Source organism: Chitinophaga rupis, assembly GCF_900109685.1.
Lineage (GTDB): Bacteria > Bacteroidota > Bacteroidia > Chitinophagales > Chitinophagaceae > Chitinophaga > Chitinophaga rupis.
In genome coordinates this window covers 1,326,440-1,384,110 of sequence record NZ_FOBB01000001.1, presented here as the reverse complement: position 1 = coordinate 1,384,110, position 57,671 = coordinate 1,326,440, and the positions used below count along the sequence as shown (strand labels likewise).

At 47.8% G+C, this 57,671-nt stretch carries 53 protein-coding genes (2 of these 53 running past the window's edge); 25 read left to right on the top strand and 28 right to left on the bottom strand.

The genetic code is table 11. The features are described from left to right. From BMZ54_RS05570 to BMZ54_RS05550, 5 genes are all read right to left on the bottom strand, one after another. Positions 1–260: the 5' portion of an insulinase family protein gene (locus BMZ54_RS05570; RefSeq protein WP_089907266.1), read on the bottom strand. Its footprint begins 2,686 nt before the window's first position; only the first 260 of its 2,946 coding nucleotides appear in the window; its start codon is at positions 258–260; its stop codon lies off the left edge, out of view. Positions 261–464: 204 nt separating this feature from the next. Beyond that, entirely contained in the window at positions 465–680 is a 216-nt protein-coding gene (locus BMZ54_RS05565; protein WP_089907264.1) for a hypothetical protein, read from the bottom strand. 152 nt (positions 681–832) lie between these two features. After that, positions 833–1,777, bottom strand: a complete 945-nt coding sequence (locus tag BMZ54_RS05560; protein ID WP_162277478.1) for an outer membrane beta-barrel protein — start codon at positions 1,775–1,777, stop codon at positions 833–835. 31 nt (positions 1,778–1,808) lie between these two features. Further along, on the bottom strand, positions 1,809–3,119 hold the full coding sequence (locus tag BMZ54_RS05555; protein ID WP_089907259.1) for an anti-sigma factor: 1,311 nt from the start codon (positions 3,117–3,119) through the stop codon (positions 1,809–1,811). 2 nt (positions 3,120–3,121) lie between these two features. Beyond that, on the bottom strand, positions 3,122–3,607 hold the full coding sequence (locus tag BMZ54_RS05550; protein WP_089907257.1) for an RNA polymerase sigma factor: 486 nt from the start codon (positions 3,605–3,607) through the stop codon (positions 3,122–3,124). Between the two features lie 353 nt (positions 3,608–3,960). Here BMZ54_RS05550 and kbl point away from each other — a divergent pair, with 353 nt between their 5' ends. The 4 genes from kbl to BMZ54_RS05530 all read left to right on the top strand — a co-directional run bounded on the left by kbl (position 3,961) and on the right by BMZ54_RS05530 (position 8,436). Continuing rightward, the gene (gene kbl / locus BMZ54_RS05545) at positions 3,961–5,166 is read left to right on the top strand and encodes a glycine C-acetyltransferase (protein WP_089907255.1); all 1,206 of its coding nucleotides are present in this window, start codon (positions 3,961–3,963) and stop codon (positions 5,164–5,166) included. 454 nt (positions 5,167–5,620) lie between these two features. After that, on the top strand, positions 5,621–6,421 hold the full coding sequence (gene blaOXA, locus BMZ54_RS05540) for a class D beta-lactamase (RefSeq protein WP_089907253.1): 801 nt from the start codon (positions 5,621–5,623) through the stop codon (positions 6,419–6,421). Positions 6,422–6,667: 246 nt separating this feature from the next. After that, positions 6,668–7,696, top strand: coding sequence for a VWA domain-containing protein (locus BMZ54_RS05535; RefSeq protein ID WP_089907251.1), 1,029 nt, complete (start codon positions 6,668–6,670; stop codon positions 7,694–7,696). Positions 7,697–7,698: 2 nt separating this feature from the next. Continuing rightward, entirely contained in the window at positions 7,699–8,436 is a 738-nt protein-coding gene (locus tag BMZ54_RS05530; RefSeq protein ID WP_202909141.1) for a tetratricopeptide repeat protein, read from the top strand. A gap of 63 nt (positions 8,437–8,499) precedes the next feature. On the opposite strand, the gene BMZ54_RS05525 is transcribed toward BMZ54_RS05530, so the two are convergent. Together BMZ54_RS05525 and BMZ54_RS05520 are read right to left on the bottom strand one after the other, a co-directional pair. Continuing rightward, positions 8,500–8,820, bottom strand: a complete 321-nt coding sequence (locus BMZ54_RS05525; RefSeq protein ID WP_143080916.1) for a hypothetical protein — start codon at positions 8,818–8,820, stop codon at positions 8,500–8,502. A 32-nt stretch (positions 8,821–8,852) separates the two neighbouring features. Continuing rightward, positions 8,853–9,659 carry a helix-turn-helix domain-containing protein gene (locus BMZ54_RS05520; protein WP_089907246.1) on the bottom strand — a complete coding sequence of 269 codons (807 nt, stop codon included), beginning with the start codon at positions 9,657–9,659 and terminating at the stop codon, positions 8,853–8,855. 64 nt (positions 9,660–9,723) lie between these two features. On the opposite strand from BMZ54_RS05520, the gene def reads away from it, so the two are divergent. Next, complete coding sequence (gene def, locus BMZ54_RS05515; protein WP_089907244.1) at positions 9,724–10,263, top strand: peptide deformylase; 540 nt, start codon at positions 9,724–9,726, stop codon at positions 10,261–10,263. Positions 10,264–10,388: 125 nt separating this feature from the next. Here def and BMZ54_RS05510 read toward each other — a convergent pair whose 3' ends face one another. The 3 genes from BMZ54_RS05510 to BMZ54_RS05500 form a co-directional block, all read right to left on the bottom strand. Beyond that, positions 10,389–11,492 carry an efflux RND transporter periplasmic adaptor subunit gene (locus tag BMZ54_RS05510; RefSeq protein ID WP_089907242.1) on the bottom strand — a complete coding sequence of 368 codons (1,104 nt, stop codon included), beginning with the start codon at positions 11,490–11,492 and terminating at the stop codon, positions 10,389–10,391. A gap of 25 nt (positions 11,493–11,517) precedes the next feature. Beyond that, positions 11,518–14,742, bottom strand: coding sequence for an efflux RND transporter permease subunit (locus BMZ54_RS05505; RefSeq protein ID WP_089907240.1), 3,225 nt, complete (start codon positions 14,740–14,742; stop codon positions 11,518–11,520). Between the two features lie 144 nt (positions 14,743–14,886). Beyond that, positions 14,887–15,747, bottom strand: a complete 861-nt coding sequence (locus BMZ54_RS05500; RefSeq protein ID WP_089907239.1) for a helix-turn-helix domain-containing protein — start codon at positions 15,745–15,747, stop codon at positions 14,887–14,889. Between the two features lie 88 nt (positions 15,748–15,835). On the opposite strand from BMZ54_RS05500, the gene ispG reads away from it, so the two are divergent. From ispG to BMZ54_RS05485, 3 genes are all read left to right on the top strand, one after another. After that, a complete protein-coding gene (gene ispG, locus BMZ54_RS05495) occupies positions 15,836–17,788 on the top strand; it encodes a (E)-4-hydroxy-3-methylbut-2-enyl-diphosphate synthase (protein WP_089907237.1) in 1,953 nt (650 codons plus the stop codon). A 247-nt stretch (positions 17,789–18,035) separates the two neighbouring features. Beyond that, entirely contained in the window at positions 18,036–18,296 is a 261-nt protein-coding gene (locus BMZ54_RS05490; protein ID WP_089907236.1) for a hypothetical protein, read from the top strand. Positions 18,297–18,576: 280 nt separating this feature from the next. Next, positions 18,577–19,488 carry a LysR substrate-binding domain-containing protein gene (locus tag BMZ54_RS05485; RefSeq protein ID WP_089907234.1) on the top strand — a complete coding sequence of 304 codons (912 nt, stop codon included), beginning with the start codon at positions 18,577–18,579 and terminating at the stop codon, positions 19,486–19,488. Positions 19,489–19,630: 142 nt separating this feature from the next. Here BMZ54_RS05485 and BMZ54_RS05480 read toward each other — a convergent pair whose 3' ends face one another. From BMZ54_RS05480 to BMZ54_RS05455, 6 genes are all read right to left on the bottom strand, one after another. After that, positions 19,631–20,134, bottom strand: coding sequence for a lipocalin family protein (locus BMZ54_RS05480; protein WP_162277477.1), 504 nt, complete (start codon positions 20,132–20,134; stop codon positions 19,631–19,633). Positions 20,135–20,223: 89 nt separating this feature from the next. Continuing rightward, positions 20,224–20,697 (bottom strand): hypothetical protein, encoded by a 474-nt coding sequence (locus tag BMZ54_RS05475; RefSeq protein ID WP_089907230.1) that lies wholly within the window; start codon positions 20,695–20,697, stop codon positions 20,224–20,226. 147 nt (positions 20,698–20,844) lie between these two features. Next, positions 20,845–21,843, bottom strand: a complete 999-nt coding sequence (locus BMZ54_RS05470) for an MvdC/MvdD family ATP grasp protein (RefSeq protein WP_089907228.1) — start codon at positions 21,841–21,843, stop codon at positions 20,845–20,847. Then, on the bottom strand, positions 21,836–22,849 hold the full coding sequence (locus BMZ54_RS05465; RefSeq protein ID WP_143080915.1) for an MvdC/MvdD family ATP grasp protein: 1,014 nt from the start codon (positions 22,847–22,849) through the stop codon (positions 21,836–21,838). Before BMZ54_RS05465 ends, BMZ54_RS05470 begins: the two co-directional genes overlap by 8 nt. 18 nt (positions 22,850–22,867) lie before the next feature. Further along, positions 22,868–23,038: a microviridin/marinostatin family tricyclic proteinase inhibitor gene (locus BMZ54_RS05460; protein WP_089907224.1), complete on the bottom strand. Its 171-nt coding sequence runs from the start codon at positions 23,036–23,038 to the stop codon at positions 22,868–22,870. Between the two features lie 59 nt (positions 23,039–23,097). Next, positions 23,098–23,259, bottom strand: a complete 162-nt coding sequence (locus BMZ54_RS05455; RefSeq protein WP_089907222.1) for a microviridin/marinostatin family tricyclic proteinase inhibitor — start codon at positions 23,257–23,259, stop codon at positions 23,098–23,100. Between the two features lie 417 nt (positions 23,260–23,676). Between BMZ54_RS05455 and BMZ54_RS05450 the strand changes: the two genes are divergently transcribed. The 4 genes from BMZ54_RS05450 to recR all read left to right on the top strand — a co-directional run bounded on the left by BMZ54_RS05450 (position 23,677) and on the right by recR (position 30,356). Further along, the gene (locus BMZ54_RS05450) at positions 23,677–24,675 is read left to right on the top strand and encodes a lipid A deacylase LpxR family protein (RefSeq protein WP_089907221.1); all 999 of its coding nucleotides are present in this window, start codon (positions 23,677–23,679) and stop codon (positions 24,673–24,675) included. Between the two features lie 135 nt (positions 24,676–24,810). Continuing rightward, positions 24,811–27,981, top strand: coding sequence for an ATP-dependent DNA helicase (locus BMZ54_RS05445; protein WP_089907218.1), 3,171 nt, complete (start codon positions 24,811–24,813; stop codon positions 27,979–27,981). Between the two features lie 212 nt (positions 27,982–28,193). Beyond that, the gene (locus BMZ54_RS05440) at positions 28,194–29,672 is read left to right on the top strand and encodes an Ig-like domain-containing protein (protein WP_089907216.1); all 1,479 of its coding nucleotides are present in this window, start codon (positions 28,194–28,196) and stop codon (positions 29,670–29,672) included. A gap of 66 nt (positions 29,673–29,738) precedes the next feature. Beyond that, entirely contained in the window at positions 29,739–30,356 is a 618-nt protein-coding gene (gene recR, locus BMZ54_RS05435) for a recombination mediator RecR (protein ID WP_089907214.1), read from the top strand. A gap of 167 nt (positions 30,357–30,523) precedes the next feature. Here recR and BMZ54_RS05430 read toward each other — a convergent pair whose 3' ends face one another. Then, complete coding sequence (locus BMZ54_RS05430; protein WP_089907212.1) at positions 30,524–30,724, bottom strand: hypothetical protein; 201 nt, start codon at positions 30,722–30,724, stop codon at positions 30,524–30,526. Between the two features lie 480 nt (positions 30,725–31,204). Between BMZ54_RS05430 and BMZ54_RS33110 the strand changes: the two genes are divergently transcribed. From BMZ54_RS33110 to BMZ54_RS05405, 6 genes are all read left to right on the top strand, one after another. After that, on the top strand, positions 31,205–32,221 hold the full coding sequence (locus BMZ54_RS33110; protein ID WP_202909140.1) for a homocysteine S-methyltransferase family protein: 1,017 nt from the start codon (positions 31,205–31,207) through the stop codon (positions 32,219–32,221). 14 nt (positions 32,222–32,235) lie between these two features. Further along, complete coding sequence (gene metH / locus BMZ54_RS05425; RefSeq protein WP_202909139.1) at positions 32,236–34,974, top strand: methionine synthase; 2,739 nt, start codon at positions 32,236–32,238, stop codon at positions 34,972–34,974. A 93-nt stretch (positions 34,975–35,067) separates the two neighbouring features. Beyond that, the gene (locus tag BMZ54_RS05420) at positions 35,068–35,841 is read left to right on the top strand and encodes an exodeoxyribonuclease III (RefSeq protein ID WP_089907210.1); all 774 of its coding nucleotides are present in this window, start codon (positions 35,068–35,070) and stop codon (positions 35,839–35,841) included. Further along, positions 35,838–36,140 (top strand): DUF4286 family protein, encoded by a 303-nt coding sequence (locus tag BMZ54_RS05415; protein WP_089907207.1) that lies wholly within the window; start codon positions 35,838–35,840, stop codon positions 36,138–36,140. The genes BMZ54_RS05420 and BMZ54_RS05415 overlap by 4 nt, the downstream gene beginning before the upstream one ends. 305 nt (positions 36,141–36,445) lie before the next feature. Next, positions 36,446–36,715, top strand: coding sequence for an HU family DNA-binding protein (locus tag BMZ54_RS05410; RefSeq protein ID WP_029465307.1), 270 nt, complete (start codon positions 36,446–36,448; stop codon positions 36,713–36,715). Between the two features lie 154 nt (positions 36,716–36,869). Continuing rightward, positions 36,870–36,983, top strand: coding sequence for a 30S ribosomal protein THX (locus BMZ54_RS05405; protein ID WP_089907205.1), 114 nt, complete (start codon positions 36,870–36,872; stop codon positions 36,981–36,983). Between the two features lie 312 nt (positions 36,984–37,295). On the opposite strand, the gene pdxH is transcribed toward BMZ54_RS05405, so the two are convergent. Continuing rightward, complete coding sequence (gene pdxH / locus BMZ54_RS05400; protein WP_089907203.1) at positions 37,296–37,943, bottom strand: pyridoxamine 5'-phosphate oxidase; 648 nt, start codon at positions 37,941–37,943, stop codon at positions 37,296–37,298. A gap of 576 nt (positions 37,944–38,519) precedes the next feature. Here pdxH and BMZ54_RS05395 point away from each other — a divergent pair. Continuing rightward, on the top strand, positions 38,520–39,653 hold the full coding sequence (locus BMZ54_RS05395; protein ID WP_089907201.1) for a DUF3298 and DUF4163 domain-containing protein: 1,134 nt from the start codon (positions 38,520–38,522) through the stop codon (positions 39,651–39,653). A gap of 150 nt (positions 39,654–39,803) precedes the next feature. On the opposite strand, the gene pyrH is transcribed toward BMZ54_RS05395, so the two are convergent. The 9 genes from pyrH to BMZ54_RS05350 all read right to left on the bottom strand — a co-directional run bounded on the left by pyrH (position 39,804) and on the right by BMZ54_RS05350 (position 49,875). Further along, the gene (gene pyrH, locus BMZ54_RS05390) at positions 39,804–40,517 is read right to left on the bottom strand and encodes a UMP kinase (protein ID WP_089907198.1); all 714 of its coding nucleotides are present in this window, start codon (positions 40,515–40,517) and stop codon (positions 39,804–39,806) included. Between the two features lie 119 nt (positions 40,518–40,636). Then, positions 40,637–41,461, bottom strand: a complete 825-nt coding sequence (tsf, locus tag BMZ54_RS05385) for a translation elongation factor Ts (protein WP_089907196.1) — start codon at positions 41,459–41,461, stop codon at positions 40,637–40,639. A gap of 128 nt (positions 41,462–41,589) precedes the next feature. Then, positions 41,590–42,585: a 30S ribosomal protein S2 gene (gene rpsB / locus BMZ54_RS05380; protein WP_089907195.1), complete on the bottom strand. Its 996-nt coding sequence runs from the start codon at positions 42,583–42,585 to the stop codon at positions 41,590–41,592. A gap of 105 nt (positions 42,586–42,690) precedes the next feature. Next, positions 42,691–43,080 carry a 30S ribosomal protein S9 gene (rpsI, locus tag BMZ54_RS05375; RefSeq protein ID WP_089907193.1) on the bottom strand — a complete coding sequence of 130 codons (390 nt, stop codon included), beginning with the start codon at positions 43,078–43,080 and terminating at the stop codon, positions 42,691–42,693. A 14-nt stretch (positions 43,081–43,094) separates the two neighbouring features. Further along, on the bottom strand, positions 43,095–43,538 hold the full coding sequence (gene rplM / locus BMZ54_RS05370) for a 50S ribosomal protein L13 (protein WP_089907192.1): 444 nt from the start codon (positions 43,536–43,538) through the stop codon (positions 43,095–43,097). 278 nt (positions 43,539–43,816) lie between these two features. Further along, positions 43,817–44,296, bottom strand: coding sequence for a hypothetical protein (locus BMZ54_RS05365; RefSeq protein WP_089907190.1), 480 nt, complete (start codon positions 44,294–44,296; stop codon positions 43,817–43,819). Positions 44,297–44,413: 117 nt separating this feature from the next. Beyond that, complete coding sequence (locus BMZ54_RS05360; RefSeq protein ID WP_162277476.1) at positions 44,414–45,793, bottom strand: RagB/SusD family nutrient uptake outer membrane protein; 1,380 nt, start codon at positions 45,791–45,793, stop codon at positions 44,414–44,416. Positions 45,794–45,838: 45 nt separating this feature from the next. After that, on the bottom strand, positions 45,839–48,901 hold the full coding sequence (locus tag BMZ54_RS05355; RefSeq protein WP_089907187.1) for a SusC/RagA family TonB-linked outer membrane protein: 3,063 nt from the start codon (positions 48,899–48,901) through the stop codon (positions 45,839–45,841). Positions 48,902–49,149: 248 nt separating this feature from the next. Beyond that, on the bottom strand, positions 49,150–49,875 hold the full coding sequence (locus BMZ54_RS05350; protein WP_238386499.1) for a zinc metallopeptidase: 726 nt from the start codon (positions 49,873–49,875) through the stop codon (positions 49,150–49,152). Between the two features lie 585 nt (positions 49,876–50,460). Between BMZ54_RS05350 and radA the strand changes: the two genes are divergently transcribed. The 6 genes from radA to BMZ54_RS05320 all read left to right on the top strand — a co-directional run bounded on the left by radA (position 50,461) and on the right by BMZ54_RS05320 (position 56,982). Further along, positions 50,461–51,834, top strand: coding sequence for a DNA repair protein RadA (gene radA / locus BMZ54_RS05345; protein ID WP_089907185.1), 1,374 nt, complete (start codon positions 50,461–50,463; stop codon positions 51,832–51,834). Positions 51,835–52,042: 208 nt separating this feature from the next. Beyond that, entirely contained in the window at positions 52,043–52,741 is a 699-nt protein-coding gene (locus BMZ54_RS05340; RefSeq protein WP_089907183.1) for a ComF family protein, read from the top strand. 103 nt (positions 52,742–52,844) lie between these two features. Continuing rightward, positions 52,845–53,381 carry a glutathione peroxidase gene (locus BMZ54_RS05335; RefSeq protein ID WP_089907181.1) on the top strand — a complete coding sequence of 179 codons (537 nt, stop codon included), beginning with the start codon at positions 52,845–52,847 and terminating at the stop codon, positions 53,379–53,381. Positions 53,382–53,533: 152 nt separating this feature from the next. Further along, entirely contained in the window at positions 53,534–54,070 is a 537-nt protein-coding gene (locus BMZ54_RS05330) for a hypothetical protein (RefSeq protein WP_089907179.1), read from the top strand. A 123-nt stretch (positions 54,071–54,193) separates the two neighbouring features. Beyond that, positions 54,194–55,333 (top strand): DNA polymerase III subunit, encoded by a 1,140-nt coding sequence (locus BMZ54_RS05325; RefSeq protein ID WP_089907177.1) that lies wholly within the window; start codon positions 54,194–54,196, stop codon positions 55,331–55,333. Between the two features lie 203 nt (positions 55,334–55,536). Continuing rightward, positions 55,537–56,982 (top strand): PSP1 domain-containing protein, encoded by a 1,446-nt coding sequence (locus BMZ54_RS05320; protein ID WP_089907175.1) that lies wholly within the window; start codon positions 55,537–55,539, stop codon positions 56,980–56,982. 70 nt (positions 56,983–57,052) lie between these two features. Here the strand turns inward: BMZ54_RS05320 and BMZ54_RS05315 are convergent, their stop codons facing one another. Continuing rightward, on the bottom strand, positions 57,053–57,671 hold the 3' portion of the coding sequence (locus BMZ54_RS05315; RefSeq protein ID WP_089907172.1) for a nucleoid-associated protein. 434 nt of this gene lie beyond the right edge of the window; only the last 619 of its 1,053 coding nucleotides appear in the window; its start codon lies beyond the right edge, outside the window; its stop codon occupies positions 57,053–57,055.

The window sequence follows — 57,671 nt, the reverse complement described above, 5'->3', positions numbered from 1 at the left end:
TGGTCTTTGGGATCATTGTCGCTACCGGCGCGCACGCCAATCAGGGTTTGAATACGGGGCTCTTTTTTGTTGACGCTCAGGATAACGGTTAACCCGTTCTTTAGTGTATAAAAGCGTGCCTGCATGGGGTCATCGGTCACATACCGGTAGGTATATCCCCCTGCAGTGGCTTCTTTCCATTCATATTTGTCCTGTGCATGTACGCTGTACAAGGTACAGGACAGTAACAGCATGAAAATGGCTCTTTTCAAAATAGTCATACGTTGGTTTTTGGAAATGAAATATAGATCGTCCAAATATATAGAAAAGGGGAAAGCTACAAACAGGGGAAAAAGGAAGAAAGGTGAAAAAACGTGAAAAGTGATGAATGAAATGTGAGGAAGGGGCATAACAATAGCGTTCCGCAGCCCTGGGCCGGAAATTCTAATAGATAATATCTTCACTTGATAAGTACGCTTAATTGCCTATTGCCGCTGGCTGGCAAACTGGTACCGGGGGCGCAGGCGTGTCATCAGGGTATCGGCCTTAGGCGACAGGTAATGATGGCTGGCCAGGTAACGGAAGCTTACCAGGTATAGCTGTGGGTTGCTGCCTACCATGGTTAATGCGGCGGCGGAGAAAAGCTGCTTAAGATATTGCTGGCGGGAATTGCTGGGCGGGGCTTCTGACCGTTTAGCCATAGACGTTTCCTTTTTTGCAGGGGTAGGGTTTACACCCAGAATTCGTGTATCACATGAATGTGCCCATACAATAAATCCGGAACAAGCTAAAAAGGTCAAAAAAGTACGCATAAGCCTAGTCTTAAGTGCTGGGTTAAGGTTATGAAAAAACGTCAAAAGCCATTAAAACGGATGCCTACGGAAAATGGATATTGCTCCAGCCCGTAGGAATGCAGCGGTGTGAGCGCAAAGTTACCATAAAGTTTCACTGGTCCATAGCCCAGCTCACTGGTAATGCCCATCCGCCATTTGTTCAGATTAAAATCGTCTGTACGCTTTACTTTGCCTCTCTCTTCACTGATCTGTTTGGTGCGTGATTTTACCAGGTAGCCCGCCATTACACCCATACTAACATCCACAGAACGGCCGGGCCTGGCTGGGTTAGACGTAAAATTCAGCATCAAAGGTACGCTCAGGTATTCTGCAAACAACTTATTCTTTGAAAAATGTATTGAATCTTCCCGGATTATCTGTGTAGGATACCCTGGTACATACGTAATGCTACGGGCATAACGATAGTTGTTCATTTCGACACCTAAAGCGTATATGAGGTTTAATTTATGCTTATAGATATTTAAGCGCTGCATGAGCACCCAGATATTAACATTAATGGATTTATCGGGGATCAGCTTAAACTCGTCCGGTGTGAGGGGGGCGCTGGCACTGCGGGGCGCAAAGGTATTGAGGCCCTGTGCAGAATAATCATAGCTTTTACCGGCTGCGTTCATTGCATAACCGGGGGTGGCATAGGCCATCAGGGCTGCGGCCCCTGCGCCGGCATAGTCGCTGCGGTCAATGTAATTATTAAAGCCCAGGTCTATTACCAGCCAGCGGGTGTGCAGGTTCTTTTTAAGCTTATTGCGCGTGTATACGGTATCGTTATAGAACTTGTAGTGGTTCTTTCCCCGCGCGTCTTTGCCTTTGATGATGATAAGGCCTTTGATCTGGATAGTATCTGCTGTAGGCACAGTAGCGGCAGGGGCAAGCTTTTGGGCCTGTACCTTCCCTATTATAAGCATGAGCAATAAAAAGATCCAGCGTAAAATTTTATACTTCATATGTTCTGTTCTGTGTTGATATGGTTCCGCATTATTTCTGATGTTTTTTCCGGGAAAAGAATTTAGCCACATTGGTAACCCCGTTCAGCAACCGGCTTTCGCTGCTGCTGGTTACGGACATAATCAGCTCTCCCTGTATTTCCGGTGCAGGTGCGGCAGCTGCCGGCTGCGCTTCGGGCGCTGGTGTATGGGGCAGCTTCACAGAGCTGGCCATGGTTTGGTCCCGGTTGGCAGCTACATCCTGTACAGGAGGCACTTCTGCCGTGGTTTGGATCTTCTTTTCCAGGTGCTGCTGTACCACCTCTTCAGAGGTAGCACGCGGCTGCGGCAGCTGTGCCAGCGCAGGTTGTGCATTGTTACCAATAACGGTATTGGTATTGGCAGATGCCGCAGCAGATGGGCTTACAGCCGCTTTTTGTGTGACAGTACGTTTTATGGGGGTATTGTTCTTGGCTATCAGCGCATGTTTTTCCGGTACTGCAGCCGGGGTATTGTTAGCCAGCGCAGGTGCAGGCTGCTGTGTAACCGGGAGTGATACGGATGGAGCAGCCTTTTGCAGGTTTTGCCCTGGTGCTGCAGGTGTAGCTGTTTGCCCTTGCTGGCTGGCTGCAACAATAGCCGTATTCTGTGCGCCTTGTTGTAAAGGCAGTATCCACAGCAGGAACGCACCGGCTACTACTGCGGCGGCAGCGCCCCACCAAATGGGGCTTATACGTACTTTAGTTGTGGTTTTGCGGTACAGGCCGGCTTTGCCGGGCATGTGCAGGGCAGGATCGGCCTGCAGCTTAGTACGTTGTAACAGTTGCAGGCTGGCCTGCAGCTCGGGGTGCTGTTGCAGGAACTGCTGCAGCGTTTGTTCTTCAGCGGCAGTCAGCTCGCCATCTATATAGCTTAAGAAGTATGTTTCGTAATTATCTGTTGTTAAGGTGGCGGTGTGCCGGTAGAGCATTTCCTTATGCTCAAAGGCCGGCGTATCCACAGCGGACAGGCGCATAGCCTGCCAAGTTTCCAGCTCCTGCGCCACATGCGGGTACTTATCCAGGAAAGTTTGCAGGGCGGTGGTTTCGGCGGCGTTTAGCTCACCATCAATATAACTGAGCAGGAAGGGTTCATAATTTTCCAGGGTAATAACGGTGCTGCGGTACAGCAAAGCTTTATCGTTAAACACTTCACCGGTATCCGGTTTCAGGATAGCAGCCTTATACACTTCCAGCTCCTTTGCCTGTGCAGGGTGCTGTTGCAGAAAGGCTTCCAGGGCGGTCCTTTCCTCCGTGTTCAGCTCTCCATCTATATAACTGAGCAGGAACTCCTCATAATTCGATATGTTGATGTCTACAGGCACAATTATATAACGTTTTCCATTTTTACCAGATAGTTCTTTAAATGTATCCTGGCCCGGTGCAGGTAAACTTTTACCTGTGATGGGTTCAGGTGCATGATGCTGCTGATCTCCTCATAACTGTATCCTTCATAATCTTTCAGCAGTATCAGGGAGCGCTGTACTTCCGTAAGCCGGTTCAGTGCCTTTTCCAGCACATTTTTGGCGTTGTGCACACGCTGCTCCGATATTTTTGTCTCCTCGCGGAACTGATCCACCAGGGTAATACGTTTCACTTTCCTAACATGATCTATCATATTATGGTACGCTACCGTAAAAAGGTACGACTTCGCCTTTTCAAAAGGTACGTCATTACAGTGCTTCCATAATATCTCAAATGCGTTTTGTACTACGTCTCTCGCGTCTTCCGTATGCTCCAGGTTCTTAACAATGAACCGGAAGAGATTGTCCGCGTACAGGTCCACGCATTTATTGTACTCCTTTTCCGTCATCCGGTGTTGCGGGATTTTAGTGCTAAGTTCCGACAAATACCTGAAAACCGCTCCATCCCGTTTTAGTGGGCAGTTGGCAGCCCGCAGCAGGCAGTAAATTAGTTCAGTAAGGTAAGCTGCCTACGTGGAACTGCCGGCTAACAGATTCCCGCTATCTGGCCCCACTTTTTCACAACCGTGCAGGAATTGCTTTCATTCAATTTATCGCGTAAATGATAGTACTATGACGTAGGGCGGGCGGGAAATGTTACAACCCGGTCAAACTTTTTAGGTAAAACCGGGAAAGGACGGGCAAGCTCATGGAATGGTGCTACATTTATTCTCATAAATTTGTCACATAAATACCCAAGTTTATGAACCAGCGCTTTATAACCCGTTTGCAACAGGAACTGGATGAGATCCGGACTGCCGGCCTGTATAAAAATGAGCGGATCATTACTTCCGAACAGGGAGCTGAAATACAGGTGAACGGTAAAACCGTGGTGAACTTTTGCGCCAACAATTACCTGGGCCTCAGCTCTCACCCGGATGTAATAGCAGCGGCCAAGCAGGCTATTGACACCCATGGCTATGGCATGAGCAGCGTGCGTTTTATTTGCGGCACACAGGACATTCACCGGGAGCTGGAGCAGAAAATAGCTGCTTTCCTGGGCCTGGAAGACTCCATCCTGTACGCGGCTGCCTTTGATGCCAACGGCGGGGTATTTGAGCCCTTATTTGGCGAGCAGGATGCCATTATTTCCGATGCGCTGAACCATGCTTCTATAATTGACGGGGTGCGCCTGTGTAAGGCACAGCGCCTGCGTTATGAACATAATAACATGGCTGACCTGGAAGCTAAGCTGCAGGAAGCCGCCGGCGCCCGTAGCCGCATTATCGTAACGGACGGCTCCTTTAGCATGGACGGTACCATCGCCCAGCTGGACAAGATCTGCGACCTGGCGGATAAGTACGACGCCATTGTAATGAGCGACGAAAGCCACTCCTCCGGCTTCTTAGGCAAAACCGGCCGCGGTACCCACGAATACCGGGGGGTTATGGGCAGGGTGGATATTATTACCGGCACCCTGGGCAAGGCCCTGGGCGGCGCTTCCGGTGGCTTTACCAGTGGTAAAAAGGAGGTAATAGATATGCTGCGCCAGCGTAGCCGGCCCTACCTGTTCTCCAACTCTGTGGCCCCCAGCATTGTAGGAGCCTCTATAGCTGTGCTGGATATGCTAAGCCACACCACTGCCCTGCGGGATAAGCTGGAATACAATACCAAATACTTCCGCAGCAAAATGACGGAAGCAGGCTTTGATATAAAACCCGGCGACCACCCTATAGTGCCGGTAATGCTGTACGATGCGGTACTGAGCCAGCAGTTTGCCGATAAGCTGCTGCAGGAAGGGGTGTATGTGATCGGGTTCTTTTTCCCGGTGGTGGCCAAAGGGCAAGCGCGTATTCGCGTGCAGCTGAGCGCTGCGCATGAGCAGGCGCACCTGGATAAGGCTATTGCAGCTTTTACGAAGGTAGGCAGAGAGCTAGGAGTGATTAAGGAGGGAGTGGTTGCTAAGTAGGAAGAACCGAAGTAAAAGATAGGACGAGATCGGCCTGACATGAACTTCACCAGGGATGGACTAGGGAAAAACATGGTATCTGGTAGGGAAAGACATGAGAAACACATGGGAAAGACATGGAAATCTACAGGAGAACCCTGTATAAGCTAACGAACAAGCATGTAGGGTTTTATGTAGGGGGGAGGAGTTGCACAGGGATGTCAGTAGGGAAAAAGGGGTGTTTTAGGAGGGAAGGACCCTGGTTGCGCAGCAATGGCGCAGGGGTTGCATACGGGTCGCGGCGCCATTACAGGTTTTGAGAATCGGGAAGCTATTATACTTCATTGGCCCTGGCAGATCCATAGAATTTGCCGGGGCTTTTTGTTTTCAGGAATGCCCCCGTCATGTAAATTACCAACGGCCTACATCCTTACCACTGATTTATCTACTTTTGCAGCAATTAATTCAACAACCGATGAAATATTTAGGCTGGATAGGCCTGCTGGCAACCTTACTGATCAATGCCTGCGCTCCTAACAATGTAAGTGAAGAAAAAAGCTGGGAAAAATACTTTACAGAAAATAAGGTAGAAGGCTGCTTTATGCTGTACGACAACAGCCAGGGCACCTTTAAGGTATATAACCTTGACCGGGCCAAGGAACGTTTTCTGCCGGCATCCACCTTTAAAATATTCAACGCACTGGTTGGTCTGGAAACCGGGGCAATCAGGGATACCGCTATGGTGATCAAATGGGATGGTATTCCCCGGGAAAAGGAGTGGAACCAGGACCTGAGCATGCAGCAGGCTTTCCGCCTGTCATCCGTACCCTACTTCCAGGAAGTGGCCCGCCGTATTGGCAAACCTACCATGCAGCACTGGCTGGATACTATTAAATACGGTAACATGAAGATCAGCCGGATAGATACCTTTTGGTTAGATAATTCTCTGCAGATATCTCCGGATGAAGAGCTGGGCTTTGTAAAAAAACTCTACTTCGACAATTTGCCTTTTACCAAAACCTCTATGCAATGGGTGCGCAGCGTAATGCTGATGGAAAAAACCGGTAAATATGAGCTGAGCTATAAAACTGGCTGGGGTATTGATGGCCGCAAAAAAATAGGCTGGATCACCGGATGGGTAGAGGAGAACGGGCATCCTGCGTTTTATGTGCTGAATATAGAATCTGAAGATCCGAATATTGAAATGCCTGATGTGCGGATGAAGATCCTAAAGGATATTTTGAAGCAGGAAGGGTATTTTGAAGGGCATAAGTAGTTGAACCGGGTTCTCCGGTTCAACGTCCATGGTCTATAGTAGATGGTCCATGGCATTGGGCGGGATGTGGTACTGCGTGAAATTTGAGTACGGGTCCGCGGACGATGGTTCGTCGTCTGTGGACCATGGACATCCCTTCTGTAAACTCCTCTGAACCACACATTAATACCCCCATACCGTTAAAAATCTCATAAACCCCATCTTTTCGTTCTGTAAAACGTGGCAAAAAAATTATATTTGAGCCATATGTTACGTTTTCAGCATAGTGAATATTTATGGGCACTGGCGTTATTGCTGGTGCTGCAGCTGGCTTTCATCAGCGTTACCTGGTGGAAACGCCGTTCCATACGCAGGCTGGGCGACCCTACCCTGGTGGAAAAACTGTTCCTGGGGTATAGCCGCCGCCTGTTCACCCTCAAATTCCTGCTGCTGTTTGTGGCCTTCTTTTTTGGGGTAGTGGGCTTGGCTAACCTGCAAAAGGGCAGCCGTATGGAAAAGATCACCCGTAAAGGCGTGGATGTAATAATTGCCCTGGACGTAAGTAAGAGCATGCTGGCCGGCGATATTAAACCGGACCGCCTTACCCGCTCCAAGCAGCTTATTACCAAGTTAATGGACAAGCTGGATAATGACCGTATAGGCCTGGTAGTATTTGCCGGTAATGCCTACTTGCAAATGCCGCTTACCATTGACTACTCCGCCGCTAAAATGTACCTGAGCACTGTAAGCCCGGACATGATCCCTACCCAGGGTACTGCCATTCCCCAGGCGATACAGGCCAGCAACGATGCTTTCAACAAAAAAGAGCGCAAACATAAAGCCCTCATCATTATCTCCGACGGGGAAGATCATGACGAAGGTTCCCTGCAAAAAGCCCGCGCGGCTTTTGATGAAGGAGTGGTGATCAATACCATTGGTGTTGGCTCCCCTACCGGCTCTCCCCTGCCCGACCCGGAAACCGGCGGCCCTAAAAAGGACAAGGATGGCAATATCATTATTTCCAAACTGGATGAAAACGAGCTGAAAGCTATTGCGGCTGCCGGCAAAGGCATTTACCAGCACCTGGATAATAATACGGAAGAAGTAGTGAATACGCTGGTGAGTAAAATTGACGGCATGGAGCAAAAGGAGTTTGGCGAAAATATATTTACAGACTATAACAGCTATTTCCAGTATTTCCTGGCAGCCTGCCTGCTGCTGATAGTAGCGGAGTTTTTTATACCCGAAGTGAAACGGCGGAAAGAAGAAGAAGTTGTTACCATTGTTAAAGAATGATCATGCAGAAATTGAGTTCTATCTACCATATGTTTTTTGTGGCCGGCCTGTTATGCTGTAGCAGCGCGGCTTTTGCGCAAACCGGCAACAAGTATATCCGTAAGGGTAATGAGCTGTACCAGCAAAAACAGTATACGGATGCGGAAGCCAACTACAAAAAGGCGCTGGAACAAAACCAGCAGTCGGATGTAGGCCGGTATAACCTGGGTAACTCCCTGTACGAGCAAAAACGGTATGACGATGCCCGTACCCAGTACACCAACAGTGTAAAGCTTTCCAAAGATAAAACCGTAAAAAGTGATGCTAACTATAACATTGGCAACACTTATATGGAAGGTAAAAAATGGGAAGAAAGCATTAAGGCCTACAAACAAAGCCTGAAAATGAACCCGGCCGATGAAGAAGCCCGTTATAACCTGGCCTATGCCCAGTCTATGCTGAAAAAGCAACAGCAAGGCGGTGGTGGCGACAATAAGGATAATAAAGAGAACAAGGATAAAGACAAGAAAAAGCAGGACCAGCAGAACAAAAACCAGAATAAAGATCAGCAGGATAAACAAAAGGACCAGCAGGATAAAGACAAAGAACAACAGGATCAGAAACCGCAGCCACAACCCAGCAAGCTGGATAAACAGGAAGCGGAACGCCTGCTGCAGGCCCTGAACCAGGAGGAAAAGAAGCTCCAGGATAAAATGAAAAAAGCAAAAGGCCAACCGGTGCAGGTGGAAAAAGATTGGTAATTATAGAGTATATAATGTAAGCTATACCCATTCAAAGCCACCCTCACCTGGTGGCTTTGAATTTTATTCCAGGCCTTCTTCTTCCAGTGGATCAGGCAGCTCCACTTCAATGGATATTTTGTGATAAGTGTATTTTAAGAGATCGTTGTATTGTGCCCGTAATAACGAAAACAGCTCATTGGGAGCATTGTCGTGTTTGTAATAATTTTGAAATTGTTCTTCGGTAAGGTTAATACTATAGGCAATCCCCTTAATATCGAGGGCAATATTATTTCTTCCCGCATTTTCTATCAGCGCATCGATGGTAGCAGGGAAACACTCTTTATCCAGCGTTTTTGCGTCGATCACCGTTTCCGTTGTAACTTTCTTTTTGATCTTCTTCATAATTAGAATATAATTTTCCTCCAGGTGCGCCATCACTGATCAACAGCAGAAGGCACTTTTCCCGTATGCTGTTTAAACGCTTTAATAAAATGCGCCTGATCGTAATACCCGTGCTGTAAAGCTATGCCAGTAAGGCTTTGCGCCGGCTGTCCCATACTGAAATAAGCCTGCAAAAACCGGATAGTATTAATATAAGCTTTAGGGGTGATGCCTAACTGGTTCCTGAAATTACGTTCCAGCCACTTATAATTTACGCGCAGGTGCGCACATACCTCCTGCACATTTAACTGCCCCTGCTGCGCACGGATATATTGTACCGCAGCCTGTATTAAATAACCCGCTTGCTTATGCACCGGCAGCTTTGCCTGTAAAAAAGTATCCAGTAAAGCTGCTTGTGCCGCGTGACTATTAGCCTCACGGATGTTAACAGCCAGCTGCTCACCGGCAGCGCCCCATACCGCTGTAACCGGTACCAGTGGCGCAGCAGCTACGGATGGCAACGGCTGTTGCAGCAGCTGGTATAAGCCGCTACAGCTAAATTGTACTACCAGCATACGCATGCCTTTGGGCCAGGCCTGTATATAAGTGTTCTGCAAACCGTAGCAGCAGAAAAAAGCATTCTGCAAACACAGTGTATGCGTACCGGTGAATTGAATATTATACGGCGCATCCAGCAGGAAGATCAGCGCAGGATGCCCGTCCAGCGTGGCCCATATGGGTTGGCCGCTTTGCCCGCTGGTGTAAGGATAATAACCTGTCACTACCTCCCGTAGCGCTGCGGCTGGGCGGATGGCGCTCAATTGTTCGCGGAAAATATGTTTAAGCAGCTCTACCGGCATGGTACTGCAAAATTATGTCTAAAATCTACTATTCCGGCGGGTAGCGTTGTACTTGTTTTGCAGTATGATATTACCAATTGTAGCTTATAGCGCCGCCATATTACGTATACCCTGTGCGCCTGTGACGCCGGAAACACCGGGTTTGCAAAAACTGATCAGCAATATGTGGCAAACGCTGGAAAATGCCGGTGGTGTAGGCTTAGCGGCCCCACAGGTGAATAGATCCCTGCGGCTGTTCTTAGTGGATAGCACGCAGGCGGATGAACATAACGGTATTCACCAGGTGTTCATTAACGGGCATATACTTAATTACAGCACAGATACCTGCATCGATACCGAAGGTTGCCTGAGCATACCAGGCATCTGGGAGGAGGTGGTACGTGCCTGCAGCATTACTATTCAATACCAGGATGAAAACTTCAACACCCAGACACAAACCTTTAGCGGCCCTACCGCACGTATGATACAACATGAATATGATCATACGCTGGGTAAGCTTTACCTGGATCACTTATCACCACTACGGCGCAGGCTGTTGCAACGCAAGCTGCAGGCTATCATCAAAGGAAAAGTATCAGGCAAGTACCCTATGCGTTTTAAATAAAAAAGGGCCATCATATAATGACCCTTTGCTGATTTATTGTGCCAGTCTAAAAAATGCTGAATGCTCAACGCACAACGCTGAACGCTTGTACCCACATAACGCAGGCAGCGTTAAGCATTAAGCGTTTAGCGTTCAGCACTTAACGTAGTCCCTTCCTTAATTTCATCGCTGGCATTCTTTATCAGCACTTCATTTTCCTCCAGGCTGCCAAATACTTCCACCATGCCGTTGTATTCGTTGCCACGCTGCACAGGCACCCATTTTGCTTTATTCTGATCAACCCTTATTACAAATACTTTTTCTGAGTTGCTTACCAGCGCGCTTTTAGGTACAATGTATACATCCTTTTTACCGGGCAGCGGCACCTGGGCCTCTGCATACATGCCGGGCAGCAGCTTTTTATCTTTATTGTTAATGTCCATTTCAAGCGTTTCCGTACGCAGCTTAATATCTAGGCTGCCGGCCACACGGGCTACTTTGGCGGTGAAAGTATCGCCGGGTAATGATTTTACGGTAAAGCGCACATCACCGGCCTGCTGCAATGCATCGGTATAAGATTCCGGTACGGCTACGGATAAACGTAAACGGCTCTGCTCCTCCAGCCGGAACATAGGCAGGTCAGCACCCTTAGAGCCAGGGCCTACATACGCACCCGGGTGTATGTTACGCTGGCTGATAACGCCATTGAACGGCGCGCGGATCACCAGGTAGTCCAGCATGCGCTGCACCTCCTGGTAGGCGGATCGGGCGGCCAGCCATTCGGCGCTGTCGGCGCTCATTTTAGCCCCGCTCATATCCAGGTCGTTGGGCGATATGGTGCCCGGCACCTGGCTGGTTTTAACCATACGCTCGTAGGTAGCCCTGCTGGCACGGAACACCGCTTCTTTGGTGTACAGGCGGGATTGTGCGCCCATTAGCTGGCTGCTCATTTCAGGCGCTTCCAGCGTGGCCAGCACTTGCCCTTCCGTTACCTGGCTGCCCAGGTCTACCTTTACCTGTTTTACATAGCTGTTTAACTTGGCATACAGGTCTGCAAACTGAAAGGGCTTTATTTCCCCCGGCAGCTTCAGCACATTTTCCAGCTGGCTTTTATGCAGGGTAATGGTTTTTACCTGCACGGCCGCATCAGCCTCATTGCCTTCCTCCTCTTCCGCATGCGATCCATGGCAGGCGGCCAGCAGCAACAGCACCGGCACACTTAACCATCCTATAGGTAGCTTAATATTCATCCGTTTCAATAATTTTTAAGTTTCGTTACTCGCTGCAATAATGCTGGCTGTTCACATCATCCGGGTCAAGGGATACGGAATGCGTACCAGCCTTTTGCAGCAGCCAGGAAAAAATGAGCGGCAGTATGAACAGCGATGCTATGGTGGATGCCAGCAGCCCGCCTATTACTGCACGGCCCAAAGGCGCAGTCTGATCGCCCGCTTCACCCAGGCCGCTGGCCATGGGTATCATACCTACCACCATGGCAATAGTGGTCATTAAAATAGGGCGCAGACGTATGGAAACGCTTTCCATAGCCGATTTCATGGCATTGCCGTTTTCCCTGCGCAAATGTTCAGCGTTGGTTACCAGCAGCACGGCATTAGCTACTGATACGCCTACAGACATGATCATACCCATGTAGGATTGCAGGTTAAGCGTAGAGCCGGTAAGCAGCAGCATGATCAGCGAGCCTGCCAGTACAGCGGGTATAGCGCTTACCACTACCAGTGCTGCCCTGAACGACTGGAAATTGGCCGTGAGCAATAACAGGATCACCACGGCGGCTACCAGCAGGCCGGATTGCAGGCTGTCCAGCGTTTCATCCAACAGCAGTGTTAAGCCGCGCTTTTCAACACTAATACCACGGGGCGGCTCACCGGCGCGTTTAATGGCAGCATCCACCGCTGCACTGGCTTTGCCCAGGTCCACTTTATGCACGTTGGCGCCAATGGATATAATACGTACTGCGCCTACACGGTCGTACTCTCCTGCCACGGTATCCGGCTGCAAAGTGGCTACATCGCCCAACAGCGGGCGGGTGCGGTCTTTTGAAATGGGAATGGCTGCCATATCATTCATGCTGCTCATTTCATTTTCCGGTATGCTGATCTGCACAAAATAAGACTGTGCATTCTTTTCATCCAGCCAGATATTTTTTTCCGTAAACCGGCTGGATGAGGTGGCGGCTGTAAGTGATTTGGAAATGTCGGTAATACTTACGCCCAGCTGTCCGGCCCTTTCCCGGTCTATATTCACGCGGATGGCCGGGTAGTTCAGCGGCTGTACGATCTGCACATCCCGCAGGTAAGGGATCTTTTTAATTTCTGCCAGCAGCTTTAGTGCGTAGGGTTTGCTCAGATCCAGGTTCTTGCCTCTGACCGCTATTTCTATAGGTGTAGCGGCGCCCTGGCTCATTACCTTATCTGTAAGATCAATGGGCTCAAACGTCATTTTTACTTCCGGCATTTGCCGGTGAATGCGTTTGCGCAGCCGCTCCTTGAAATCGTCCATATTCACCTTATAATCCTCTTTCAGATTCACCTGCATCACAGCTTCATTAGGCCCGGCCATAAACAGATAAATGGGGCTGGTGGAGTAGGATGACGGGTGCGTACCTATGAAGGAAGAGGTGATGTCAATATTTTTTTCGCCTACGGTTTGTTTCAGAATATCCACCGCCTGCAGCAGCATATTTTCCGTACGTTCCAGGCGGGTGCCTTCCGGCGCTTTTAACCGTAGCTGGAACTGGCCGTTATTCAGCTTAGGCAAAATATCGCGCCCAATAAAACTAAAACAAAGGGCTGCAATAATAAGGATGCCCACAAAATAGCTGATAGTGGCTACTTTGCGCCATTTCATCAACCCTTCCAGCCAGCCCATAAAGCGCAGCTTAAAACGGTCAAAACGGGATATTTCCTGCCTGTGCTCTCTTTCGTATTGCAGCTCCTGTTCTATGTAGTCATTATTTTTTTCGTGCACCGCACCTTTGGCTTTTACATGATGCTTAAACAGCTCTGCTTTCAGGATCCAGTTGGAGAGTACGGGTACCAGTGTTTGCGACAGCAGGTAAGAAGCGATCATGGAAAACCCAATGGCCAGCGATAGTGGCAGGAACATAGAACGGGGCACTCCCTTCATGGTAAAGGAAGGTGCAAATACGGCCAGGATACAGAACAGGATCAGCAATTTTGGGAACGCAATTTCCTTACAGGCATCCCAAATGGCCCGGGCTTTGGGCTTACCCATTTCCAGGTGCTGGTGAATGTTCTCAATAGTTACGGTACTTTCATCTACCAGCACGCCAACAGCCAGCGCAAGGCCGCTCAGCGTCATAATATTAATGGTTTGCCCTGCCAGGCGCAGGCCCATTACCCCAATGATAATAGATACCGGTATGGTAACGATCACGATCAATGCGCTGCGCTTATCGCCCAGGAAAAGCAGCACCATTAAGCCGGTAAGCACTGCGCCTATTACGCCTTCGCTGATCAGGCTTTTTACGGCATTTACTACATACACGCTCTGGTCAAATTCAAAGATCACCTTCACATCTTCCGGCAGCAGCTTCTGAATATCCGGAAGAGCGGCTTTCAGGTTCTTTACTACCGTCCAGGTAGAGGCGTCGCCGGTTTTAATAACCGGCAGGTATACCGAACGTTTGCCGTTAATAACGGCGTAGCTGGTGGTGAGATCCGCCGCATCTTCTACCCGCGCCACATCACGCAGGTATACGGAAGGGCCGCTGCCCATTACCAGGGGAATATTTTCAAACTCTTTAATAGTGCGTATTACGGTGTTGCTGGGCGTGAGGTAGGTAATATCCCCGATACGCACATTACCGGCGGGCGAGATCTGGTTATTATCCTTTACCGCAGCTACAATCTGGTCGGGCGTAAGGTGGTGGCTGCGCATCAGCGCCGGATCTACCCGGATCACAATGGTGCGGTTGTTACCGCCAAATGCGGCCGGTGAGGTTAAGCCGGCAATGCGGGAGAACGAGGGACGGACCACCGTCATGGCCAGATCCTGCAGCTCATTATTGCTGCGGCTAGGGCTGCTAAGCGCCAGCTGGCCAATAGGCAGCGTAGAAGCATCGAACCGTATCAGGAACGGTGGTTGCGTTCCGTTAGGCATTTGCGAAAATGCGCGGTTAGCCATTGCCGTTACCTCCGACGCTGCCTGGGCCATGTTGGTACCTTCATAGAAGGTAAGCTTAAGCATGGATAATCCTTGTATATTCTTTGTTTCAATGTCTTTAATACCGGTTACATACAGGAACAGGTTCTGGTAGTTAGTGGAAATAAAACCTTCCATTTGCTGCGGCGACATACCACCATAAGGCTGCGATACGTAAATGGAGGGCAGGTTCAGATCCGGGAAAATATCGATCTTAATATCACGCAACGATGAAATGCCGAAAAAAAGCAGGCCTATCACAATTACAATGACGGCAATGGGCTTTTGTAAGGCTAGCTTGATCAGGTTCATGAGTGTAGTTGAAAGGGAAAAGGCCGGCGTCCCTTTGCTGCTAAATGGATTGGCCGGCGTATAAAAACAGCTGTGTTAAACTTTCCCCGCAAAATTAGCAAGCGGGCCGCGTTCCTGTTAGGACAAAACGGTTATTGCCTTGTACTATTTGAACATTACATCCCGGAAATCCTGCGGGGCAATACCGGCGTGGTTCTTAAAAAAGCGGCTAAAATAGGCCGGGTCTTCAAAGCCCAGTTCATAGCTGATCTCTTTTACGCTTTGGTGGCTGAAAGATAGTTTGCGCTTGGCTTCCAGCACCAGGCGATCGTGCAGCAGTTCTGTAACGGTTTTACCTGTTTTTTCGCGGGTTATCTCGTTCAGGCGCTTGGGCGTAAGGGAAAATTCGCTGGCATAAAAGGTAACGTGGTGCTGTGCCCGGAAATTTTTTTCCAGCAGGCGGCGCAGCAGCACTACCCGCTCATCGCCCTTCAGGGGCGCAATGGCCTGGGCAGCATTGCGTTTCTTTTCCCTTTCTGCCTGCAATAAAAAGGCGTTCAGGTAATGTTTTATGATGCTGCGGCTGCTGCCGGAAGCGCTTTTTTCCCGGTACATCAGCTCTGCCAGCAGCTGGAAAGTGGCGGCAGTACGGTTACTGATGCGGATGGGCGCATACCCGCGGGTAGCGTCAAACAGGTTGGTAAAATCGTACATGGTAGCCTGCTCATGACGGTTGCTGAAGTAAAAATGCTCCGTAAAGGTGATCACGTGGCCTTCCTTGGCATCATCCAGCAGCTGGTGCACCTGCCCGGGTTCCAGCAGGAACAGCATATTATCCTCCAGCTCATAGGATACAAAATCCACTATATGCTGCCCGCTGCCTTTGGAAAACCATACCACCTGGTAATGATCATGCCGGTGCGGCTGCCGGGTAAGCTCGGTTTTAAAGCCCAGCAGGGGGAAGATGTTGAACTGTCCTACAAAGGGCAGCTGCTGGTAAGGTATATCCGTGTTTTTTTGCAGCATACACTTCAAATTTAAAAAATTGAGGCCGTGGGTGTATGCCGCTCATAATAATTAACAACTTGCCACTATTCTTTACCTTTGCAGCACTATGCAGCTATATTGCCCTTCACTCACAGCATATAAGCGTTTACCCACCCTGGAAGTAAAGGTGGGCGACCTGCTTATCGGGAACAATCACCCTATCCGCATTCAAACCATGACCACAACGGATACCATGGACACTGCCGGCACCGTGGCACAAGCTATCCGTTGTATAGAAGCCGGGGCAGAGCTGGTACGTATTACCGCCCCCAGCAAAAGCGAGGCGGAGAACCTGCTGCCCATTAGGAACGAATTACGCAAAAGGGGCTACCACACGCCCCTGGTAGCCGATATACATTTTACGCCCAATGCGGCTGAAATTGCCGCCCGTATTGTAGAAAAAGTGCGGGTGAACCCAGGTAACTATGTGGACAAAAAGAAGTTTGAGACCCTGGTATATACTGATGCGGAGTACGCGGAGGAGATAGAGCGCATCCGCGACCGGTTTACCCCGTTGGTGAATATTTGTAAGGAATATGGCACTGCCATGCGTATTGGCACCAACCATGGCTCCCTCAGCGACCGTATTATGAGCCGCTACGGTGATACGCCTATGGGTATGGTGGAAAGCGCCATGGAATTCCTTCGCATTGCCGGAGACCTGAACTACCATAACATTGTGCTGAGCATGAAATCCAGCAACCCGCAGGTAATGGTGCAGGCCTACCGCCTGCTGGTGCATACCATGCAGCAGGAGCTGGGACATTGCTATCCCCTGCACCTGGGTGTAACGGAAGCCGGCGACGGGGAAGACGGCCGTATCAAATCGGCCATAGGCATTGGCGCCCTGCTGGAAGATGGCGTGGGCGATACCATTCGCGTATCACTCACGGAAGACCCTGAATTTGAGCTGCCGGTGTGCCGCGACCTGGTGAAACGTTATACTAACCGGGAAGGGCATGCACCTATCCTTTCCATAGATAAGCCGCCTTACTCCCCCTTTGAATACAAACGCCGGGAAACCATTGCCGTAGATAATATTGGCGGTAAACAGGTACCGGTAGTAGTAGCTGATTTCGGGGGCATTAAAAATATTCAACCCAATGACCTGGAAGCCATCGGGTACCATTACGATGCGGATACCGACAAATGGAATATTGCCGACCAGGCAGCTGATTATATTTTTACAGAGCAGGTATTACCTTTTGCCTTACCCGGCACTTTAAAGGTGATAACCCCGTATGAAACCTGGTTACAGGCCACGGATAAGGAGAAGTACTTTCCTTACCTGACACAGGAAGCATACCTGGGCACGGGCAAAAGATCGGCTGTACTGAACGTAATAGATACCGACAGCGGAAAGCCCTTAACAAGTACCCTGCTGCAAAAGCTGAAAACAGATACCACCGCGGTACTATGCATAGTGGCTACAGAGAATAAGCATGCCATGCCGGAAATGCGCCGTATGCTCATGACGCTGATGGAGCAGCAGGTAGCTAACCCGGTGATCTTATTAAGCTCCAGCACACATACCGAAGCAGATGACCGCCTGCTGCAATACGCCATAGAAACCGGCGCCCTGCTGCTGGATGGTTTTGGCGATGGTATAGGCCTGGGCATTAATTACACACAGCAGCGCAGCCTGCAGGACCTGGCCCGTATTAACCCGGTGGCCTTTGGCATTTTACAGGCTACGCGTACGCGTATCTCCAAAACAGAGTATATCTCCTGCCCTTCCTGCGGCCGTACTTTGTTTGACCTACAGGAAACTACCGCTAAGATCCGCGCAGTAACCAACCACCTGAAAGGGGTAAAAATTGCTATTATGGGTTGTATTGTGAACGGCCCCGGTGAAATGGCCGATGCGGACTTTGGCTATGTAGGCAGCGGGGTAGGTAAAATAACCCTGTACCGCGGTAAGGAAGTGGTAAAGCGTGGATTGAACAGTGAAGTAGCCGTAACAGAGCTCATAAACCTGATAAAAGAGAATGGCATGTGGGTGGAAACCCAGGCCAACTAAAAATAAAAATGCCCGCCTGGGGTGGGGCGGACATTTTGCTATAGCTATTTTTTGAGGTTAACAGGATGTTGTGAAAAGCGTTTCAACACATTGCATCAATAGGTGGTGAAATCTTAGGGGTTAACTGCATCTATTGGACAGTACAAAGGTACATTCTGATGGTCATGCCGGACAAGCGTATTTATACGGGTTTTTTTACGGGGAAATACTTTTTATACGTATATTACTAGTCTAAAACACCTTTTGTATGAAGCAATTTCTGACGGCGATATTGATCCTGCTCTTAGGCGCTTCTGTATCCATGGCCCAAACGCCGGCCACCGCCAAACCCAAAGCCAAAACGGAAAAAGCGGCAGCCAGCACCGGTACGCCTTTAAAGAAGGACGGTACACCGGACAAACGCTACAAAGCCAATAAGACCACGGCCACTGAAGGCCCTAAAAAGAAAGACGGCACCGCTGATATGCGCTATAAAGCCAATAAGGATGCTGCAAAAAAGAAAAGCTAAGGTTTAGTAAGGTTTAAAACTGTTATAGTAAAGGGGAGTTTCTTCGGAAACACCCTTTTTTTATGCTTAACGCCAAAGGCCTAACGCTGAATGCTTAACGCGGAACGCCGGAGCCCGGATGTTGGATGCCGAATGCTGATCACACACCAGCCTGATAGTTCATAATCATTATTGATTATGCACCTGGGCGCTCTTAATTATTTACGTTCAACCTGCAGCGTTCAATACCTGCGCTAAGCATTCAGCGTTCCGCATTCAGCATAATTCGTATTTTCACATCATGTTGGATTTCAGATTAAAGGTCTTTTATACCGTGGCTAAACGCTTAAGCTTTACCAAGGCTGCAGAAGAGCTGTTTATTTCACAACCGGCCGTTACCAAACATATTCATGAGCTGGAGCAGCAATTAGGTATGGCGCTGTTTGAACGCATTGGCAATAAGATCACCATTACGCCGGCAGGCCGTATTGTAATGCGCTATGCAGATGAGATCTTTACCAGCTACCGCAACCTGGAATATGATATTAACCAGTTAAAACATGAAAGGGGCGGGCGGCTGCAAATAGGCGCCAGCACCACTATTGCCCAATATTTTATACCACCGCTGCTGGCAAGGTTTAACCAGCGGTATCCTGAAATTAAAACCTCCCTTATCAGCGGTAACTCAGAACAAATAGAACAGTACCTGCTGGAAAAGAATATACAGCTGGGCATTATAGAAGGCAGCTCCCGCAACCCACAGTTAAAGTACACGGAGTTTGCCAAAGACGAAATTGCCCTTATTGGCAATGTGAATTACAGCTACGGGGCCGGTGAAGTATTAACAGCCGCTGAACTGGCGGCCATTCCCCTGCTGGTAAGGGAGCAGGGCTCCGGCACACTGGAGGTTATAACGGAGGAGCTTAAACGCTTAAAGCTAAAACTAACCGATTTGAATATAGCCATGTATATGAGCAGCACGGAAAGCATGAAGTCGTACCTGCATCATGCGCCCGGCGCAGCCTTTCTTTCCTTACAGGCCGTAAGCAGGGAGCTGGAAGCAGGTGAGTTTAAAATATTACCGGTGAAAAATTTTAAGCTGGTACGGCAATTCCAGTTCACCCACCTGCAGGGCCAGCAGGATAAGCTGGCGCAGCTGTTTATGCGCTTTGCAGGTAAAGAGATCAAAGGAGAAAAAGGGGAAGTGGGTTAAAAGCTGCGATAAAACTATGATGCGCTATTTATAAAGTGCGGGGCCGGACCCAAAAAGGATATAAATGTAAAAGTGAAATGCCACGATACCGGGTACATACCCATGTTCGTGGCATTTCACTTTTACATTCCTTCGGGTAAGCTTACCTGGTTTTCTGCAGCGTATAAATGATATATGCGCTGTTACCTTCAAAGGTTACCGGTGCTTTCCACACCATTGTATTACCATCGTTAGAGCTAAGCTCTACCCGATAACCATCTGTTACATTTTTGGCTTTTACCCCTTCTGACAGTTTCTTAAACTGAAACATGCTGGCTCCGCCATTTTTGTATAATGACCACATAATGGGCTGGGTAGCAGTAGTACACCCATCTGAAGTGGCCGATAAAGTATAAGAACCTTTGCCATTGGAAGGTAATACCCAGTTGCTGCCTTTAAAGCAGTTATAGGAAGCCTCATCAAACACAGTTACCTTACTGTTGGCGGGGATCCCTTCAAACTGGATGTCGGTAACCACCCAGTTACCTTTTACACTGCTTTTAGAAATGTCCTGTGTGGTGGAGGTAGCGCCGGATGAGCTGGCGCAGGAAACGGCAAACAGGGATGCTACGATCAGGCATAATGCTGCCAGGGCAAGATTTTTCATCTTCATCTGTTAAAATTTAATTTGACTGCAAATCTCAACTTTTGCACGATACAAAAGCAAGAAATATACCAGTTAAACACCGGTAAAGGTTATTTTGTTGAAGCAGGAGCGGTTGATGCAGGATAATTATGAAGCAGCCTGTTTTCCAGCTCCTGGTATTTGTTATAGAAATAAATGCTGCTTGCCAGCAGCGCTATCAGCAGCACACATAAACCAATAAAGATACAACGCCACCAGATGCTTACCTGCATATGCTGGTTGCGCGGCGCTTCCTGTAAGTTAATAACGGTATAGGCTGGTGGCTCCCGGCGTTTACGACGGCGGCGCTTTTCACCGGTTTCCCATTGCACCTTATGGCTAATGTATTCCCATACCTGTGCAGGCGGCGTAACCCCGCCTGCCATAGCAGCCTGCTGCAGCTTAAATGCTACCACTGAAATTTCAGATTCCAGCTCGGGATACCGGCGCCGCATATGATCCAGCTGCCCCTCCTCGTCGGGAGTAGCCAACCCTAGCAGGCAGCACTCAATTGCCCCACTGTCTATATATGTTTTGAGATCCAATGACAAACTTTTAATGGCGGATACGTGGAATGGATTAAATATACAGTTCCCCGTGCATTCACCTATCCGTACCAGGTATTAGAACAAATATATACGTAGTACGGATAACATTCGTTTTCATTAGATAACAAAAATGCATAATTCGTGTCAGGCGCCGCGATGGGCGGCCTTTCCCATAAGCACCTGGGCTATTTGCCGGGAAATGGCGTTATCGCACAGCTCATCCAGCCAGAAATATTCCCCGGCAGCATTTACTTCCAGGAAATAGTATTGATTATCAGGCGTCAGTATCAGGTCAATAGCGCCATAGTTAAGCCCATAACGGTCCATAAAAGTGAGCAGCTTTTGCTGCACCTCATCCGGCAGGCGGTAGGGTTCCCAGCTCTGTATCAGGGCAGCGCCTTCCTTACGCCAGTCTGTAGCAGCCCTTTCTGACACGGCAGAGTTAATGCTGAAAGCAAACACCTCATACCCAACAATAGTTACCCGCAGCTCCAGCTGTTTCCCGATCCGCTCCTGGAACACCATAGGGCAGTACTGCACACTCTCCAGCTCCTGCAAATGATTTTCATCTACCGCGTTGGTAAATACCACATGTTCTATGCCCTCCCGGTAAATGGCAAAAGAGCTTTGCATTTTGGTGATCACCGGCGCGTTTACAGTATCTATAAACCGGCGGATGGCAGCGGCATCATTACTGATACAGGTGGCAGGCACCTTTAACCCACAGGCAACGGCTATACGTAATTGCTCTTCCTTACTTTCCAGGCGGCGGTATACGCTGAAACGCTCCATCTGGAAAATATCCAGGGCCTCCATCATACCAAACAGGGTGCGTTTGGTTTCCTGCATGGCAGCCTGCCGGAATTCCTTATCCAGCGCATCCTGCAGCCCTTTGCCAACGTTATAGCTGCGCCGGTACCAGATGCCGGCTGCATCGTGCAGGGTATGGGCGCCGGTTTCATTTTCCAGGAAAATGTGCTGTTGCTGCTGCTGGTATATGGAGCTTAAGCGGGTATGTAACGGGTAAGTATCTACGTTAAAGCGAATGGCTTCGCCCCCTGCTTCGTGCACAAAGCGGCTTACGGTATCTATACAAATATTATCTGCGGTATGGGTAATGATAACTACCTTTTGTTTAGCCATGTTGTATCTTATTTACAAGTTTTTCTGCAATGGTTTCAGCAATGGGATAGCCCAGGTATTTTTGCAGCATGCCCCACTCCCCCTGCGGGTTTACTTCCAGGAACACGTACTCCCCATCCGGCCGCCGTATCATATCTATAGCGCCAAAGGGCAGGTTAAGCCGCTGCATAAATGTATGTAAGCCGGCAGCTACTGCATCCGGTAGCAAGTAGGGTTCCCAGGGCAGGGTTACGTGGGCTGCCCGCCAGTCTGTTTGCCCGGCGGCATCCAGCACGGCATTGATTCTACCGGTATAAAAAGCCCCATCCACATAAGCTATACGCAGCTCATAGGCTTTGGGCACATATTCCTGGAATATCATGGGGCAATAAGCCAGCGTATCCAGCTGCAATAAATGCTGTTCTGTAACACGGGTAGTAGGAAAAAATGCACCGCTGGCATCCATGCTGCGGCTTAAAGCGCCGTGCAGCTTCATGATCATATTACCCTGGCAGGCCGTATAAAAAGCCTGCACCTGCCCGGGGTTATTGGTAAGCAGGGTACGGGGTATGGTTAAGCCGCTCAGCTGCGCTTCCTGCAGCTGTAACAGCTTGTTGTTACCCACTGCATGATCTGTCTCCATTTTATTGATCCATGGAACCTGCTGCAGCGCATCAAAAAAAATATGCAGACTGGTGCGGTATTCTTTATTGAACACCGGTATGTAGGCCGTATCCAGCGCAGAAGGTGTTTGCAGCGCCCACAGCTTCCGGTACCACACACCGGTAATATCGGCGGCGGCTATACGTTTTGCGCCTTGCTGCAGGTACATGTCCTTACCCGGTATATACTCAAACTGGTATTGGGTGCCAAATTCATCGGAGTTCAGGCGCCAGGTGGCATGACCCATTTTTTCCAGGTGCTGCTGCACCTTATCTATGGTATAATAATCCTGTGTGTGCGTAATGCAAAGTATCATGCCCTTTATTAATAAAACAAGCAATAGCCCGTTGGCTATTGCTTGCACGATGAAAGTTTTACCGGTTTAGATATCGGTTTCATCCCCATCAGAAGGAAACTTTTGTGTTTCATTCGGATGATCTGTCAGCTTACTCGTAATAATGGGCCAAATGCCGTTTTCCTGGCCTTCAGCGGACTGTTGCGCCTCCAGGAATTGAGCAAAAAAAGGCTTCTGCACCTGATTGTCCAATTGCATAATTAAAAGGGTTTAGATTGTTAAAAAAAGCAGGGATACTGCCAATGTTGTGATGACTTTTAGTACAGCCAATCGCCGCCGTCCTCTTCCCGGTCAGAAGGGAATTTTAATGTCATTAAATTTTCTGCTGATCCGGTGCTACGGCTTTCTTCCTGTTGCGGGGCCTGGTCTTCCAGGAATTGTGCAAAGAAGGGCTTTTGGGTTTGGTTGTTGGGTTGCATACCAAATTGGGTTTAATGGTTAAAAAATAAAAATGTATCTACAGTAATCTTATGCGGTTTCACAAACGAACGTTTGCATATTAAGTAAAAATAATGGTTAAAAGAACAACTGTTTTTATAACGGCCGCTTCCTGGCAATGTTACGCCCATAGAGAAAATATATGATGCACAAGACAATTTTCAATAAGATTTCTTGTCCCCAAATCCTATCTTTATTCAGCCAATAACCAGGCCCCCGGCATAGTTATTGATCGCTAGATCTGTCGTTTACTATACCACTATCCCAAACTCCTGCAACTGACAAAACTGTTAATACTATGCCATGCTGATTAATTCAGCACTGACATATTGTTATGCCAACCTGCCACTGCTACCGCTGTAATGCATTGAATAAAACTGAACGGTAAAACAGGAAGTATGAGAGCATTATTGACAGGAGCACTATTATTATTTTTAGCTGTTAAAGCTAACTGCCAGGTAATCAGCACGGCCGATAGCATTCATCACCTGCTGCGCATATATGAGGACAATGATTTTCTGAATATCCGCGGGCAGGGTACCGATGAATCTTATACCAACGGCACCCGTATAGATTACTTTTACCAGAAAAAGAAACCCACCCGTTTTTTAGATAAGCTCATACTGCCACGTACGGGTAAAAATGCCATTAACACCTATCACTGGAGCGTGATGCAGGTAATGATAACACCTAAGAACCTGAGTGAAACCAAGTATCTGCCGGATGATTACTCCTACTCCGGCGCACTGTTCCTGAGCCACGGGCTGGATTCCTATGACCCGGTAAGAAAGTTCAGCCTGCAGTCGGAGCTGGTCATGGGCGTAATGGGCCCCTTGTCTTTTGCGGAAGATGCCCAGAAGTGGGTGCATAATGTATTGAATTATGAACCGCCCATGGGTTGGGAAAACCAGCTGCCCAATGCCCCGCTGCTTAACTACAACTTTACCTATGAAAGAATGGTATGGCAGCCCGGCCCTTCTGTAGAGCTTATTGGCGGCGCTTCAGCTAATGTAGGTACCATGCTGGATGGTGGTGCCGTGCATGCCACCCTGCGCATAGGGCATATGAACCCTTATTTTGGTATCAGGGCAGGCAGCGCACAGCGGGGAAAAAAGCTGCAGATCTATGCCTTTTTGCGCCCCACGGTGGAGTATACCTGGTACAATGCCCTGCTGGAAGGCGGCCTGTTTAGCTGGCGCAATAGCCGGTTTGAAGTGCGTAAATCTTTCAACAAGGCCACCCTGCTGCCCTGGAATACCCGAATAGATTATGGGATGGGCATTGCCTTTCACCGCTTCCAGATAGCTTTTACCCAAAAAACACAAAGCGCCTCCCTGAAAGGTACCCGCTCACATGAGGTAGGTAATATTTCCGTGTATATTCCTTTAGGTAGCTGAACAATCCGTTCCCGTCCCTTGTTCTATTGCCGGATGATCAAATATCACGTGAAAGGTGAACGAGATACAGCACCTGCGCAGAGAGATCACCTTTCACTTTCCCCAGAAGTAAAGCGATTCCCGTAATTTTGCTACATGTCCCGCGAATTATCACAACATCACCAGCAGCGTTTCCAGGAAGTATATACAGGTTTGAATGAGCGTCAGCGTCAGGCCGTAGATAATACGGAAGGCCCGGTAATGGTAATTGCCGGCCCGGGTACCGGTAAAACGCAAATACTGGCCAGCCGTATCGGTAAAATATTACAGGATACGGATTTCCTGCCGCAGAACATTCTGTGCCTCACCTATACAGATGCCGGCACCGTGGCCATGCGTAAACGCCTTACGGACTTTATAGGCCCGGATGCGTACCGCGTAAGCATACATACCTTTCACTCCTTTTGTAATGAGGTGATACAGGATAACCTGGCCCTGTTTGAAAAAAATGTGCTGGATGCTATTTCCGAGCTGGAAAAAATTCAGCTGCTTAAAAAGCTGATCGATGGCTTTACGAAAGATAACCCGCTGAAACGCTACCGGGGCGATGTGTATTTTGATATGAAGAACCTGGCCTCCCTTTTCTCAACCATGAAACGGGAAGGCTGGACGGTAGACTATATTCGCGGCTGTATTAAAGAATATTTAGACAGCCTGCCGCAGCGCGATGAATACATTTGCAAACGCGCCACCAAAACATTTAAGAAGGGCGATGTACGTACGGATAAAATAGCGGTGGAAGAGGAAAAAATGGCCCGCTTACAGGCCGCAGTAGAGCAGTTTGATGTGTTCCAGGCTATGATGCAGGCCGCCAACCGCTACGATTTTGATGATATGATCAACTGGGTGATCCGCGCATTTGAGAACCATCCCAACCTGCTGGCCGATTATAAGGAACGCTTCCAGTACATACTGGTGGATGAATACCAGGATACCAGCGGTACGCAGAACCGGCTTATACAGCTGCTGATCAAAGACGAAGAGCTGCCGAATATTTTTGTGGTGGGCGATGATGACCAGAGCATATACCGCTTCCAGGGAGCCAACATAGAGAATATGGAGCAGTTTGCCGGCAGCTTTGCTGACACATTGCTTACCGTAGTGCTTACACAAAACTACCGCTCCGTACAGAATATACTGGATGTGGCCATGGCCCTGATAGATAATAACGGCGGCTCACGCCTGGTGAACCAGCTGCCGGGCCTCAGCAAAGAGCTTACTGCCAGCAATGCTAAGCTCACGCCACTTTCCATACCGCCCATTATACAACGTTATAATACTGCCCGCGATGAAATGGCCGGTATTACCAATACCGTTACCCGCCTGCTGGAAGAAGGCGTGGCGCCGGGAAAAATAGCGGTCATATACCGGGAGAACCGGTATGGCGAGGAGCTGGCGCAGTACTTCCGCCTGAGCGGATTGCCCATCTACTCCAAACGTAATATTAATTTATTTGAAGTACCCTTTGCCCGCAAAGTATTAACCCTGCTGCGTTACATAGCCTGTGAGCTGGATACGCCCTACAGCGGTGACGACCTGCTGTTCTCTATACTGCACTTTGACTTTTACAACATACCACCCATAGAAGTAGCCAAAATAAGCATACGGGTAGCGGAAAAAGGTTTCCAGGAAAAAACATCCATCCGCCAGTATTTACAGGAATGGCAGAAAACGCGCAACCTGACCTTATTTACAGAAGCGCCGGAACAGGCCATGATGAACGTAAGCAGCCTGGTGGAAAAATGGATCGGTGAAGCGCATAATATTACTTTGCAGCAGCTGTTTGCCAACATTATTAATGACGGCGGGGTAATGAGCTATATTATGCAGTCGCCGGAAAAGATCTGGCTGATGAAGATCTTACAGGCGCTGTTTGATTTCATTAAAGAAGAAACCCACCGCAACCCGGACCTGAATGTAACCTCCCTTATGGAAATGGTGAACCTCATGGAAAGCAATGGCATTCCCATACCACTGGTGCAGGTAGCCGGTAATGATAAGGGCATAAATCTTATTACCGCGCACGGATCCAAAGGGCTGGAGTTTGAGCATGTGTTCCTGGCCGGCACCAACTCCCACCTGTGGGAAAAGAAACGGAAGAACAGCAGTGGCTTCTCTTTCCCTGATACGGTGTTTGTAACGCAAAGCACCTCTACCGACGAGCAGGAGCTGCGCCGCCTGTTCTATGTAGCCATTACCCGGGCAGAAAAGCACCTGTATATCAGCTACCCCGAGTTCCGGCAGGATGGCAAGCCGCTGGAACCCAGCATGTTTATTACAGAAATACTGGAACAGCATCCGTTGCCCGGCGCCAAAATGGAGCTGGCGGAGGAAGACCTGTTTGCCTTTGAGCTGCTGAATTACGCCAAAGGCCAGGCGCCGGAAATAGCGCGGGTAGACCAGCAGTTTATAGATACCCTGCTGGCTGGTTTTGTGATGAACGTAACAGCGCTGAACAATTACCTGGACTGTCCGCTGGGCTTCTTTTATAAGAACCTGGTACGGGTGCCCACCGGCCGTTCGGAGAATACGGAATTTGGATCGGCTGTGCACTACGCGCTGGAAAAGCTGTTCCAGAAAATGCAGGAAAACCCGCAAAACGTTTTCCCCACCAAGGAAGAATTTCTGCGTGATTTTGCCTGGAGCATGCGCCGTAACCGGGAATCCTTCACCAAAGAAGCCTTTGACCGGCGTATGGAATACGGGCGGGATATTCTCAATAACTATTATGATACCTACATAAACAGCTGGCCCCGTGTAGTAAGCGTGGAACGTAATGTGCGTAATGTAGTGGTAAGCGGTGTGCCCATAAAAGGGAAAGTGGATAAGCTGGAATTTGACGGCAGCCAGGTGAATGTGGTGGACTATAAAACCGGCGATTATGAAAAAGCCATCAAGGAATATAAAAAGTTTGAGCTGCCCAATGAGCGCCATCCCAACGGGGGCGATTACTGGCGGCAGGCCGTGTTCTATAAGATATTGCTGGACAACTATAAGCTAAAGAACTGGCAGGTGGTAAGCACGGAGTTTGATTTTATTGAGCCCAATAAGCAAAAGGTATATCATAAACAAAAGGTGCAGATCACCCCGCAGGATGTAACCACCGTTACTCAGCAGATCGTAAGCACCTGGGCCAAAATTCAGAATAAGGAGTTTTATACCGGCTGCGGTAAAGAGGAATGTCCCTGGTGCAATTTTGTGAAGGATAATAAACTGCATGTAGCCCTGCACAACCTGGAGGAGGAAGCCCTGACCGAAGAGGAGTAAAAGTAAGGAACGAAAGCGCTAAGTTTGCAGTTCAAAATTGAGGGCAGGGCCTGGAAGAATGTAAAACCATAAATGTTAAATTTCAAAGGTATAAGGGCAAATACGGCCGGGTAGCTTGGCTGCATTGCATTTAACTTTTACATTTAATAGCTGAAATTTACATTTCATTCTTTCGTCCTCCTAAATTGGTAATAGTTTATTAATCAAAGCAAATGATCCAACGTTTCCGGAGCCTGGTTTTGGGATTAATTGTCATCGCTTCCTTTTTTTTGTCGCGCTGCGCCAATATAGTGCCTCCGGGCGGCGGCCCAAGGGATACCCTCCCTCCCCTGCTGCTGGCCGTTGATCCGCCGGATTCTTCCCTGCATTTTAAAAGCCGCAAGGTGCATTTTACCTTTGATGAATATGTGGAGATGGATAACGTGTTTGATAAAATGATCGTTTCCCCTACCCTGAAACGGGTGCCTACCGTTACCTCCAAGCTGCGTACCGTAACCATGGAGATCAAGGATACCCTGGCGCCTAATACAACGTATACCTTTAACTTTTCCGATGCCATTAAGGATGTGAATGAGCGTAACCCGATCATTGATTTTGCCTATGTGGTATCTACCGGCGATTACCTGGATTCCCTGCAGGTGCTGGGCCGCACCATTAATGCGGAAACCGGTAAAATAGATAGTAACGTGTCTGTAATGCTGTACCGTAACCACACGGATTCCGTAGTATCCAAGGAAAAACCGGTGTATTATGCCCGCTCCAAAGGCAATGGCACCTTCTGGTTCAAGAACCTGGCCCCCGGCGATTATAAGCTGTTTGCCATTAAGGAAGAGGACCGCGACCTGCAATATACCCAGCCTACCACAGAGCTGATTGCTTTCCAGGATAGCTTGATACACCTGCGGGAGGATAATATAAAAGACCTTACCATGCTGCTGTTCATAGAACAGGACAGCACCATAAAAGTACCCGGGGAGCAGCCGGCTACCGAAGAACAACCGGCGCCGGAAGAAAAAGAAAAGGAAAAAGATAAGGACAAAAAGAAAAAGCCCCGCCTGCAGATCCAGCCGCAGCTGGACCAGAACCAGCAGGAGCTGGATACGCCTATGGTGCTGAACTTCACCATTCCGCTGGCCCGCCTGGATAGCACCCAGTTTCACCTGGTGGAAGATACTTTGCTGAAACCGGTGAACATTGCTCATATGAAGCTGGACTCTACCCGCAGTAAGCTAACCCTTAAATATCCCTGGAAAGAGGGTATGCACTACCGGCTGATCGTGGATAAAACGGCTGCTACGGACACGCTGAACCAGCAAATGACTAAAGCCGATACCATTAGCTTTTCCGCCAAAAAACTATCGGACTACGGAAAACTGTTCCTGAAGCTGAAGCTGAGCGACAGTACTGCTGCTGCCCTGAAAGGCGATACCAGCATCCATTTCGTGGTGCAGCTGGTAAAAGATAAGGATGTTAAATACTCCGGCGTAGTGGTAAACGGCACCTGGACCAAAACCCTCATCACCCCCTCGGAATACGAGATCCGTATTTTGCTGGATGAGAATGGCAATGGCAAGTGGGACCGCGGCGTATATTACAAGCATCCTAAAAAACAGCCGGAACGGGTAGTGAGCTTCCCGGAAAAGAAGAATATTAAAGCCAACTGGGGAGTGAAGGAAGATCTTACGCTGTAGGAGCCTCCACCCTTTACGCTGATATTTCACTTTTCACCGCACTCTCCTTTTCATTAATTTTGTTGCATGATCTTTTCCTCTGCCCTGATTGAAAATGCGGTCAATGAATTTGCCAGGATGCCGGGCATCGGCAAAAAAACAGCCTTGCGGCTGGTGTTGCATTTGCTGAAGCAGGAGCCTTCGCAGGTACAGCAGTTTAGTGAGGTAATTGCCCGTATGCGCCAGCAGATCAGGTTTTGCCAACAGTGCCATAATGTTTCCGACGAAGATATTTGCAGCATTTGCGCCAGCCATAGCCGTAAAAAAGAGCTGGTATGCGTAGTAGAGAACATACGCGATGTAATGGCTATTGAAAACACGCAGCAGTACAATGGGCTGTACCATGTGCTGGGCGGCATCATCTCCCCTATTGACGGTATTGGCCCCGATCAGCTGAACATCCACTCCCTGGTGGAAAGGGTGCAGCAGCAAGGCATTACAGAAGTTATTATGGCCTTAAGCCCTACGATTGAAGGCGATACCACCATCTATTATCTTTCCAAAAAGCTCAAGGAGCTGCCGGTAAAAATTACCACCATTGCCCGTGGCATTGCCTTTGGCGGTGAGCTGGAGTATGCGGATGAAATGACGCTGGCAAGGTCTATTACGAACAGGCTACCGCTGGAGAGCTATATGCAGAAGTAGGCTGAACGCTCAATGTATAACGCTGTTAACATAATCAGCGTTACGCGTTTGGCTTTAGGCTTTTAGCATAAAAAAATACAGGTGCTTAATAGCACCCGTGTGTGTTTAACCTGTAATTCCACGTTATGAAAAAGGTATCAGCCCGCAGGGCGCGCTGACAATGCGTTTTATGGGGTTGGTTCCACTGCCGGATCCGTTTGTGTTTCCTGTAATTGCCTCCACTTTTGCATTTCATACTTGTTCAGAAAGCATATTTTAAATACCTCTGAATGGTCGTTATCACCGGGTCCGTCGGCCACAGGTACCGGCTGCAGCCCTAATCCTGCCAGGTGCTGTTGTAAATTATGGATATGCTCTGCAATACGCATGGTTGGGTTGTTACAAGTCAACAATAAGAACAAGACTGTGGTGGTATTATAATTCAGTTACAACAGGAGCGCATACTGCATACAGGCATACGCGTTGTAATGAAAAGGGTATTGGTGGGTACCTTGGTAGCTGTCAGATATTTGTTGTATTCGTTTTGCATGATCTAAGTGCATGAAGAAGCATGGCTTCCAATTACCCTACAAATATAGTAGACTAATAATACTAAACAAAATTATTTTTATTCCAGGCGAAAAGAGCCTGTAAATGCATACGGTACTTCTTATATGTATCCCTGATACTGCAGAGCACAGGACCGGCCATTTAACAGGCCTTTAACATCTGTTATAACCCATATAGCAAATCATGCTTTTCTCTCAGGAGTTTAGTATCTTTGCAGGATTCCCGGCGGGTGGATTTGTTTATTGTTCGACCCCCCGGTTTCACAATCTTCTTAACCGTAACTAATAAACATCAAGCACATGAAATCTTTGCAACAATGCGCCACAGAGCGCATCCTGATTATCGATGGTGCAATGGGCACTATGATCCAACGCTACAAACTAGAAGAATCCGACTACAGGGGGGAACGTTTTAAAGACCATCACAGCGATGTGAAAGGGAATAACGATCTGCTAAACCTCACCCAGCCGGCTATTATTGAAGCCATCCACAAAGCTTACCTGGACGCCGGCGCGGATATTATTGAAACCAATACCTTCAGCAGCACTTCCATTGCCATGGCGGATTACGACATGCAGCACCTGGCTTATGAGCTGAATGTAGCTGCAGCCCGCATTGCCAAAAAGGCCGCTGCAGAGTATACCGCCAAAAACCCGGATAAACCGCGGTTTGTAGCCGGCGCTATTGGTCCGCTCAATAAAACCCTCTCCCTTTCCCCGGATGTAAATAACCCGGGCTTCCGCTCTGTAACGTTTGATGAGGTGGCCACTGCCTATACAGAACAGATCAAAGGACTGGTAGAAGGCGGGGCCGACATCTTATTAATAGAAACCATTTTTGATACGCTTAACTGCAAGGCAGCCATTTACGCCATTAAGCAATACTTCCGGGAAACCGGTAAGCCGGAGCTGCCTATTATGATCTCCGGAACCATTACCGATGCTTCCGGCAGAACGCTGAGCGGGCAAACCCTGGAAGCGTTTTACATATCTGTAATGCATGCGCACCCCTTCTCTGTAGGGCTGAACTGCGCACTGGGCGGACAGCAAATGCGGCCGCATGTGGAGGAGCTCTCGCACATAGCAGCCTGTTATGTAAGCTGCTATCCCAACGCAGGGCTACCCAATGCTTTTGGTGAATACGATGAGCAGCCGGAAGATACCGCCTGCATTATTGAAGATTTTGCAAAAGAAGGCTTTGTAAATATTGTAGGCGGCTGCTGCGGTACCACGCCGGACCACATCCGCCATATTGCAGAACATGTAAAAACCATTAAGCCCCGTCCCTTACCCAGGCTGGAACCCACCCTGGCATAAACAGCAATAACAACATGAGTGCAACAATAACTAATTCTGATACATCAAACGGAACACTGGTCATTAAACCATACCTGCGCCTGAGCGGGCTGGAACCGCTGGTAGTAAGGCCGGAGACCAATTTCCTGAACATAGGGGAGCGTACCAACGTAACCGGTTCTAAAAAGTTTGCCCGCCTCATACGGGAAGGCCAGTACGAAGAAGCCCTGTCCGTAGCCCGGCAGCAGGTGGAAAGCGGCGCCCAGATCCTGGATGTGAATATGGACGATGCCCTGCTGGACGGGGAAAAGGCCATGACCACCTTCCTGAACCTGGTAGTGGCAGAACCGGATATTTCCAAGATCCCCATCATGATAGACTCCAGTAAGTTCAGCATTATTGAAGCGGGTCTTAAATGTATACAGGGTAAATGTATTGTAAACTCCATCAGCTTAAAAGAAGGTGAAGCCAAGTTTATTGAGCAGGCCTTTATTTGTAAAAGCTTTGGTGCAGCCGTGGTAGTAATGGCGTTTGATGAGCATGGCCAGGCAGATACCAAGGAGAAAAAAATAAGCTTCAGCCACCGCGCCTATAAGATCCTTACAGAGCAGGTAGGCTATGACCCACAGGATATTATCTTCGATCCCAACATTTTTGCCATAGCCACCGGCATTGAAGAGCATAATAACTACGCGGTGGATTTTATTGAAGCTACCCGTGAAATAAAACGCCTCATGCCCCTTACCCGCGTAAGCGGCGGGGTAAGTAATATCTCCTTCTCTTTCCGTGGTAATGATGTGGTGCGTGAAGCCATGCACTCCGTATTCCTGTACCATGCCATTAAAGCCGGTATGGATATGGGCATTGTGAATGCCGGCATGATCCAGATCTACGATGAGATAGAGCCGAAGCTGCGCGATCTGTGCGAAGATGCAATATTGAACCGCCGGGATGATGCAACGGAAAGACTGATCAATTTTGCCGAAACCGTAAAAGCCAAAGGCAAAGTAATAGAGAAAGACGAGAGCTGGCGGCAGGGTACGGTGCAGGAACGCTTAAGCCATGCGCTGGTAAATGGTATCACCGATTATATAGAAGCAGATACGGAAGAGGCACGCCAGCAATATGAGCGCCCGCTGGATGTAATTGAAGGCCCGCTGATGGATGGCATGAACATAGTAGGCGACCTGTTTGGCAGCGGCAAAATGTTCCTGCCACAGGTAGTAAAGAGCGCACGCGTAATGAAGAAATCCGTTGCGGTGCTCACCCCTTTTATAGAAGAAGAAAAAAAGCGCCTGGTAGCACAGAACGGCGGACAAATAAAATCAGCCGGTAAAATACTGTTAGCTACCGTTAAAGGTGATGTGCATGATATAGGTAAGAACATAGTAGGTGTGGTATTAGGCTGTAATGGCTATGATATAATAGACCTGGGCGTAATGGTGCCCACCGAAAAGATCCTGCAAACTGCCCGGGAACAACAGGTGGATATTATTGGCTTAAGCGGCCTTATTACCCCCAGCCTCGATGAAATGGTGCATGTAGCCCGGGAGCTGAAACGCCAGCAGTTTGATATACCGCTGCTTATAGGCGGCGCTACTACCTCCCGCACGCATACCGCTGTAAAAATAGCGCAGGAGTATGAGCATGGCGTAGTGCATGTACTGGATGCCTCCCGCAGCGTAACCGTTACGGGCAGCCTGCTGAACAAAGCCCTGAAAAAGAACTTCCTCGCAGAAGTTAAAAGCGAATACGAAAAGCTGAATGAAGGCTTCCGCAATAAGCGCCCGGTAAAACAATACCTGTCTGTAGCAGATGCAAGAAAAAATAAAGCGGTCATTGACTGGAACAGCTTTACCCCGGTACAGCCCAAACAGCCCGGCATTCAGGTGTTTAAGGATTATGACCTGGGGGCAATAGCTCCGTATATAGACTGGCAGCCCTTTTTCATTGCCTGGGAGCTGCATGGCAAATTCCCGCAGATCTTAACAGACGAGGTAGTAGGTAAAGAAGCCACCCGTTTGTATGAGGATGCGCAGGTGATGCTGAAACGTATTGTAAATGAAAAGTGGCTTACCGCCAATGCTGTAATAGGCATCTTTAAGGCCAATGCTACCGGCGATGATACTATACAGATCATAAGTGATACCGGCATGCCGGTACACCTGGAATTTCTGCGTCAGCAGATCAAGAAAGCGCCGGGCCAGCCTAACTTTTCCTTAGCGGATTTTATAGCCCCTGACAGCACCGGCCTGCAGGACTATATGGGCGGCTTTGCCGTAACCACCGGTGGTGGTATAGAAGCGTGGCTGGAAAAATTCAAGGCTGACCATGATGATTACAGCAGCATTATGCTGAAGGCCCTGGCCGACCGCCTGGTAGAAGCTTTTGCAGAGTTAATGCATGAGCGGGTGCGTAAGGAATGGTGGGGTTATGCCAGCGAAGAGCACCTGAGCAATGAAGACCTGATCAAAGAAGCATATTCCGGTATACGCCCGGCGCCCGGTTACCCCGCCTGCCCGGAGCATACAGAAAAGTATAAACTGTTCGATCTGCTGGATGCTACCACACATACCGGCATTACCCTCACAGAATCATTGGCCATGTACCCGGCAGCCAGCGTAAGCGGCTGGTATTTTGCCAACCCTGCCAGCAAATATTTTGGCATTGGTAAAATAGAAAAAGACCAGGTGGAGGACTATGCCCAGCGTAAAGGCTGGAGCCTGGAAGAAGCTGAGAAGTGGCTACGCCCGGTACTTGAATACGATATGTAATTGGATTTCAGCTGTTAGATTTACGATTTTAGATTTGATGGAAGCGACTGTTTCCAATCTAAAATCGTAAATCTAAGATCGTAAATAACTAATATGAGAATTGTTTCCTATAATGTAAACGGTTTGCGTTCCGCCATGAGCAAAGGTTTTGTGGAATGGTTGCAAACAGACCCCGGAGATATTATTTGCCTGCAGGAGATTAAGGCCCAGAAAGACAATGTTGACTTCCGCCAGTTTGAGCAGCTGGGTTATGAACACTACTGGTATCCTGCGCAAAAGAAAGGTTATAGCGGCGTAGCCGTGCTCACCAAAATAAAGCCAGACCATGTTCAGTATGGTAACGGCTTTATGCAAAGCGATACAGAGGGCCGTTTTATACGCCTGGATTTTAAAGACGTTACCTTAATTAATACGTACTTCCCTTCCGGCACCAGTGGCGATGAGCGCCAGACCTATAAATACCAGTGGCTGGATGAATTCTATGGTTACCTGAACACCTTACGCGCTACCCGCCCCAACCTGGTAGTTTGCGGTGATTATAATATTTGTCATAAACCAATTGATATACATGATCCCGTTGGGAACAAGAAGTCCAGCGGTTTCCTGCCTGATGAAAGGACCTGGATGGATAAGTTCTTTGAAAGCGGTTTTGTGGATACCTTCCGGCATTTTAACCCGGACCCGCACCAGTACAGCTGGTGGAGCCAGCGCGCCAATTCCCGCAATAATAATAAGGGTTGGCGTATAGATTACATTAACGTAAGCGCGCCCTTACAGGCCCGGCTTAAGAAAGCCGCTATCTGGCAGGAGGTAAAACACTCTGATCATTGTCCGGTATACCTGGAGCTAACCCCCGGCAGCTTATGATCATATATAATGTAACTACCAAGATCACCAACAACATCCACGACCGTTGGCTGCAATGGATAAAGGAGGAGCATATACCGGAAGTAATGGATACCGGCCTGTTTCATGATTTCCGCATGTGCCGGCTGCTGGAGCAGGATGACAAGGAAGGCCCCACCTATGTTATTCAATACTACACAGATACCCTGGAGAACTATCATACCTACCTGCAGGAGCATGCTCCGGAGCTAAGACAGAAGAGCTATGAGCAGTTTGGGAACCAGTTTGTGGCTTTCAGAACCGTTATGCAGGTAGTATAAGCCCTCAAATTTATCCACATGAAATCCACTGTTTTCAAGGGATTCAAGGCCTTATACAATATGGGAGGGAAACCGGCGTTTATTAGTAAGTTCATATCAAATGCCCCATGGTGGCGGGTCTTGCTAAACACATGGCCGCAGGAGAGGGGTACCCATGAAAAGGCTGATCGGCTGTAACCGTTACCAGTAGCCCCTTACAGCCGATAAAAATTTGGTTATAATTGCAGCAAAAAATTTGGTAATCTGATAAAACGCTTTATATTTGCTCACATCAAACATTTTTCACTAGTTAAATCTTACTAACTATGAACAAAGCCGAATTAATCGACAAACTGGCAAAAGATGCCGCCATCACTAAAACTCAAGCTAACGAAGCATTGGATTCTTTTACCAAAGCTGTTGCTGATACACTGAAAAAAGGTGGTAAAGTAACCCTGGTTGGTTTTGGTACTTTCTCTGTTTCTAAGCGTGCTGCCCGTAATGGTAGAAACCCTCAGACTGGCCAGATCATCAAGATCAAGGCTAAGAAAGTTGCTAAATTCAAAGCTGGTAAAGCGCTGTCTGACAAGCTCTAATCGGTTAGCACAACTTATTCAAGCAAGGAACAGTTTTGTTTCTTGCTTTTTTTTGCTTTATAGGTATCCTTTCAGGAATGGCGCGAATTGCGTAATTTGCGCCTGATTAGGCAGGCTAACCTGCAAATTCTAAAACTGTAAATTAATTATTACAATGGGTAGAGGTGATATCAAAACCAAAAGAGGTAAGATCTCCAACAAATCCTTCGGTAAGGCAAGACCTGCCAAAACCAGGAAAACTGCTGCTAAAGCAGAAAAGAAAGCATAGTTTAAATTACGGATTGTGCTTAACGCGGAACGCCTGAGGCTGAATGCTGATGTATGTTGTAATACATTCAGTGTAAAAAGCATCAGGCGTTAGTATTTCTGTGAGGCTTACGCCTTCAGCGTATAGTGTTACCCGTAATTTGTGATTGATAATCCGGAATTCCCTTAATTACATATCTTTCAACGAACAGCCATTAACCCCGCACTCCCCAATTTGTAATTATTCATATCATAATTACTTTCAATGGCGTTCCCGCCTGGCGGGCCAGGCTATGCCCTGTTTTGCAGTGCGTAATTGACAATTCGTAATTAGTCATGGTGCCAGGCGCTCTATCTTCCACCCTTCCCCTTCTGTTAGCGTATATTGTACACGGTCATGCAGGCGGTTGCTGCGTCCCTGCCAGAATTCCATTAACAGCGGTTTTACCGTATAGCCGCCCCAGTTATCAGGCCGCACAGGTGTTTCCAGTACATATTTTTCAGCCAGTGTGTTTACCTGCTCTTCTAAAAAAGAGCGGTGCGGTATTACCCGGCTTTGTGGAGATGCGATAGCGCCAATGCGGCTGCCCAGTGGACGCGAATCATAATATTCATTACTGATGGCAGCCGGTGTTTTACTAACTATACCGTCTATACGTATCTGCCGTTCCAGCTCCCGCCAGAAAAATAACAGGCTTACCTGTGGGTTAGCCGCCATTTCTAACCCCTTACGGCTTTCATAATTGGTAAAGAAAGTAAACCCGTCTGTATCAAAGCTCTTTAATAATACAATGCGTGCGGAAGGGCGGCCCTCCGGGGTGCTGGTAGCCAGCGTCATGGCATTAGGTTCATCCAGCTCACTGTTAATGGCATCCTGCCACCACTGCTCAAATTGTTTCAGCGGATCTTTTTCCACCTCACTTTCATCAAGGGAGGCCAGGCGATAGTCCTTACGCAGTGCTGCTACTTGTTTATTTAACATAAACCCGTTTTTAATTGATACAAAGGTAAGGGGAGAATGAGGAATTACGAATTGGGAAATTCATGATTTACGTCATTCAGGGAAAAGTGAATGATGATGTGCATCACCAATGTCCATTACAAAATGCGGGGCAATTGTAGTCAGTCTCACCCCAACGGGAATGCCATTGAAAATAATTATTACAAATTATATTGAGCGCAGGCGTAGCGTATAATACACTCAGTGTAAATAGCATCAGCTGTTAAGCTTTCTGTTAGCGTATGACGCTGAACGCAAAATGCCTGATGCTGAACGCTTGCCTACCTTATAATATATTCAGCGTAGATAGCATCAGGCTTTAGGCTTCCTGTTAGCGTATTGCGCTAAATGCAAATGCCTGATGCAGAACGCTTGCCTAACTTGTGATTACATTCTGTTATCAGGCAGTTAGTATACTGTGCTGAAAACAAAACACCTGATGCTAAACACGAATGTATCTTGCAATACATCCAGCGCGAATAGCATTCAGCGTTAAGCATTAGGCATTCAGCGTTTCGCATAATTTTGTAAACTTGTACCTGTTCAACATCAAATACCATGAACAAACATCCCCTGTTTTTTTTGCTGGCAGCCACCGTTCTTGCGGCCTGCGGGCAGCACAGTAAATCCGGCGATACTGCAGCAGACAGTACGCTGGCAGCCAATACAGCCCCGGCAGCCGCCCCTTATTTTTATTTACAGCTGAAAGGCGTGGTGGGCGAGCAGGAGGTTACCATGCAGCTGCTTAAGACCGGGCCGGATATTTACCGCGGCTATTACGTATATGACAGGGTAGGTGAGCCCATTAGTATATGGGGCAGCCCGGATTCCAGCAGTCAACAGTTAACCCTATACGAAGATAGCCGGGGCGATGAAGAGATCACCTTCCGTGGCAAGCTGGATAGCTCCGGTAACTTCACCGGCACCTGGCGCGGCAAAGGCACCGCGTACAAATTTCTGCTGCATCCTGACTTTAGTAAGGCAGTACACTTTGATGTATATTATGCAAAGGATAGCGCTCCGCTGCTGGCCAATGCCCCTAAATCGCCCATGGGCGAAGCTGCTAACAGTATTATATGGCCGGCTGCCCGTACAGATGCAGATATTGCCGATCTTATTAAAACAGCCATTACCGGTAAAACTCCGGTTAATGATCCGCAGCAGTTTGTAAAAAGAAGTAATGATTCTTTCCTGATCAGCTATAAAGGCAGCGCTGCCACCATTGATAGTGCTGCGTTGCAAAGCGAAGGCAGCGCATCCTGGAACTGGACCTCTGAAGGCGATATAAAAGTAGTGTGGAACCAGTACCCCTTGCTGTCTTTGGAGTACTTTGGCTATGATTTTACCGGCGGCGCACATGGTAATGGCGGCGCCATACACCAGGTGCTGGACCTGGACAGGAAAAAAGTGCTTACCCTGGATGATATTTTTAAAGGCGACTATAAGCCGGTGCTCACGCGGGAGCTGGAGCTGTCCTTTCACAAAGCTTACCAGACACCGGAAGGCCAGCCTGTTAAGGAAATGCTGCTGGTAGATAGTATTGAGCCCAATAATAATTTTGTGCTCACCAATAAGGGCATTGTGTTTAGCTACACTCCCTATGAAATAGGACCGTATGCAATGGGGCAGGTAAATTTATTTATCCCCTATGAACGCCTGCAGGAAGTATTAAAAGCAGACTACACTAAATGATTTGCAAATGTGCAATGAACGGGAATATACTTGTATGCCGGTTTATATTAGCCGGTAAATAACGGGGCGCATGGTATAAATGAAAATGCAGATGTACAAACGAAGATCCATTTGCACATCTGCATAGCTATAATCTGCACATTAACTTTATCAGGCGGTTACCAGTGTACCTACACGTTTACCCATGATCACCTGCAGCAGGTTGCCGGGTTTGTTCATGTCAAACACAATAATAGGCAGCTTGTTCTCCTGGCAAAGGGTAAAGGCCGTCATATCCATTACGTTCAGTGATTTCTGGTACACTTCCGCAAAGGTGATGGATTCAAAGCGGGTAGCAGTGCTGTCCTTCTCAGGGTCGGCAGTATAAATACCATCCACACGGGTACCTTTTAAGATCACATCGGCCTGTATTTCTATGGCGCGCAGGGATGCGGCCGTATCAGTTGTAAAGTAAGGGTTGCCGGTGCCGGCGCCAAAGATCACTACACGGCCTTTTTCCAGGTGGCGTATAGCGCGGCGGCGAATGTAAGGCTCCGCGATCTGTTCCATTTTAATGGCAGATTGCAGGCGGGTGTACAAACCGACTTTTTCCAGCCCGCTTTGCATAGCCATCCCGTTAATTACGGTGGCCAGCATACCCATATAGTCACCCTGCGCCCGCTCGATCCCGGTCTCTGCTTCGTTCATACCGCGATAGATATTACCGCCGCCAATTACAATGGCTACCTGTACGCCCAGGTCTGTCACGGATTTAATATCATACGCATAATGTGTGATTACTTTCGGATCAATACCATAATTTCCATCGCCCATCAGGGACTCGCCGCTCAGTTTGAGTAAAATTCGCTTGTACTTAGGCAACATGACGCTATAATAAGATTGTAGAAGGTGGTTAGTTTATCAGTTATTTACGATAAATATACAGGTATATGCACAAAAAAAAGGAGAGAATTTTCTTCTCTCCTTTTTTCCCTGGAATCCGATTACCCTAACGCAATGCGTTTAAAGGCGGTTACCGTGAGATCAGCGGATACTGATTTCAGGTAATCTGCTACGGATTTGTTATTATCTTTTACAAAAGCCTGCGCTAACAGCGTGCTTTCTTTGAAGAATTTATTCACTTTACCCATGGCAATTTTTTCTGCCATTTCAGCGGGTTTACCTTCTGCCTTTACCTGCTCAACTGCAATGTCCTTTTCACGGGCAATAACATCAGCCGGTACGCTGTCAGCGTCAACCGCAATCGGGTTCATAGCAGCAATCTGCATGGCTACGTCTTTACCTACTTCCGCAGAAGCTTCTTTGGAGAAGCCAACCAGTACACCCATGCGGTAGTTACCGTGGATGTAAGCGGTTACAGAAGCAGCATCGATCCTTTCAAACTTGCTCAGGGTGATCTTTTCGCCGATCTTGGCTACCTGGTCGTTCACTTTATCTGCAACGGTAGCGCCGTCCAGTGAAGCAGCGCCCAGCTCTTCAATGGTTTTAACACCAGTGCTCAGGGCCAGGTCTACTATAGATTGTGCAAATTTTACGAAGTCTTCATTTTTGGCCACAAAGTCGGTTTCGCAACCTAAGCCTACTATCACACCAGATTTGTTGTCTGCAGTGGTTTTAGCAATGATAACGCCTTCTTTGGTTTCGCGGTCAGAACGTAAAGCCGCTACTTTTTGACCTTTCTTACGCAGGTAATCCACTGCCTGTTCAAAATCACCGTCACTTTCTACCAGTGCCTTTCTGCAGTCCATCATACCCGCGCCAGTTTGCTGACGCAGTTTGTTTACATCAGCCGCTGTAATTGTTGCCATGACTTATAAATAGTTTTAGAGTTTACGAAGTACTTGTTCAATTACCTATTAAATAATTACGAATTACGAATGTAAGCAATCACATAGATCACAACTCGTAATTCGTAATTGATAATTCGTAATTAATATTATCTGCCGCCACCAGGCCTGTTGCCGCCACCTGCACCGGAAGGACGACGCTGTCCGCCGCCACCACCACCGGGCCTGTTACCGCCAGGTCTGTTGCCGCCGCCGCCTCTGTTGGGGCCACCGCCACCAGGACGGTTACCGCCACCACCACCGGGACCTCTGCCAGGACCACCAGGGCCTCTGCCACCGCCGCCGGGACCGCCTCTGCGGGCTCTTTCACGGTCTTCACCACCTTCCAGCTCAAAGCGCAGGGCTTTGTTATCTGCTTCTTCCTCTTCGATCACCTCATCGGTTTTCTCAGTAGCTCTTTCAGAAAGACCTTCTGCAATAGCTGCTGCGATGTAGTTGGTAACAATGGCGATGGATTTGGTAGCATCGTCATTGGCGGGAATTGCAAAATCAACCTTGGTAGGATCGGAGTTGGTATCCACCATACCGAAGGTAGAGATACCTAAACGGCGGGCTTCTGCCAGTGCAATATGTTCGTGGCTGATGTCAATGATGAACAGTGCAGCCGGAACGCGTGCCAGTTGAGCGATACCACCCAGCACTTTCTCCATTTTCTCTTTATCGCGGCTTAAGGTTAAGCGTTCTTTTTTGGTAATGTTATCGAAAGTGCCGTCTGTAAGCATTTTCTCAATGCTCTGCATTTTCTTCACGCTCTTACGGATAGTAGCAAAGTTGGTTAACATACCACCTAACCACCTTTCTGTTACATAAGGCATGTTGATACGCTTGGCTGCTTCTGCTACGATTTCTTTTGCCTGTTTTTTAGTAGCCACGAACATGATCTTTTTACCGCTTTTGGCGATGGATTTCAGGGCCGCTGCTGCGTCCTGTAAACCTTCTACGGTCTTGTTCAGATCAATGATGTGAATACCTTTCTTTTCGGCGAAGATATATGGCAGCATCTTCGGGTTCCATTTCTTCTTCAGGTGACCAAAGTGCACACCTGCCTCCAGTAACTGCTGCTGTAATGAGGTATTATTTTCCATGTTTATTATGCTCTGTTAAAAGGATCAATAATTTAATTAGCTGTTAGCGTTAGCTGATAGCATTTAGCTAAAGGCCAAAAGCTAAGAGCTAATAGCTCCCATATACTAGCGTTTAGAGAACTGGAAGCTTCTTCTTGCTTTACGTTTACCTGGTTTCTTACGCTCAACAGATCTGGGATCGCGGGTAAGCAGGCCGGCTGCTTTCAGGGCAGGGCGGAATTCTGCATTTATCTCGCACAGTGCACGGGCAATACCCAGCTTCACAGCTTCTGCCTGGCCTTTAATACCACCACCGGCAGCGTTCACCTTCACGTCAAATTTGTCCAGCGCGTCAATGGTTTTAAAGGGCGCTTCTACCTGGTTCTGCAGGTATACGAGCGCGAAATATGTTTTATAGTCCTTGTCGTTAACAGTAATGTTGCCGGTACCCTTGCTTACATACACGCGGGCTACAGCTTCTTTACGACGACCAATGGTATTTTTTTGCTTTTCCATGTATCAGAGAAAAATTAGAAAGTTAAGGTTTGCGGTTTCTGCGCTGTGTGCGGATGCACGGCACCGGCATAGGCAAATAATTTCTTGTACATCTTACGACCCAGGCGGTTCTTAGGCAGCATACCTTTTACAGCCCTTTCTATCATTACTTCCGGACGGCGGCGGATCAGATCTTTTGCCAGCTCTGCCTTCTGACCACCGGGGTAGCCAGAATAGGTCTGGTATTCCTTTTCGTCCATTTTGTTACCGGTCAGTATCACTTTCTCAACATTGATCACGATCACGTAATCACCACAGTCGGTATGAGGCGTATAATAAGGTTTGTTTTTACCTCTCAGAATGGCCGCTATCTTGGCGCTCATGCGACCCAGCGTTAAGTTGGTAGCATCTACAATGTACCAGTCGCGCTTTACAGTAGCTTCGTTGGCCGATTTAGTTTTGTAACTTAAGGTGTTCATTTTTATACAATAAAATTTACGTCAGGTAAATAGTTGTCCCGTAAAATCGGGAGTGCAAAACTAAGTAGTTGCTGCGGAATAACCATGGGTTTAACGTTATTTTTTGTGAGTACCCCTTGTAATCAATTGGTTTTCAATAAACATTTTGATAAAAAGTTTTCAACACTATTGGAAAGGGCTTGAAATAAGGCTATCAGGAATCTTGTATAGCGGACCATATAAATGAAAAAAGGGATATGAACCACATCCCTTTTTATTATCTACCTAAATATCATTACTTAAGGGCATGTAGCACCGTTATCCTGGACAATGATCCTGTAGTCCTGGCAAACATTGGCAACAAAGGATAAAGAGATAAAAGAAACACCGGTATTGAAAGTTTTGCAGCTCACCCAGGTACCATCCTGTGCAACTACCGCTATCAGGCCATCGGTTGCCATATGACTGTTAAGGGTAAGCGTGATACGGTAAGTTCCGTTTGCAAACTGCCCGAAATAATAGGGCAAAGTGGGAGTGGTTACGCTAATGGGACCTCCTGACGGCGGCTGCAACTGGGCCACTGATACGGATGCGCCAGCAACGCTGTGCAAAAAAATAAAAGGGCCACATCTTTTCTTGTCCTTTATAACACCAGGTGCCATAGCGCTGGTATCAGATGTGTTAGAAGGCAGCAAAGAGTTGTTTTGAGGACTAAAGCTGGTTAACAGGCCTAAAATAATTAGTAAAAGCGGGTAACGAAGGTTAACCATTTTGTTCATAGGGTTAAATTTATATTGTTTAAAATAATGTACTTCTTCGGGAAAGATCTTCACAGGAACAATACAGGTCTTACCAATGGCAAGACCTGTATTGTGTATTATAAACAGCTATTGTACTTAGTAGCTATCATTTTGCTGAAGCTTGCCATTCACATCAATTTCCCTTTGAGGAATGGGCAGGGTTAACTTCGGATCATTATAAGGGCGGGTGCCGGTGCTTAATTTCAGGCGTTTAATGGTCCACAGCTTATCACCTTCATAGGGCAATTCACGGAACCTTTCCTGTACTACATCATTAGCAGTTACTGTGGCCAGCGGTGTTGCATGGGACCTGCTGCGTACGGTGTTCACATCATTCAGCGGAGCATCGCCAACAGCAGAACCATTACGGATATTGGCTTCTGCACGGGTAAGGTACATTTCAGCCAGACGCACTACCGGCAAATTGCTGTACAAAGTTGCCCATTTCCCGGTGTACACACCATCAATCCCTGAAATGCTGCCACCATCATATACAAAGGCTTTACGGTCATCACCATCTTCATACAGGTCTAAAATGGCTGTATTCACCTGTACATCTCCCCGGCCGGTTGGGTAACTACCATAAAAGGTGGTCATACCATTATTTTCAGTACCTGCATTACTTTGATTCGTTTGCTGGATAGCGAAAATATCTTCTGATGAATTGGCTGAATTACCAAATGCCTGGCTAAAGTTAGCGGTAAGATTAAACATCCCGGATTCAATTACAGAATCTGCAGCAGCGGCAGCCAGCGGGTATTTAGCTTCTGCCATATACAGCCTGGCCAGGAAAGCCCATGCGGCAAACTTGTTGGCCCGGGTATCATTTGACTCAGGTAAATTTGCAGCGGCATCTTTCAGGTCATTTTCAATTACCGTATATACCTCTCCAACTGTAGCTCTTGCTACATCGCCTTTTGAAATATCATCACTGCTCAGCACCGGTTCCAGTACCAGCGGCACAGCCAGGTTTGTATTAAGGTTGCCGTCAGAGTAAGGCTTACCAAACAGGCCGCTCAGGTTGTAATAGGCAATAGCTCTGATGAATTTGGCTTCTCCGGTAAGCTGTGCCTTCATATCTGCGTCTGTTACCAGGTCTATTTTATCCAACACTATATTGCACGCATTAATGATCTGATAACTGCGATCCCAGATGCCTTCCGGAATACTGTTTGTTTTTTGTTGGCGGTGAAAGAATATATCCGCATAGTTCTGGAATGTACCTACAAACTCCAGTTCACTGGAATTAGCCATCATATCGGATATAAGAAAATAGCGCTCGCCATAAGCGTTGTAATGCTGCATGGATTTATAGGCGCCTAAAATAGTGGCATCTACGTCTCCTGCCGTGGTGATCTGGTCCGGGCTTATATTTTGCCCGGGTACCACATCCAGCTTCTTATTACAGGCAGGCGTAATGGCTACCATGGCCACGATAACCGCTGAATATATATATCTGCTAAAGTATGATCTCATTGTTGTCTGATTTTTGATAAACGATATCTGCATACAGCACTGGGTTTAGAGCTTTACATTCAAACCAACCGTAAAGTTCCTGGCCTGGGGAACGGTGTAAAAATCTACACCTCCACCAATGTTGCCCAGTACACCGGTATTTACTTCCGGATCGCTGATATACTTGGTTTTGGTCCATAAGTTATAGCCAGCTACATAAATACGGGCGCTGTTAATGTGCAGTATGTTGCTAACAGATTTAGGTACAGTGTAACCCAGTGTTACGTTCTTCAGACGGATATAAGAGCCGCTGTACAACCAGCGGGACGATATATTGTCGCCACTGGTAAAGAATGCAGACAACCTTGGCACATCAGTGATATCACCGGGTTTCTGCCACCTGCGCAGCTGGTCCACAGTCTGGTTATCATAACCGCCTGCAAAGCTGTTGGACATGTATACACCTGCACGGTTATAGATCTTATTACCTGCTACAAAAGTAAAGAAGCCGCTCAGGTCAAAACCTTTGTAACTGAAGTTGGTATTGAAACCGCCGGTCCAGTCGGGGTTTGATTTACCTACCACTACTCTTTCTGCCTTGCTGTAATCGTTGGTGGTTTTTCCGTCCGCATCATAAAAAAGTGCATCGCCGGTAGCAGGATCTACCCCTGCATATTTCGGCATAAAGAACACGCCGATGGGTTGGCCTTCAACCGCCCGTTGCTCAGCACCAGATGATTCCAGGATCTGGCCCTGTATATTCTTTACCTTGTTCTTATTATACGCCACGTTTACAGAAGCAGTCCATCTGAAATCCTTACCGTCAATGATGGTACCGTTCAGCATTACTTCAACCCCCTTGTTCTCCATTTTACCTACGTTGCGGTAAATATTCTCAAAACCACTGGTGTAAGGTACATTTGCCTGCAGTAACAGGTCGGAGGTTTGTTTGTTATAGTAATCCACTTCACCACTCAGGCGGTTATTGAACAGGCCAAATTCAAGGCCCGCATCCATCTGCGCTGTTTTTTCCCATTTTAAACCGGTATTACCTATCTGTGAAGGTCTGTAGCCGGGGAGGTTGGGATAGTTGGTCACTTCCAGTAAGGTCTGGTACTGGTTCTCGCCTATTTCCGCATTACCGGTTAAACCATAGCTGGCTCTTAATTTCAGGTAACTTACTACTGAATTGTGCTTCATGAAATCCTCTTCTGAAATTAACCAGCCCAATGATCCTGCAGGGAAGTAACCGTAACGGTTATCCGGTCCAAAACGGGAGGAACCATCGGAACGGATGCTGAAACCCGCCAGGTACTTGCCTTTAAAGGCATAATTAGCGCGGAAGAAGTAAGAAAGGAAATTATAGCGCTGGTTGTAGGAAGTACCTGCTGTAATAGATCCTGCAGCAGATAAATTCTTGATAGCATCAGAAGGAAAATTCTCACCCTCTACATAAGAAGTACTAAGATCATTCTGCTGATAGCTCATACCCAATACTGCAGAAAGGTTATGGTTTTCACCCAGTGAAGGGCTAAAGGTAAAGTAGTTGTTGGTGTTAATGTTCGTGTTCTGTGTATAATTATAATAAGCAGTTCCTTTAGGAGCGCCATCAGTAGACAGCTTGCTCAGGTACTGCTGTTCTGTAAGGTTGCTCAGATCTGCACCAAACTCTGTTCTGAAAGAAAGGCTGGGCAGGATGTTATAAGTAGCAAACGCATTTCCGATAGTGCGGAAGGTTATTTGTTTGTTGGAGTTATAAGCGGCATCTATTAATCCGTTGGGATAAAGTGTGCTGCTGTTCAGCTTACCAGTTTCCGGATCCGTAAGGGGAGAAACAGGCGCTTGTGCTACCAGCTGGCCGGGTGTAGAGAACGCGTTATCATCTGAAATACGGTCCAGCTGCGAGCGGTTCACCGCTATGTTAATACCAAATGATAATTTATTGGATGCCTGGTGCTCCAGGTTCATGCGGGCGCCATATCTCCTGAAACGGTTCACAATTACAATAGCCTCCTGGTCATTATAAAAGCCGGACACATAGAATTTTGTTTTTTCAGTACCGCCTCTTGCGGACAGGTCTAACTGCCGGGTATGCGCCACATCTCTGTAAACCTGGTCTTCCCAATTGGTATTTACCGCCTGGTTCTTCCAGTCAGTACCCAGGGAAAGGACGTTCATCCTATTAGTGATCCTCTTTTGGAAAAAGTCAATAGATTCCTGCTCTGTAGCAAAAGTCGGGAAATCCGGCAGCGGGGTGGCAAACTGTGAGCGGCCATCATTGGCAGCCCTTTCCATCAGCAGGTCTACATACTGCTTGGCATCCAGGAAGCCACGCTTCTTAGTAGGCTTGCTAAAGCCTGTACTTGCATTTACTTCAAAAACTGTCTTCTCTCCCTGCCGGCCTTTTTTGGTAGTGATAAGCACAACACCATTGGCGGCACGGGCGCCGTATATTGCCGATGCAGATGCATCCTTTAGCACCTCCACAGATTCAATATCATTCGGATTAATATCTGCTAAAGGATTGGTGGCATCGTTGGTAGAAACGGACTGGCTTTCTGATATAATAGGCAATCCGTCTATCACGTATAATGGCTGGCTGCTGGCAGATATTGAGGAAGTACCGCGGATGCGGATCTTAATACCCTGGCCAACCTTACCACTACCAGACTCAATTACCACACCGGGCGCCCTGCCCTGTAGCGCGGATTCAAAGCTGGCTACCGGCTGGTTTTCCAGCTCTTTGCCCTGCACTTTGGCAACTGCGCCGGTCAGTTCGCGTTTCGATTGCGTACCATAACCAACTACCACTACTTCTGATAGTTCTTTATTACCGGTACTTAATGCCACAGTTACGTTACTTTGGTTTGTCACATTTACTTCCTGGTCACCATAACCCACAAAAGTAAATACCAATGTATTGGTGCTATTGGGCACATTAATGCTAAAAGAGCCATCAGCAATAGTAACAGTGCCGGTGGCAGTGCCTTTTGCCTTCACAGTTACCCCTGGTAAGGAGCTGCCATCTTTGGCGTCTGTTACCTTACCGGTGATAGTTTTTTGCTGTGCATAGGCGAATTGAGACATGACGAGCAGCATGCCTGCAAGAAGGGAGTAGATTCTTCGCATAAGCTATTTTTTGGTTCAAAGTTTAACGGGGTTCAGCCGGTGGCCGAAATAAGGTTTTATAACATTCATTTTAAAAGACGGTACATCAGTTCCATTAGTCATTTGGTTGTCCCACAAGTCAGAAATTTCCGTAATTAAATAAGATTAACCTGGAAAAAAGAAACAAATATAAGGGCTTTAAATGAAAAACTCCATTTACCACAAAGGCAAATGGAGTTTTTCGTTCAAATGATTAAACCTTGATAATTTTAGTCTCTGTTACGGGCGCCCATATAGATAAGTATATATTGTACCAGGGTGGCAATAGAAGCTACCGCTGCTACCACATAGGTCATGGCGGCCCACCACAGGGCATCTTTGGCTTTGCCGTATTCAGCGGGTGGCATGAGTGCTGCATTATTTAACCAGGCCAGGCCCCGGCGTGAGGCGTCAAACTCAACCGGCAGGGTGATCACCGCAAACAGCGTGGTTACGCCAAATAGCATAATACCGCCCAGTAATAAGGCCGGGAACACATTTACCAGCAAAATACCCCCTAAAAGCACCCATTGTACCAGGTTGGAGCTTATTTGTACGGCCGGAACCAGCTTGGAGCGCAGGCCAAGCCATTTATAGGCCTGGGCGTGCTGTACTGCGTGGCCGCATTCGTGAGCCGCCACAGCGGCCGCAGCCACACTGGCAGTGCTGTATACGTCAGGGCTCAAGTTCACGGTTTTGTTTTCCGGGTTATAGTGGTCAGACAGGAAACCATCCACGGAAACCACCTGCACATCGTAAATACCGTTGTCCCGCAGCATTTTCTCCGCAATTTGCTTACCGGTAAAACCGGATGAGACGGGTACCTGGCTGTATTCCTTAAACTTGCTGCGCAGCCGCCAGCTTACCAGCAGGCTAATGCCTATGAATAACAGGGATAAAAGCATTACTCCCGGCGGCATACCGGGCATTATAAATAACATAAGATCAGTTGTCATGCTCAATAAAGGTTAAATTCTATTACAAAATTACTACTGTATCCTATCAAAATGTTATCCAATACCACTGCGGTACAAGGTTTTAGGCTTTTCTTAAGAAATCCGGGTTGAAGAGGCCTTCAAGGTGTCAGTTTCAAAAATTAATGCTGTCATTGTGGCGTCATGTAAGCAATATCATATATTTATTATAGACTATTTGTCAGGGGTGAGACACTCTATTATTAAGTTTTTTTTATATGTAAAATAAACCGGCATCACTCCTATTTATCAATATTTTACGACCTTCCAACGCAAGTAATATTAAACTCAGAATGCCCTGAAACAGGCGATGGGAGCCGATCTGTCACATTATGAAAATTGCTCAAAAGTTATTCACATCAATTAAATAAACTTTTTTATTCTGAACCCATTTAGTAATTTAGACCTGAATTTAATGGGTTAGTAAGTAGAAAGAGTCAACGGAATCTTCTGTTGGCTCTTTTTCTTTTTACAAATCATTACGCGGTATAAAATCACTGCCTATTTGTTATCCTCATTTCCTGTTTACACTTCTCAAATCATTTAACTTACCATTACCTTTATTGCATGAGTAAAATTAAAACCGCATTCTTTTGTCAGCAATGCGGATATGAATCAGCAAAATGGAGTGGGCGTTGTCCCAGCTGCGGACAATGGAACACATTTGTAGAAGAGAAGATCCAGAAAGATATTCCGCTCAGGAACAGCAGCTGGAAACAACCCGAACTTTCGTCCGCTGCAGATAATATTGTAAACCTCTCAGAAGTAAGCAGCACAGAAGATGAACGCTTAATAACAGGCGATGCAGAGCTGAACCGCGTGCTGGGCGGCGGTATTGTGCCAGGCTCCCTGGTGTTGGTAGGCGGTGAGCCCGGCATTGGTAAGTCTACTTTATTCCTGCAAAATGCATTACAGCTATCGCAGATCACTACACTTTATATCAGCGGGGAAGAAAGTGCACAGCAAATAAAAATGCGGGCCGATCGATTGAAGATCCAGAATGATCAGTTCTTCCTGCTTACAGAAACATCTACCCAAACTATTTTCCAGGAAATAAAAAAATTGCGCCCACAGCTGGTAATCGTGGATTCTATTCAAACCCTGCAATCACCTTTTATTGAAGCAGCTCCCGGCAGCATTTCACAGATCCGCGAAACTACCGCAGAAATGCAGCGTTTTGCGAAAGAAACCCATACGCCTGTATTCCTGATAGGGCATATTACCAAAGACGGCGCCATTGCCGGCCCCAAGATCCTGGAGCATATGGTAGATACCGTGCTGCAGTTTGAAGGCGACCAGCATTATGCATACCGTATTTTACGCACCATCAAGAACCGCTTTGGATCTACCTCTGAGCTGGGTATTTATGAAATGACAGGGTATGGCCTGCGGCAGGTAACCAACCCTTCTGAAATATTGATCTCGCAACGGGAAGATCAGCTAAGCGGTGTAGCCATTGCTGCTACTATGGAAGGCATGCGCCCTATGCTGGTAGAGGTGCAGGCACTGGTAACACAATCTGTTTACGGCACGCCGCAACGTACTGCTACCGGTTTTGACCTGCGCCGCCTGCAGCTGCTGCTGGCCGTACTGGAAAAACGCGGCGGCTTTCACTTTGGCGTAAAGGATGTGTTCCTAAACATTGCCGGCGGCATCCGGGTGGAAGATCCGGCTATTGACCTGGCAGTATTATGCGCGCTGCTTTCCTCCTATGAAGATACTGCCATAGGCAGTAAGATCTGTTTTGCCGGTGAAGTGGGACTCAGCGGGGAGATCCGCGCCGTAAACCGTATCGAACAGCGCATTGCGGAAGCGGAGAAATTAGGCTTTGATAAGATCTTTATTTCCCGCTATAACAAACAGGGCGCGCATAGCGGCAAGTTCAATATTGAAGTAGCGCCGGTAGGCCGGGTGGATGAAGTATATCAGCAATTGTTTTAGGAATATAAAATGTAAAATTTTAAACCGGCGAAGGCGGTTCATAGAGACCATTTAAAAGACTTTATGAACGGGATAAATGCTAAATGTAAAAGTCAATGCAGCATCGCACCCAACTTTTACATTTTGCAGTTTACATTTACGGTTTTACATTCATTTCCCTGTCTCCCTGTTAATCATTATTTTCATAATGATTTAACGCATATCCTGCATGACCACTGTTAAAACCCTGCTCTCATCGCTGGTGCATCTCTTTTATCCGCACACCTGTGAGGGCTGCGGCCGCGACCTGGCCCGCACAGAACAGATCCTTTGTTTGCACTGTAACCGGAAGCTGCCGGCTACCGGCTTTCAGCAGCACCTGCATAACCCGGTAGAGAAAATTTTCTGGGGGCGTGTAAACATCCGTTATGCTATGGCTGCCTACTACTACACCCAGGCATCCATGCTGCAAAAACTCATTCACCAGTTCAAGTACCACCAGCGGAAAGATATTGCCCTGCACCTGGGCCGGCAAATGGGGCATATGCTGTTACAAAGTGCATGGCTACACGAAATTGATTGTATTATACCCGTACCCCTATATGCCGCCAGGGAAAGGCAGCGCGGGTATAACCAGGCAGCCCTGCTGGCGCAGGGTATTGCCTCGGTGGTGCAAAAACCCGCAGTACCCCATGCCGTGCAAAGAATGCAGCATGCTGGCTCCCAAACCCGCCGGAACCGCGCCTCCCGCTGGGAAAATGTATCCCGCGTATTTGCCGTTAAAAAACCGGATACTTTACAGGGCCGTCATGTGCTGTTAATAGATGATGTAATTACCACCGGCGCCACTACAGAAGCCTGCAGCCAGGCACTGGTGGCCGCCCAGGCTACGGTAAGCATTTGTACCCTGGCCTTTACCAGCATCTGATGCCCGCCGCTGGTATAATTAATTGCTTAATTTGATAGAGGATAATTAACTTTACAAGCCAGATTAAAACCCTGCATATTTTGCCTTACAAAAACTTACCATCATGATTAAGACATTGCTCACTACCATATTCTTTGCGTTTATGACAGCCGCCGGTACGGTTTATAATTTCAAAGTAGAATCTATCGACGGTGGCAAGATCAATTTTGCCGATTACAAAGGGAAAAAGATCCTGATCGTTAACACGGCATCCCAATGCGGTAACACGCCCCAGTATGCCGACCTGGAAAATCTGTATAAAAAATATGAAGGTAAGCTGGTGATCATCGGTTTCCCGGCCAATAACTTCCATGCGCAGGAACCCGGCTCCAATAAAGAGATCCAGGAGTTCTGCACAAAGAAATACGCCGTTACTTTTCCCATGGCGGCTAAAATATCTGTAAAGGGCGATGATATTCATCCGTTATACAAATGGCTGCTGGCAGAAAGCAAGGCCAAACATTTTCAGCCGGAAGAAGTAACCTGGAACTTCCAGAAATACCTGCTGGATGAAAAAGGCAAACTGGTAGCTGTATTTGCCCCTAAAACACAGCCCATGTCTGCCGAAGTGATTGCTGCTATTGAAAAGCACTACAACTAATCATTGTAGTCAGCCATAAACCCCTTCTCCCTCTCGTAACTATTTGCCAGTTTAGACGATAAGTTTTTTTTATATAACACTACACACACGTCCTGTAAAACTAAATCAGGAATGGGTGTGTAGTGTTTGCTGTATGATCCAATGCATATGCTATGAGTAATAACCAGATACGCTTTCTGATAGCCGTATTAATTTGCGGAGCAAACGCCGCCTGTCAAAGCGATTATAATACCCCATCCTTTACCTGTAGTAATTACTATATGGGCCTTACCCTGCAGGACAGTGGTAGCTATACACTTAAGGTAAATAACAATACCCTTTTCCGTATACCATCAGACACCGGCGGCAGCAAGTACCTTACCCTGGAAACCGCCAATGATTCCTTTAAGATCATCTTTAACCTCCGGCACGGCACTTACCCGGATGCTGCCTTGTATAACGACAGCCTGCCGCTTAAAACCTATATCTTTACGGGGAACCGGGACAGCACTACCAGCGGCCTGGTAGTAGCCGCCGTTAAAACCGGCAATGAGTTCAAGTTTGCAGATACCGATACCTCCAGCATTACCATTACCCGCTGGAACATCAGCAAACAAACCATGAGCGGCAGCTATTACTTTGAAAGCAATAACCACACCCTTACCGGTAAAGGCACCTTCAGCAATGTTTGTTTTACTTCATTAAAATAGGCAGCCCGTTACGGTGTGCCGATAATAAAGAAAACATTTGCATATTTGCATACCTGCAGCACACCAGTGAATGCATAACATTCATTTGCGCAGCTGCATATTTGCACATCAGCACATTAATACATGCTATTCTCAAACATCATAGGGCAGGAAACTATTCAGCAGCAGCTTATACAGGCCGTGGAGCAGAACCGCTTAAGCCATGCCATGCTGTTACTGGCGCCGGAAGGGGCCGGGGGCTTATCCCTTGGGCTGGCTTTTGCGCAATACATGGTATGTGAGAACAAGCAGGAAAAAGATGCCTGCGGCCAGTGTTCCGCCTGTATAAAAGCCGGCCAGTACATTCACCCGGATATTCATTTCTCTTATCCCGTTATTCCCCGCAAGCCGGGCGATAAACCTTTGAGCACCGATTATGTTTCAGAGTGGCGGGAGTTCATTGGCACCCACCCTTACGGGAACGCGTATGACTGGCTGCAGTTTATTGGGGCAGAGAACAAGCAGGGTAACATTACCGCCAACGAGTGCCATGATATTATCCGTAAGCTAAGCCTCAAGAGTTTTGAAAGCCAGTATAAGATCTTGCTTATGTGGATGCCCGAATACCTGGGCAATGAGGGCAACCGCCTGTTAAAGCTTATTGAAGAGCCGCCGGCCAATACCCTTTTTATACTGGTAGCGGAAAACCAGGAGCAGATCCTGGCCACCATTCTTTCCCGCACCCATCTCATAAAAATAAACCCGCTGCCTAAAGAGGTGCTGGTAAATGCGCTGGTAGAGCGGGCCAAGGCAGCACCCGCCAAAGCCCGGCAGGTAGCCACTATTGCCATGGGCAATTACCGGGAGGCCATGTACCTGCTTCAGAATGCGGAAGATGATTATCATGAGCTGCTGCGTACCTGGCTGAATTGTATTTTCACCGGCAACCGTCCCGCCCTGCAGCAATGGATAGAGCAGATAGCCAGCGCCAAAATGGGGCGTGAGAACCAGAAACAGTTCCTGCGCTATTTTATTACCCTGCTGGAACATAGCCTGCGCCTGCAGTTCCTGAGTAGGGAGGTGCTGGCCTTTTCAGAGGAGGAAATGGATTTTGCGGCCAAGCTGAATAAGCTGGTGAACCTGCAGCAAATGGAACAGATCATGCAGCTGCTGGATAACGCCTGTTATTATATAGAGCGTAATGCCAATGCCAAGCTGTTATTCCATGCCCTGTCCATACGCCTGCAATACATTTTCCGTAACAAGCCTTTGCCGGTGGCTTAAAACAAGGGCAATGCACCCGGGCGGCCCCATAGGTGGGGTTTTTGACCCAGGGCCCCCTGTATCTGAACTTTCGTGGCCTATTTTGGTTACCTTTGTTATTCCTGCTCTTTGTATCCTATAAAATATTTATGTATTTTGATGGGATGTGAGGAACAGGCTGGACTGGAATAGATACTTATAACTAAAACTTAAACTAAGACAATATGGCTTGTGCCGGATGTGGTACGGGAGTGGATGGGAAGCCAGCAGGATGCAAAAGCAATGGAGGATGCAGTAGCGGAGGATGTAACAGGCTTAATGTATTTGATTGGCTGGCCAATATTCCCTTGGGTGACAGCTTAGCACCATTTGATATTATAGAAGTTAGCTTTAATAATGGCAGTCGTAAAGATTTTTTCCGCAATGTTACCAAACAATACTTCGATAAGGGAGAAATGGTAACAGTGGAAGGCATCAGCGGTTTTGATATAGGAACCGTAAGTCTTACCGGCGAGTTAGTAAAGCTGCAAATGAAAAAAAGACGGGCAGAAGATACCCCTGAGGTAAAAAAAGTGTTGCGCCGCCCCACGGCCGACGACCTGCACCGTATGAACGAGAATAAGGGCCGCGAAAAGGATGCCCTCATTAAAGCCCGGGCCATGGCCCGCAGCATAGGGCTTGAAATGAAGCTTGCCGAAGTAGAGATCCAGGCCGACGGCCGTAAAGCCACCTTCTTTTATACTGCTGATGACCGCGTGGATTTCCGCGAGCTGATTAAGCTATACGCTTCGGAATTTCGTGTAAAGGTTGAAATGCGGCAGATAGGCGCCCGCCAGGAAGCGGGTAAGGTAGGCGGTATTGGCAGCTGCGGACGCGAGCTGTGCTGCTCCACCTGGTTAACCGACTTCAAGAGCGTGAACACCACGGCTGCCCGTTACCAGAACCTTTCTATAAACCAGGCCAAATTATCCGGCCAGTGCGGCCGCCTCAAATGCTGCCTCAATTATGAGCTGGATACTTACCTGGATGCATTGAAGGATTTCCCGGAAGATGCCGATACCATAGAAACTACCGGCGGCACCGCCACCCTGCAAAAACGGGATATTTTCAAGAACCTCATGTGGTATAGTTACGATACCAGTAACAAACAATACCCCTTAACCATCAGCCGCGTAAAAGAAATACGCCAGCTGAACAAACAGGGTATTAAACCAGAGGAGCTGAAAGCCGTGGAAGTAGTGGTAAGCAAACCCAAGGAAACAGACCTGGGCTTTGCCGATGTGGTAGGACAAATAAGCCTGCGCAGCCTGGAAAAAACCTCCCATAAGCGTAAGCAGAAGGATAAGGAAAAGGAAAAACAAAAGCAGCAGAAACCACAGCAACAACAACAGGGCCAGCCCGGCGGACAAAAGCCGCAACAACAGCAACAGCCCCGGAAAGCAGATGGCAACAACCGTCCGGAACAACGTAACCGGCACGAGCAAAAGCACCGTGAACCCAGACCGCAGGGCCAGGGACAGCAAGGTGGCGGCCATAAACCGGAGCAAAAGCAACAGCAGCACGGTCCCCGCCAACCGCAGCAGGATGGTGGTAACAACAACCCGCCGCGGGAACCCAGGGAACCACGGGATCATAAACACCGTCCGCCCCGGCATAAGACGAAGAAATAATCACCCGTTTATAAGCGAAAAGAGCAAATGAAGATGATTCATTTGCTCTTTTTTATGCGGTTTGCCACCGTTAGCTTTCGTTCTCAAACATCAGCTTATAGTAATGCATATTCGTTGCCTCATCATACCCCCGCTCTATCAGCTCCCGGTCACCGTGAATGTATATATGAAAATTACGATCCAGCTTTAGAACGCTCTTGAATACCTTTTGCTGTTTTTTTACGGCTGGTGCAGAAATGTCAAATTCATCCGGTATCTCCTGCCGGAACTCCTGCTTAAAATGATCACGGTATTCCTTGAACGATGCGATGGCATCCGGATGACCTAATACTTCCTGTGCAAAATCATCTACCTGGAACTGCTCTTTCTCCTTAAAGTAAGCGGCGGACTTGTTCAGGAGGTCCACCTGGTCTACCCGGCTCATTTCATATTCAGCAGGCAGCTTGTCCTGTATAAACAGCTTACACATGTTCACCATGGTTTCTGTTTGATGATAGCTGTCTTCCCGGCGCTGTACCTGTAAAAAAGAGTCTTTCCAGTACACCGCCTCATTCTGTTTGCTGATGCTGTCAATAATGCTCACCTTGTATCCTTCCCCTTCTTCCGTATTAAACACCAGGCAGCCTTTATCCAGCTTGTTAATGTTTATACCATCCTCGTAATTCACCTGGTAATTATCATTGGAAAGG

Excerpts from the sequence above, each read along its gene's own strand:
- ispG (WP_089907237.1), top strand. The coding sequence starts at position 15,836 with ATGCAGCTATATTGCCCTTCACTCACAGCATATAAGCGTTTACCCACC.
- BMZ54_RS05335 (WP_089907181.1), top strand. The coding sequence starts at position 52,845 with ATGATTAAGACATTGCTCACTACCATATTCTTTGCGTTTATGACAGCC.
- BMZ54_RS05535 (WP_089907251.1), top strand. The coding sequence starts at position 6,668 with ATGTTACGTTTTCAGCATAGTGAATATTTATGGGCACTGGCGTTATTG.
- BMZ54_RS05530 (WP_202909141.1), top strand. The coding sequence starts at position 7,699 with ATGCAGAAATTGAGTTCTATCTACCATATGTTTTTTGTGGCCGGCCTG.
- BMZ54_RS05520 (WP_089907246.1), bottom strand. The coding sequence starts at position 9,659 with ATGCCGGTAGAGCTGCTTAAACATATTTTCCGCGAACAATTGAGCGCC.
- BMZ54_RS05340 (WP_089907183.1), top strand. The coding sequence starts at position 52,043 with ATGACCACTGTTAAAACCCTGCTCTCATCGCTGGTGCATCTCTTTTAT.
- rplM (WP_089907192.1), bottom strand. The coding sequence starts at position 43,538 with ATGAACACCTTAAGTTACAAAACTAAATCGGCCAACGAAGCTACTGTA.
- recR (WP_089907214.1), top strand. The coding sequence starts at position 29,739 with ATGATCTTTTCCTCTGCCCTGATTGAAAATGCGGTCAATGAATTTGCC.
- BMZ54_RS05500 (WP_089907239.1), bottom strand. The coding sequence starts at position 15,747 with ATGCTGCAAAAAAACACGGATATACCTTACCAGCAGCTGCCCTTTGTA.
- BMZ54_RS05510 (WP_089907242.1), bottom strand. The coding sequence starts at position 11,492 with ATGAATATTAAGCTACCTATAGGATGGTTAAGTGTGCCGGTGCTGTTG.
- BMZ54_RS05470 (WP_089907228.1), bottom strand. The coding sequence starts at position 21,843 with ATGGCTAAACAAAAGGTAGTTATCATTACCCATACCGCAGATAATATT.
- BMZ54_RS05455 (WP_089907222.1), bottom strand. The coding sequence starts at position 23,259 with ATGCAACCCAACAACCAAACCCAAAAGCCCTTCTTTGCACAATTCCTG.
- pdxH (WP_089907203.1), bottom strand. The coding sequence starts at position 37,943 with ATGTTAAATAAACAAGTAGCAGCACTGCGTAAGGACTATCGCCTGGCC.
- tsf (WP_089907196.1), bottom strand. The coding sequence starts at position 41,461 with ATGGCAACAATTACAGCGGCTGATGTAAACAAACTGCGTCAGCAAACT.
- BMZ54_RS05450 (WP_089907221.1), top strand. The coding sequence starts at position 23,677 with ATGAGAGCATTATTGACAGGAGCACTATTATTATTTTTAGCTGTTAAA.
- BMZ54_RS05365 (WP_089907190.1), bottom strand. The coding sequence starts at position 44,296 with ATGAACAAAATGGTTAACCTTCGTTACCCGCTTTTACTAATTATTTTA.
- BMZ54_RS05445 (WP_089907218.1), top strand. The coding sequence starts at position 24,811 with ATGTCCCGCGAATTATCACAACATCACCAGCAGCGTTTCCAGGAAGTA.
- BMZ54_RS05560 (WP_162277478.1), bottom strand. The coding sequence starts at position 1,777 with ATGAAGTATAAAATTTTACGCTGGATCTTTTTATTGCTCATGCTTATA.
- BMZ54_RS05550 (WP_089907257.1), bottom strand. The coding sequence starts at position 3,607 with ATGACGGAAAAGGAGTACAATAAATGCGTGGACCTGTACGCGGACAAT.
- BMZ54_RS05440 (WP_089907216.1), top strand. The coding sequence starts at position 28,194 with ATGATCCAACGTTTCCGGAGCCTGGTTTTGGGATTAATTGTCATCGCT.
- BMZ54_RS05565 (WP_089907264.1), bottom strand. The coding sequence starts at position 680 with ATGGCTAAACGGTCAGAAGCCCCGCCCAGCAATTCCCGCCAGCAATAT.
- metH (WP_202909139.1), top strand. The coding sequence starts at position 32,236 with ATGAGTGCAACAATAACTAATTCTGATACATCAAACGGAACACTGGTC.
- BMZ54_RS05410 (WP_029465307.1), top strand. The coding sequence starts at position 36,446 with ATGAACAAAGCCGAATTAATCGACAAACTGGCAAAAGATGCCGCCATC.
- BMZ54_RS05415 (WP_089907207.1), top strand. The coding sequence starts at position 35,838 with ATGATCATATATAATGTAACTACCAAGATCACCAACAACATCCACGAC.
- BMZ54_RS05490 (WP_089907236.1), top strand. The coding sequence starts at position 18,036 with ATGAAGCAATTTCTGACGGCGATATTGATCCTGCTCTTAGGCGCTTCT.
- BMZ54_RS05325 (WP_089907177.1), top strand. The coding sequence starts at position 54,194 with ATGCTATTCTCAAACATCATAGGGCAGGAAACTATTCAGCAGCAGCTT.
- radA (WP_089907185.1), top strand. The coding sequence starts at position 50,461 with ATGAGTAAAATTAAAACCGCATTCTTTTGTCAGCAATGCGGATATGAA.
- BMZ54_RS05355 (WP_089907187.1), bottom strand. The coding sequence starts at position 48,901 with ATGCGAAGAATCTACTCCCTTCTTGCAGGCATGCTGCTCGTCATGTCT.
- BMZ54_RS05480 (WP_162277477.1), bottom strand. The coding sequence starts at position 20,134 with ATGAAAAATCTTGCCCTGGCAGCATTATGCCTGATCGTAGCATCCCTG.
- BMZ54_RS05485 (WP_089907234.1), top strand. The coding sequence starts at position 18,577 with ATGTTGGATTTCAGATTAAAGGTCTTTTATACCGTGGCTAAACGCTTA.
- pyrH (WP_089907198.1), bottom strand. The coding sequence starts at position 40,517 with ATGTTGCCTAAGTACAAGCGAATTTTACTCAAACTGAGCGGCGAGTCC.
- BMZ54_RS05460 (WP_089907224.1), bottom strand. The coding sequence starts at position 23,038 with ATGCAATTGGACAATCAGGTGCAGAAGCCTTTTTTTGCTCAATTCCTG.
- BMZ54_RS05420 (WP_089907210.1), top strand. The coding sequence starts at position 35,068 with ATGAGAATTGTTTCCTATAATGTAAACGGTTTGCGTTCCGCCATGAGC.
- BMZ54_RS05430 (WP_089907212.1), bottom strand. The coding sequence starts at position 30,724 with ATGCGTATTGCAGAGCATATCCATAATTTACAACAGCACCTGGCAGGA.
- BMZ54_RS33110 (WP_202909140.1), top strand. The coding sequence starts at position 31,205 with ATGAAATCTTTGCAACAATGCGCCACAGAGCGCATCCTGATTATCGAT.
- BMZ54_RS05505 (WP_089907240.1), bottom strand. The coding sequence starts at position 14,742 with ATGAACCTGATCAAGCTAGCCTTACAAAAGCCCATTGCCGTCATTGTA.
- BMZ54_RS05395 (WP_089907201.1), top strand. The coding sequence starts at position 38,520 with ATGAACAAACATCCCCTGTTTTTTTTGCTGGCAGCCACCGTTCTTGCG.
- BMZ54_RS05525 (WP_143080916.1), bottom strand. The coding sequence starts at position 8,820 with ATGAAGAAGATCAAAAAGAAAGTTACAACGGAAACGGTGATCGACGCA.
- BMZ54_RS05330 (WP_089907179.1), top strand. The coding sequence starts at position 53,534 with ATGAGTAATAACCAGATACGCTTTCTGATAGCCGTATTAATTTGCGGA.
- BMZ54_RS05350 (WP_238386499.1), bottom strand. The coding sequence starts at position 49,875 with ATGACAACTGATCTTATGTTATTTATAATGCCCGGTATGCCGCCGGGA.
- blaOXA (WP_089907253.1), top strand. The coding sequence starts at position 5,621 with ATGAAATATTTAGGCTGGATAGGCCTGCTGGCAACCTTACTGATCAAT.
- rpsI (WP_089907193.1), bottom strand. The coding sequence starts at position 43,080 with ATGGAAAAGCAAAAAAATACCATTGGTCGTCGTAAAGAAGCTGTAGCC.
- BMZ54_RS05320 (WP_089907175.1), top strand. The coding sequence starts at position 55,537 with ATGGCTTGTGCCGGATGTGGTACGGGAGTGGATGGGAAGCCAGCAGGA.
- def (WP_089907244.1), top strand. The coding sequence starts at position 9,724 with ATGATATTACCAATTGTAGCTTATAGCGCCGCCATATTACGTATACCC.
- kbl (WP_089907255.1), top strand. The coding sequence starts at position 3,961 with ATGAACCAGCGCTTTATAACCCGTTTGCAACAGGAACTGGATGAGATC.
- rpsB (WP_089907195.1), bottom strand. The coding sequence starts at position 42,585 with ATGGAAAATAATACCTCATTACAGCAGCAGTTACTGGAGGCAGGTGTG.
- BMZ54_RS05405 (WP_089907205.1), top strand. The coding sequence starts at position 36,870 with ATGGGTAGAGGTGATATCAAAACCAAAAGAGGTAAGATCTCCAACAAA.
- BMZ54_RS05360 (WP_162277476.1), bottom strand. The coding sequence starts at position 45,793 with ATGAGATCATACTTTAGCAGATATATATATTCAGCGGTTATCGTGGCC.